Annotated in this window: 61 protein-coding genes, 3 pseudogenes and 1 other annotated feature (1 of these 65 only partly in view); of the genes and pseudogenes, 20 read left to right on the top strand and 44 right to left on the bottom strand. The window is 33.8% G+C overall.

Translation table 11 applies throughout. The annotated features are described in order from the left end of the window. The 6 genes and pseudogenes from F5ESL0225_RS00855 to ulaG all read right to left on the bottom strand — a co-directional run. Positions 1-107, bottom strand: a pseudogene (locus F5ESL0225_RS00855) (xylulose 5-phosphate 3-epimerase); its annotated part reaches 196 nt to the left of the window's first position; the annotation flags it as partial. Between the two features lie 87 nt (positions 108-194). Further along, on the bottom strand, positions 195-833 hold the full coding sequence (locus tag F5ESL0225_RS00850) for a 3-dehydro-L-gulonate-6-phosphate decarboxylase (protein WP_090093891.1): 639 nt from the start codon (positions 831-833) through the stop codon (positions 195-197). 9 nt (positions 834-842) lie between these two features. Next, positions 843-1,148 carry a PTS sugar transporter subunit IIB gene (locus F5ESL0225_RS00845; RefSeq protein ID WP_090093892.1) on the bottom strand — a complete coding sequence of 102 codons (306 nt, stop codon included), beginning with the start codon at positions 1,146-1,148 and terminating at the stop codon, positions 843-845. 15 nt (positions 1,149-1,163) lie between these two features. Continuing rightward, positions 1,164-2,654, bottom strand: a complete 1,491-nt coding sequence (locus F5ESL0225_RS00840) for a PTS ascorbate transporter subunit IIC (RefSeq protein WP_122021226.1) — start codon at positions 2,652-2,654, stop codon at positions 1,164-1,166. Between the two features lie 2 nt (positions 2,655-2,656). Continuing rightward, positions 2,657-3,133, bottom strand: a complete 477-nt coding sequence (locus F5ESL0225_RS00835) for a PTS sugar transporter subunit IIA (RefSeq protein ID WP_122021225.1) — start codon at positions 3,131-3,133, stop codon at positions 2,657-2,659. Positions 3,134-3,157: 24 nt separating this feature from the next. Further along, a complete protein-coding gene (gene ulaG, locus F5ESL0225_RS00830) occupies positions 3,158-4,231 on the bottom strand; it encodes an L-ascorbate 6-phosphate lactonase (protein WP_118895739.1) in 1,074 nt (357 codons plus the stop codon). Positions 4,232-4,427: 196 nt separating this feature from the next. On the opposite strand from ulaG, the gene F5ESL0225_RS00825 reads away from it, so the two are divergent. Beyond that, positions 4,428-5,189, top strand: a complete 762-nt coding sequence (locus tag F5ESL0225_RS00825) for a DeoR/GlpR family DNA-binding transcription regulator (RefSeq protein WP_122021223.1) — start codon at positions 4,428-4,430, stop codon at positions 5,187-5,189. Positions 5,190-5,253: 64 nt separating this feature from the next. On the opposite strand, the gene F5ESL0225_RS00820 is transcribed toward F5ESL0225_RS00825, so the two are convergent. Next, on the bottom strand, positions 5,254-5,598 hold the full coding sequence (locus tag F5ESL0225_RS00820; protein WP_122021222.1) for a hypothetical protein: 345 nt from the start codon (positions 5,596-5,598) through the stop codon (positions 5,254-5,256). Between the two features lie 422 nt (positions 5,599-6,020). Between F5ESL0225_RS00820 and F5ESL0225_RS00815 the strand changes: the two are divergent. The 5 genes and pseudogenes from F5ESL0225_RS00815 to F5ESL0225_RS00795 all read left to right on the top strand — a co-directional run bounded on the left by F5ESL0225_RS00815 (position 6,021) and on the right by F5ESL0225_RS00795 (position 9,453). Further along, positions 6,021-6,597 (top strand): annotated as a pseudogene (locus F5ESL0225_RS00815) (hypothetical protein). 33 nt (positions 6,598-6,630) lie between these two features. After that, complete coding sequence (locus F5ESL0225_RS00810; RefSeq protein ID WP_122047676.1) at positions 6,631-7,257, top strand: hypothetical protein; 627 nt, start codon at positions 6,631-6,633, stop codon at positions 7,255-7,257. Positions 7,258-7,390: 133 nt separating this feature from the next. Next, complete coding sequence (locus tag F5ESL0225_RS00805) at positions 7,391-8,356, top strand: SLAP domain-containing protein (protein ID WP_122047675.1); 966 nt, start codon at positions 7,391-7,393, stop codon at positions 8,354-8,356. 254 nt (positions 8,357-8,610) lie between these two features. Next, entirely contained in the window at positions 8,611-8,997 is a 387-nt protein-coding gene (locus tag F5ESL0225_RS00800) for a hypothetical protein (RefSeq protein WP_122047674.1), read from the top strand. Between the two features lie 210 nt (positions 8,998-9,207). Further along, positions 9,208-9,453 carry a hypothetical protein gene (locus tag F5ESL0225_RS00795; protein WP_122047673.1) on the top strand — a complete coding sequence of 82 codons (246 nt, stop codon included), beginning with the start codon at positions 9,208-9,210 and terminating at the stop codon, positions 9,451-9,453. Between the two features lie 218 nt (positions 9,454-9,671). On the opposite strand, the gene F5ESL0225_RS00790 is transcribed toward F5ESL0225_RS00795, so the two are convergent. The 11 genes and pseudogenes from F5ESL0225_RS00790 to helD all read right to left on the bottom strand — a co-directional run bounded on the left by F5ESL0225_RS00790 (position 9,672) and on the right by helD (position 19,029). Then, positions 9,672-10,439, bottom strand: a complete 768-nt coding sequence (locus tag F5ESL0225_RS00790; RefSeq protein WP_122047672.1) for a ChbG/HpnK family deacetylase — start codon at positions 10,437-10,439, stop codon at positions 9,672-9,674. Between the two features lie 11 nt (positions 10,440-10,450). Beyond that, entirely contained in the window at positions 10,451-11,863 is a 1,413-nt protein-coding gene (locus tag F5ESL0225_RS00785; RefSeq protein ID WP_122047671.1) for a PTS transporter subunit EIIC, read from the bottom strand. A 3-nt stretch (positions 11,864-11,866) separates the two neighbouring features. Beyond that, positions 11,867-12,262, bottom strand: coding sequence for a PRD domain-containing protein (locus F5ESL0225_RS00780; RefSeq protein ID WP_122047678.1), 396 nt, complete (start codon positions 12,260-12,262; stop codon positions 11,867-11,869). 45 nt (positions 12,263-12,307) lie between these two features. Further along, positions 12,308-12,433 (bottom strand): annotated as a pseudogene (locus F5ESL0225_RS08535) (PRD domain-containing protein); the annotation flags it as partial. Between the two features lie 32 nt (positions 12,434-12,465). Beyond that, on the bottom strand, positions 12,466-12,720 hold the full coding sequence (locus F5ESL0225_RS00775) for a CAT RNA binding domain-containing protein (protein WP_122047670.1): 255 nt from the start codon (positions 12,718-12,720) through the stop codon (positions 12,466-12,468). A 9-nt stretch (positions 12,721-12,729) separates the two neighbouring features. Beyond that, positions 12,730-13,236 carry a PTS glucose transporter subunit IIA gene (locus tag F5ESL0225_RS00770; RefSeq protein ID WP_158592372.1) on the bottom strand — a complete coding sequence of 169 codons (507 nt, stop codon included), beginning with the start codon at positions 13,234-13,236 and terminating at the stop codon, positions 12,730-12,732. A 183-nt stretch (positions 13,237-13,419) separates the two neighbouring features. Continuing rightward, positions 13,420-13,992 carry an elongation factor P gene (efp, locus tag F5ESL0225_RS00765; RefSeq protein WP_122024369.1) on the bottom strand — a complete coding sequence of 191 codons (573 nt, stop codon included), beginning with the start codon at positions 13,990-13,992 and terminating at the stop codon, positions 13,420-13,422. Positions 13,993-14,197: 205 nt separating this feature from the next. Next, a complete protein-coding gene (locus tag F5ESL0225_RS00760) occupies positions 14,198-15,184 on the bottom strand; it encodes an ornithine cyclodeaminase family protein (protein WP_122047668.1) in 987 nt (328 codons plus the stop codon). A gap of 31 nt (positions 15,185-15,215) precedes the next feature. Continuing rightward, positions 15,216-16,130 (bottom strand): type I pantothenate kinase, encoded by a 915-nt coding sequence (gene coaA, locus F5ESL0225_RS00755; RefSeq protein WP_122047667.1) that lies wholly within the window; start codon positions 16,128-16,130, stop codon positions 15,216-15,218. A gap of 148 nt (positions 16,131-16,278) precedes the next feature. After that, a complete protein-coding gene (locus F5ESL0225_RS00750) occupies positions 16,279-16,728 on the bottom strand; it encodes a GNAT family N-acetyltransferase (RefSeq protein WP_122021197.1) in 450 nt (149 codons plus the stop codon). A gap of 9 nt (positions 16,729-16,737) precedes the next feature. Further along, positions 16,738-19,029, bottom strand: coding sequence for an RNA polymerase recycling motor HelD (gene helD, locus F5ESL0225_RS00745; protein ID WP_122047666.1), 2,292 nt, complete (start codon positions 19,027-19,029; stop codon positions 16,738-16,740). Positions 19,030-19,206: 177 nt separating this feature from the next. Between helD and F5ESL0225_RS00740 the strand changes: the two genes are divergently transcribed. Further along, positions 19,207-19,839, top strand: a complete 633-nt coding sequence (locus F5ESL0225_RS00740; RefSeq protein WP_122024365.1) for a matrixin family metalloprotease — start codon at positions 19,207-19,209, stop codon at positions 19,837-19,839. Between the two features lie 22 nt (positions 19,840-19,861). Further along, positions 19,862-20,506 (top strand): histidine phosphatase family protein, encoded by a 645-nt coding sequence (locus tag F5ESL0225_RS00735; protein WP_122021194.1) that lies wholly within the window; start codon positions 19,862-19,864, stop codon positions 20,504-20,506. Positions 20,507-20,564: 58 nt separating this feature from the next. Here the strand turns inward: F5ESL0225_RS00735 and F5ESL0225_RS00730 are convergent, their stop codons facing one another. The 9 genes from F5ESL0225_RS00730 to F5ESL0225_RS00690 all read right to left on the bottom strand — a co-directional run bounded on the left by F5ESL0225_RS00730 (position 20,565) and on the right by F5ESL0225_RS00690 (position 29,679). After that, a complete protein-coding gene (locus F5ESL0225_RS00730) occupies positions 20,565-21,275 on the bottom strand; it encodes an ABC transporter ATP-binding protein (RefSeq protein WP_122047665.1) in 711 nt (236 codons plus the stop codon). Continuing rightward, positions 21,276-22,058 (bottom strand): ABC transporter ATP-binding protein, encoded by a 783-nt coding sequence (locus tag F5ESL0225_RS00725; RefSeq protein WP_122024363.1) that lies wholly within the window; start codon positions 22,056-22,058, stop codon positions 21,276-21,278. 3 nt (positions 22,059-22,061) lie between these two features. Beyond that, entirely contained in the window at positions 22,062-23,015 is a 954-nt protein-coding gene (locus tag F5ESL0225_RS00720; RefSeq protein ID WP_122021191.1) for a branched-chain amino acid ABC transporter permease, read from the bottom strand. Positions 23,016-23,023: 8 nt separating this feature from the next. Then, on the bottom strand, positions 23,024-23,902 hold the full coding sequence (locus F5ESL0225_RS00715; RefSeq protein ID WP_122047664.1) for a branched-chain amino acid ABC transporter permease: 879 nt from the start codon (positions 23,900-23,902) through the stop codon (positions 23,024-23,026). 30 nt (positions 23,903-23,932) lie between these two features. Further along, positions 23,933-25,120: an ABC transporter substrate-binding protein gene (locus tag F5ESL0225_RS00710; RefSeq protein WP_122021189.1), complete on the bottom strand. Its 1,188-nt coding sequence runs from the start codon at positions 25,118-25,120 to the stop codon at positions 23,933-23,935. A 380-nt stretch (positions 25,121-25,500) separates the two neighbouring features. Further along, complete coding sequence (locus tag F5ESL0225_RS00705; RefSeq protein WP_122047663.1) at positions 25,501-27,306, bottom strand: FtsX-like permease family protein; 1,806 nt, start codon at positions 27,304-27,306, stop codon at positions 25,501-25,503. Continuing rightward, the gene (locus F5ESL0225_RS00700; RefSeq protein WP_122047662.1) at positions 27,303-28,055 is read right to left on the bottom strand and encodes an ABC transporter ATP-binding protein; all 753 of its coding nucleotides are present in this window, start codon (positions 28,053-28,055) and stop codon (positions 27,303-27,305) included. The genes F5ESL0225_RS00705 and F5ESL0225_RS00700 overlap by 4 nt, the downstream gene beginning before the upstream one ends. 122 nt (positions 28,056-28,177) lie before the next feature. Then, positions 28,178-28,792: an ECF transporter S component gene (locus F5ESL0225_RS00695; RefSeq protein WP_122047661.1), complete on the bottom strand. Its 615-nt coding sequence runs from the start codon at positions 28,790-28,792 to the stop codon at positions 28,178-28,180. A gap of 95 nt (positions 28,793-28,887) precedes the next feature. Further along, on the bottom strand, positions 28,888-29,679 hold the full coding sequence (locus tag F5ESL0225_RS00690; protein WP_122021185.1) for a DUF4931 domain-containing protein: 792 nt from the start codon (positions 29,677-29,679) through the stop codon (positions 28,888-28,890). A 93-nt stretch (positions 29,680-29,772) separates the two neighbouring features. Here F5ESL0225_RS00690 and F5ESL0225_RS00685 point away from each other — a divergent pair, with 93 nt between their 5' ends. Continuing rightward, entirely contained in the window at positions 29,773-30,984 is a 1,212-nt protein-coding gene (locus F5ESL0225_RS00685; protein WP_122024356.1) for a L,D-transpeptidase family protein, read from the top strand. Positions 30,985-31,043: 59 nt separating this feature from the next. Here F5ESL0225_RS00685 and F5ESL0225_RS00680 read toward each other — a convergent pair whose 3' ends face one another. Continuing rightward, on the bottom strand, positions 31,044-33,575 hold the full coding sequence (locus F5ESL0225_RS00680; protein ID WP_122047660.1) for a M1 family metallopeptidase: 2,532 nt from the start codon (positions 33,573-33,575) through the stop codon (positions 31,044-31,046). Between the two features lie 191 nt (positions 33,576-33,766). Here F5ESL0225_RS00680 and F5ESL0225_RS00675 point away from each other — a divergent pair, with 191 nt between their 5' ends. After that, complete coding sequence (locus F5ESL0225_RS00675; protein ID WP_122021232.1) at positions 33,767-34,102, top strand: aggregation promoting factor surface protein; 336 nt, start codon at positions 33,767-33,769, stop codon at positions 34,100-34,102. Positions 34,103-34,230: 128 nt separating this feature from the next. Here the strand turns inward: F5ESL0225_RS00675 and F5ESL0225_RS00670 are convergent, their stop codons facing one another. From F5ESL0225_RS00670 to F5ESL0225_RS00615, 12 genes are all read right to left on the bottom strand, one after another. Next, entirely contained in the window at positions 34,231-34,494 is a 264-nt protein-coding gene (locus F5ESL0225_RS00670; RefSeq protein WP_122021182.1) for a hypothetical protein, read from the bottom strand. 103 nt (positions 34,495-34,597) lie between these two features. Next, positions 34,598-35,422: an alpha/beta hydrolase gene (locus F5ESL0225_RS00665; RefSeq protein ID WP_122021181.1), complete on the bottom strand. Its 825-nt coding sequence runs from the start codon at positions 35,420-35,422 to the stop codon at positions 34,598-34,600. Next, positions 35,409-36,179 (bottom strand): YibE/F family protein, encoded by a 771-nt coding sequence (locus F5ESL0225_RS00660; protein ID WP_122021180.1) that lies wholly within the window; start codon positions 36,177-36,179, stop codon positions 35,409-35,411. The genes F5ESL0225_RS00665 and F5ESL0225_RS00660 overlap by 14 nt, the downstream gene beginning before the upstream one ends. After that, positions 36,179-37,300 carry a YibE/F family protein gene (locus F5ESL0225_RS00655; protein WP_370448603.1) on the bottom strand — a complete coding sequence of 374 codons (1,122 nt, stop codon included), beginning with the start codon at positions 37,298-37,300 and terminating at the stop codon, positions 36,179-36,181. Before F5ESL0225_RS00655 ends, F5ESL0225_RS00660 begins: the two co-directional genes overlap by 1 nt. Before the next feature lie 56 nt (positions 37,301-37,356). Next, complete coding sequence (locus F5ESL0225_RS00650; protein WP_122047659.1) at positions 37,357-38,085, bottom strand: transcriptional regulator; 729 nt, start codon at positions 38,083-38,085, stop codon at positions 37,357-37,359. A 29-nt stretch (positions 38,086-38,114) separates the two neighbouring features. After that, on the bottom strand, positions 38,115-39,200 hold the full coding sequence (locus F5ESL0225_RS00645) for a D-alanine--D-alanine ligase family protein (protein ID WP_122047658.1): 1,086 nt from the start codon (positions 39,198-39,200) through the stop codon (positions 38,115-38,117). A 342-nt stretch (positions 39,201-39,542) separates the two neighbouring features. Further along, on the bottom strand, positions 39,543-40,025 hold the full coding sequence (locus F5ESL0225_RS00640) for a nucleoside 2-deoxyribosyltransferase (RefSeq protein ID WP_122021177.1): 483 nt from the start codon (positions 40,023-40,025) through the stop codon (positions 39,543-39,545). Between the two features lie 62 nt (positions 40,026-40,087). Beyond that, on the bottom strand, positions 40,088-40,918 hold the full coding sequence (locus F5ESL0225_RS00635; RefSeq protein WP_122024351.1) for a hypothetical protein: 831 nt from the start codon (positions 40,916-40,918) through the stop codon (positions 40,088-40,090). 11 nt (positions 40,919-40,929) lie between these two features. After that, positions 40,930-41,616: a TetR/AcrR family transcriptional regulator gene (locus tag F5ESL0225_RS00630; RefSeq protein WP_122024350.1), complete on the bottom strand. Its 687-nt coding sequence runs from the start codon at positions 41,614-41,616 to the stop codon at positions 40,930-40,932. Positions 41,617-41,746: 130 nt separating this feature from the next. Next, entirely contained in the window at positions 41,747-42,727 is a 981-nt protein-coding gene (locus F5ESL0225_RS00625) for a ribose-phosphate pyrophosphokinase (RefSeq protein WP_122021174.1), read from the bottom strand. A gap of 121 nt (positions 42,728-42,848) precedes the next feature. Beyond that, on the bottom strand, positions 42,849-43,514 hold the full coding sequence (locus F5ESL0225_RS00620) for an alpha/beta fold hydrolase (protein WP_122021173.1): 666 nt from the start codon (positions 43,512-43,514) through the stop codon (positions 42,849-42,851). After that, positions 43,511-44,356, bottom strand: a complete 846-nt coding sequence (locus F5ESL0225_RS00615) for a glycosyltransferase family A protein (RefSeq protein WP_122021172.1) — start codon at positions 44,354-44,356, stop codon at positions 43,511-43,513. Before F5ESL0225_RS00615 ends, F5ESL0225_RS00620 begins: the two co-directional genes overlap by 4 nt. A 209-nt stretch (positions 44,357-44,565) precedes the next feature. Here F5ESL0225_RS00615 and F5ESL0225_RS00610 point away from each other — a divergent pair, with 209 nt between their 5' ends. Further along, positions 44,566-45,468, top strand: coding sequence for a DUF1002 domain-containing protein (locus F5ESL0225_RS00610; RefSeq protein WP_369931533.1), 903 nt, complete (start codon positions 44,566-44,568; stop codon positions 45,466-45,468). Here F5ESL0225_RS00610 and F5ESL0225_RS00605 read toward each other — a convergent pair whose 3' ends face one another. Beyond that, a complete protein-coding gene (locus tag F5ESL0225_RS00605) occupies positions 45,469-46,233 on the bottom strand; it encodes a ribonuclease H family protein (RefSeq protein WP_122021170.1) in 765 nt (254 codons plus the stop codon). A 71-nt stretch (positions 46,234-46,304) separates the two neighbouring features. Here F5ESL0225_RS00605 and F5ESL0225_RS00600 point away from each other — a divergent pair, with 71 nt between their 5' ends. Together F5ESL0225_RS00600 and cls are read left to right on the top strand one after the other, a co-directional pair. Then, positions 46,305-47,237, top strand: a complete 933-nt coding sequence (locus tag F5ESL0225_RS00600; protein ID WP_122021169.1) for an alpha/beta hydrolase — start codon at positions 46,305-46,307, stop codon at positions 47,235-47,237. A 23-nt stretch (positions 47,238-47,260) separates the two neighbouring features. Then, positions 47,261-48,718 carry a cardiolipin synthase gene (gene cls, locus F5ESL0225_RS00595; RefSeq protein ID WP_122021168.1) on the top strand — a complete coding sequence of 486 codons (1,458 nt, stop codon included), beginning with the start codon at positions 47,261-47,263 and terminating at the stop codon, positions 48,716-48,718. A gap of 32 nt (positions 48,719-48,750) precedes the next feature. Here cls and F5ESL0225_RS00590 read toward each other — a convergent pair whose 3' ends face one another. Further along, complete coding sequence (locus F5ESL0225_RS00590; RefSeq protein WP_090093957.1) at positions 48,751-49,227, bottom strand: hypothetical protein; 477 nt, start codon at positions 49,225-49,227, stop codon at positions 48,751-48,753. Positions 49,228-49,355: 128 nt separating this feature from the next. After that, positions 49,356-49,594 (top strand) — a binding site (T-box leader). Positions 49,595-49,651: 57 nt separating this feature from the next. Between F5ESL0225_RS00590 and asnA the strand changes: the two genes are divergently transcribed. The 6 genes from asnA (at position 49,652) to F5ESL0225_RS00560 (ending at position 55,894) form a co-directional block, all read left to right on the top strand. Next, positions 49,652-50,665 (top strand): aspartate--ammonia ligase, encoded by a 1,014-nt coding sequence (gene asnA / locus F5ESL0225_RS00585; RefSeq protein WP_122047657.1) that lies wholly within the window; start codon positions 49,652-49,654, stop codon positions 50,663-50,665. A 114-nt stretch (positions 50,666-50,779) separates the two neighbouring features. Continuing rightward, on the top strand, positions 50,780-51,484 hold the full coding sequence (locus F5ESL0225_RS00580; protein ID WP_122047656.1) for an NAD-dependent protein deacylase: 705 nt from the start codon (positions 50,780-50,782) through the stop codon (positions 51,482-51,484). A gap of 124 nt (positions 51,485-51,608) precedes the next feature. After that, on the top strand, positions 51,609-52,373 hold the full coding sequence (locus tag F5ESL0225_RS00575; RefSeq protein WP_122024347.1) for a TerC family protein: 765 nt from the start codon (positions 51,609-51,611) through the stop codon (positions 52,371-52,373). Between the two features lie 133 nt (positions 52,374-52,506). After that, positions 52,507-53,148, top strand: a complete 642-nt coding sequence (locus tag F5ESL0225_RS00570) for a DNA-3-methyladenine glycosylase (RefSeq protein WP_122047655.1) — start codon at positions 52,507-52,509, stop codon at positions 53,146-53,148. 377 nt (positions 53,149-53,525) lie between these two features. Next, positions 53,526-55,145: an ABC transporter substrate-binding protein/permease gene (locus F5ESL0225_RS00565; protein WP_122021164.1), complete on the top strand. Its 1,620-nt coding sequence runs from the start codon at positions 53,526-53,528 to the stop codon at positions 55,143-55,145. Next, a complete protein-coding gene (locus tag F5ESL0225_RS00560) occupies positions 55,145-55,894 on the top strand; it encodes an amino acid ABC transporter ATP-binding protein (protein ID WP_090093966.1) in 750 nt (249 codons plus the stop codon). The genes F5ESL0225_RS00565 and F5ESL0225_RS00560 overlap by 1 nt, the downstream gene beginning before the upstream one ends. Before the next feature lie 105 nt (positions 55,895-55,999). Here the strand turns inward: F5ESL0225_RS00560 and F5ESL0225_RS00555 are convergent, their stop codons facing one another. After that, complete coding sequence (locus F5ESL0225_RS00555) at positions 56,000-56,374, bottom strand: hypothetical protein (protein WP_122047654.1); 375 nt, start codon at positions 56,372-56,374, stop codon at positions 56,000-56,002. A 217-nt stretch (positions 56,375-56,591) separates the two neighbouring features. Between F5ESL0225_RS00555 and F5ESL0225_RS08285 the strand changes: the two genes are divergently transcribed. Further along, positions 56,592-56,792 (top strand): hypothetical protein, encoded by a 201-nt coding sequence (locus F5ESL0225_RS08285; protein ID WP_199688753.1) that lies wholly within the window; start codon positions 56,592-56,594, stop codon positions 56,790-56,792. A gap of 278 nt (positions 56,793-57,070) precedes the next feature. Here the strand turns inward: F5ESL0225_RS08285 and F5ESL0225_RS00545 are convergent, their stop codons facing one another. Further along, a complete protein-coding gene (locus F5ESL0225_RS00545; RefSeq protein ID WP_122024343.1) occupies positions 57,071-57,577 on the bottom strand; it encodes a hypothetical protein in 507 nt (168 codons plus the stop codon). Positions 57,578-57,671 lie beyond the last annotated feature (94 nt).

Raw genomic sequence — 57,671 nt, 5'->3', positions numbered from 1 at the left:
AATTCTAAAAAATTAAAACCTAAGTCATGTGTTAATTCAAACGTTTCCCGCCAGGATAGATTTTGTGGTAAAGCTTTTTCGTAAATTCCGAGTGCATTAGTTGTCATGATGCACATTCAACTCCTTTTTTAACTTGCTTAAATTAAAAAGGGTGTTAACGAATATCGCCGTTAACACCCTCCTTTTTTACTAAATTAACCCCAAATTTTATTAATTTCATCCTTAAATTTTTTGGCTTGTTCATGTGGATCGGCAGCTTCTCTAATATCACGTCCAGCAATAAATGTATAAACTGGTACTCCTGCAAATAGCTGTAGTACTTCTGGATGAACACCACCAGTAACTGAAACTTTAAAGCCCAGCTTGATTAAATTTTTAACATTAGCAACATCTTTTTCAGACCACTTTTGTCCTGCAAATTTAGCATCACGACTTTGGTGGTAGACAACTTGATGAATGCCATGATCAAGCCATTCTTGCATTCTATTTTCGTCTTCCCAACCTTCATATAACTCCACTTGGACTTCAATTTCTTTTTGTGCATTGCTCATAGTTGGTACTGTGGCCGCATTAATGCACGTCATCCAATCTGCACCAGCTTGCTTGCATGACTGACCACACTTAGTCCCAGCGTCAGCACACTTAACATCAGCTAATACAATTTTTTCAGGAGCCATTGCTCGCAAAGCAGAAACTGCACTTAAACCATCGCGATAAATTAAAATTGTACCAGTTTCAACGACATCAATTTCATCTTTTACTTGGCGTAAAACATTAATTGCTTGAGCAGTATTATCACAATCTAAAGCCACTTGTAATTTTGGTAAATCCATAATTACCTCCTAATTCTTCTTAAACTTAGTAGGAATAGCTGAAGCCTTTATTTTTTCTTCAACCTCAGCAGCAGAAATAACATTCTTGATACCAATTACTTCACCACCACGTTTTTTTACTTCATCAAACATATTAATGAAAGGAACTGAAGTAAATACCACATCATAGTTGCGAGCGATTCCCTTAGCTTCAGAAACAGACGTATGATCAGCCTGTGTAATTTGATACCCCAACTTTTCCAATGTTTTCTTGACAGTTCTCATTAACATCAAACTAGTACCTGAACCGTTGGCACATGCCGTTAAAATTTTCATACTATACCTTTCTTTCTAATCTTTTTTATTTAAATTTTGCCATGCGGAATAATCCTCAGTAATTAAGAAGTACCCTTCTGGATCGGCCCGATATTGCAATTGCGGAATAGCCAACAACAACAAAATAATCACAACTACACCTATCAAACCTAGATATTTCATAATAACTGTAAAGAATGGCCAAACCGTTGCCCAATCAAACATTCCAAGATAACCACCATATTTGGCCATACCAATCCAAGTTGCTATCAGTGCCGACCCAGCCACTTGAATCAAACCAGAAATAAAGGGCATAATCATGGCACACTTATAGCCCCCTCGATTATTTGAATATAAGCCAATTACAGCGTTATCAAAGAATAAAGGAATAAATCCTGCAATAACTAAGGTTGGCGAGTGGAACAACAATAATAAAATAATCATAGTAAATTGACCTAAAGCACCGAACATAAAGCCAATTGTTTGCGCATTCTGTGAACCAAAGCCCAAGGTTGCAGCCACATCAATTCCTGGAACTGCACCTGGCAACCAACGATCAGAAATTCCTGTAAAGGATTCCGTTAATTCATTAACAAAAGTCCTAACTCCCAACTGTAAAATTGCTAAGTAAACAGAAAATTGCAGGGCGGTCTGTAAAGTATAAAAAAGAAAACTTTGCCCTTTTTGCATAAAATGCGCCTTAATTAGATAATCAGGTCCTAAAACAACTAAAATTGCACCAATGAAGATTAACATTAAGATTGAAGTGGAAACCATATTATCGTTAAAAATAGACATAAAGCTCGGCAATTTGATATCTTCTAAGCGCTTACTTTTATTTTTATTAGTTTTGATTGAGTGTTTTTCAATTATTTCTGAAATTTTTGCAAAGAAATAAATACCAAACATTTGCTGATGCGCAACAGCAAATCCAGCACCTTCCGTCAACTCTTGCGTAATGCCAACAGTCAAATTAGAACCAACGGCCCAATATAAACCTAAAATCAGACTCATAATAGCTAAAATAGATAATCGATTTAAACTTGGAAAACAAAATAGAATTAACCAAAAAGCAGTTGCTGCTTGCTGGACTTGGACATTACCCGTGGTAAAGACCGCCCGTAATTTTGTATATTTTGAAAATTTAACCAACAAAATATTAATTACATATGCAAATAATAGCAATAACATAGTATCAGCAAACGAGCGCCCAAAGCGTTGCATAATTCCTGCATTAACCGCATTTTGTCCAAAATATGGATCAATTATCATCGCATTTAAATGAAAGCGTGCCTTTAAGCCAACTAGAATTGGCCTAAAAGTATTAACTAGTCCACCTGAACCAGCTACCAAAATAAAGTAACCGACAGTTGCTTTCAAAAAGCCTGACAAAACGTCATACCATTTTTTATGTTCTAAAATATAACCAATTAGAACAATAAAACCTATCATAAAGGCTGGCTGATTTAAAATATTAGTAGCAAAATAGCTCCAAACAGCCAATAAAGCATTCAAAATATTCTGCATTTTTATTTGCTCTTTTCTTTACTTGAATCATGTTTTTGAATAACTTTGCGATAATCTGCTAAATTTTTTACCTGACACAAATCTTCAATCATTCCTTCTTCCATTAGCAGATTAGATAGATTAGCAATATTTTTCATATGTGTTGCATTATCTTTTGCTGCTAACATAAAAAATAATTGTGCATCTTTTTCAGAATCATTATGATCGAAGGAAACTTTTTCGGGGAATATTGTTAACCCAATTCCGGTTCCTAGAACATCCAAACTGTCTGCTTGTGAATGTGGCATAGCAACTCCAGGTACGATAACAATATATGGACCATATTGTTTGATATCAGCAATTACCTGGTCAATATATTTATCGGTTACCAGATTATTCTTTTTCATTATTTCCCCGGAAATTCGAATCGCTTCTTGCCAGTCTTTAGGATGCTGTGAACTAATATTGATTAGATTATTTTCTAAAAAATAAGGTAGCATGATTTTCTCCTACCATTAATACAATTATAATAATTCAGGGAATGGCAAGTCAGGATCATTTTTGAATGCATCATGAAAGCCGCGATCATACATATATTCATATTTATCTTTATCTTGTGGGAAATTAAATTCACCGCCTACTTGCCAAATATAAGGTTTAAATCCGTATTGCAAACGATATCGCTTTCTCTCCCATAAAGCTAAAATATCTTTAGGATCACTATAAAAATTAGACCAAATATCATAGTGCATTGGAATAATAACTTGGGTATTCAACGCTTCAGCCATCCGTAAAACTTGTGAATCATCTAACTTATCTGTGATACCACGCGGATTTTCGCCATAAGCACATAAGGCAACATCAATTTTATTTTCATTACCATGTTTAACAAAAGTGTTAGAATAATGGGAGTCACCAGAATGGTATAAATTTCCACCTGATGTTTTAACTAAATAGTTAACCGCTACCTTATCCATTTCAATCGGCATGGTGCCCGCTAATTTTACATTAGGGTCATCCTCAGTAACTAATTCGGTACGATCAAAAGCTTCCAAAGCTTTTATTGTTGCTGCGCCAACTTTAACTTCATCTCCTGGCTTAACAACAGTAATTTTTTCTTTAGGAATACCCCAGTCAATCCATTCATCTGCTACCCCTTGTGGGCCGATAAATTTTGCATTGGGACAGTATTTATTAACACAAGCAGCAGTATAGATATCTAAATGATCATGGTGGGTATGTGTAACGCAAAGCGCATCTAAATCTTTAATTGCAAATGGGTCAATTACATAAGGTTTATTACGCATATTGGGTTGCATAGTCTCTGCACCAGTCATTCTCATCATTTGATGACCCTGACGCATTTTGCCATCACCATGTGTGTGTTTACCAGTACCATTCCACATGTCAATAGCAACATTGGTACCCTCATGTGTTTTTAGCCATGTTCCCATGCAGCCTAACCACCAAATTGCAAAAGATTTTTCTGGTACCTCTTTATTTGCAATTTGTTCGTTTAAGAAAGTTCCCCATTCAGGAAAATTATTTTCCGCAAATACAGCTGGTGTAACATCATTAATATTTTTAGGTTGAGCCATTTTGTTCCTCCTGTAAGACAATCTTGGTTTGTTTTCACGGTAAATTATATTGTTTATTGGTATCGCTTTCAATCGTATTTTATGATATTTATCTTTTTTTATGATATTTTTTCAAATAAAAGTCGTTAATATTGATATTTTTTCATATTTTATGATAAAAATAGAGCGATAAAAAATTTATTGAGGAAATCTGCTAATGAAAAATTCATATCAAGAAATAAAAAATAGACGAAAACAAATTATTAATTTGCTCAATCATCAAAAGACGCTTTCTCTTAATGCACTTAGCGATAAATTAAATGTTTCAATAATGACCATGCGCAGGGATTGTAGTTATCTTGCTAATCAAGGTAAAGTTATACAAGACAAAGGACTGATAACTTTAGTTAAGCCAGAAGAAATACCATTAACAGATTCAGTCAGTTATATCAAACAATGCCTTGGCAAAGAAGCTGCAGCCCATATTGAAAAACATAGTTGGATTTTTATTAATTCAAGCACAACTGCCTTTGAAGCAATTCCTTATTTACTTAAAAAAGATGTTAATATTTTGACTAACAACGGCTATGCTGGAAACTTAGATATTCGAAAAAGTAATAGTAAAATAATCTTAAGCGGTGGTAATATCAGCCGCAAACTGATTATGAGTGGTGAATGGGCCGTGGATGCCTTTTTGAAAATTTATGCGGATTGGGCAATAATTGGTTGTGCTGGAATAAGCTTAACTCGTGGTATTTCTACGCCATTTATGGAAGAAGCAAAGGTCAATAAAGCTATTATTAAGCAAGCTAAAAAGCTGATTGTTGTTGCAGATTATAGTAAATTTAATCAATTTTCTAATTTTACAATTGGACAGATATCAGATATTGATTTATTGATTACCGATACTTTTACACCTAAAAAAACAATAGAAAAATTTATTAAGGCAGGGGTGCAAGTAATTCAAGTTAAACTATAAAAAAACGAGCATAAAAAGTCTTACCTTTTTATGCTCGTTTTTCAATTTGATTATTAAATAGCTATTATTCACTTAAAAACGCTAATATTTCTTGAATAGCATCATTCTTTTGACTTGATGACATTTTATCATCTTTAATAATTTCAATTGCATGCTGAACAACCGAAAGTAATTGCTGATCATTCTCATCATCGCTGGCTAAATAAGCAATTTTAAAATATGATTCTAAACTTTTAGTATTATTATCTCTTAAAGAACCTTCAATTAATTTTTTGAAGATAAGTTTCATATTGCGATTATTTTTTCGCTTTTCACGAACTTTTTCAAAATACGGTAAAAATAACGCAACACAAACTGCAGCAATTTCAGCAATTGCAGTAACCCACTCTGACAGTGGTCCAATTTCCATAATCTCACCTCTATATTTATTATACTAGGAATAATAAAGCTGGTAAATTTTTTATTTTAGGTATTAGCTAAAATTTAATTGGAGGTCTTTCGTCCCAAGATTAGCAGAGTTCAGTAAAAAAAGGAAAGACTGAACTGACCATCTTTTCTTTTACTATACGGGGTAAAATTCACAAGCTATTTTAACGAACGTTTTTCAGCCTTATGCAGCCGTCATTTGGAGCTACTTCAGAATTATACACATTATATTAAGTTGGCAGTGGTATATTTTAAAATTTATAATACAATATTTTTAAAATATGTTATAATACTTTAAGAAAGATTACATAATTTTCAGAAAATGAGGAATATACATAAAATTTTAAAAATTTTTATGCGTAGGTTCTTCTGCAATTATGTTTAGCAACAGTGCTAGCATTCATGATGCTGACCACTAGTACTGCGTCAGCAGAGTCGACAGCATTGTCTTCGATTTCTAAGAATGATATAGCTCCGGTTGCTAATCAAGATAATCAATCATTAAGACAAATTGCTAAAAATAATAATCTTGAGTTATCAGTAGTTGAGCAACTTAATAATAATCTCGATCCTGATACACCAATCCCTAGTGGGACACCAATTTACTTACCACAAAATGTTGAAAATGCTGCTGATTATAGTGAAGGTACAGTTAACGACAATACCATTTTAGATTTTGGCAATGATCTTTTACGATCTTATGGTCGTAATCCTGTTGGTAACCCGTATGCTAATGTTCCAGCAAGTATAAAAAGTAAGTATTATGATAATTTAAGTAGTGCAAATAGATCGGCAAAAGTATGGATTGCTTATAATGAATCAACCTATAGTTATACAGCAGTCAATGGTCAGTACTATGGGCGTTTTCAATTAACTAAGTCTTACCTTAATGGAGATTATAGTAAAGTAAATCAAGAAAAAAATTGCAGATAGATATGTCAAAAATCGGTATGGTTCATGGAAAAAAGCCAAACAATTTTGACAAGCACATCAATGGTATTAGTGAGAAAAGCATATGAAAAAAATAGTTAAAGTCTTGGTTGTTTTAACGATAGTATCGATGGGACAACTGTTGGCTACCACAAGTAATACTACAGTCCAAGCTGCGCAAATAGAAAAACCTAAGCGTGTAACTAATAAAGCTTGGACTAAGAGGTTAGCTAAAGCAGGGTATGTTTTTGTATTACCTCATGCTGGTAAAGGTGCATTATATAAGAATACAACAGCCAAGGGTGGTAAATCATACAGCCGAAAGGTATTAAAGAAGCTTGTTAAGAATCATACACTATTTAAGGTCAGAAAGCTGACAATCATTAAAAACAGCATTTCCGTTGATTTAATTTCTAAGGATGGAAAATATAAAGGTTATACCAATTATGTGGATGGTATTTATAACAAAAACCTATTTAATACGGACTTACAACCACTAATTAATGCTGAACTAAGAGTAATGGTTGCTAAAGATAATAGTAAACCTACTTCAGCTTTATTAGAGCAAGCGCAAACATTAGCTAGCGAGTTAACTGGTAAGAATAAGCAAATAGCTGATACTTCAATTAAACAATTAAAACGTTATTTAAAGCATAGAGACATATCAGAAACACCGGTACTTCTAATTGGTAAGTATCCGGGGGCTTATTAGCGAATTACAAGAAGAGTGAGTAGATATTTTTACTCACTTTTTTGTTTGGTCGCATAGTAGAAACTTATTACTTTGAAGTATAAACTATAATTTAGTAAATATATTATTTCTTTTTTATTATGAGGTATAAAAAATGAAAAAAAGCAAAAAATTAATAGCTAGTTTAGCTGCAGTTGCTTTGGCCACCGTTCCAGTAATTACCACTAGTCTTAATCAAGCTCATGCAGCACAAACTACTGACCAAACGCAAAATAAAATTGCAACAGCCAGTACCTTAACATTAAACCACAATACCCGTATTTATAATAAAAAAGGTCAAAAATTGTACTCTTACCAGGGAAGTAATGGCTTACTTAAAAAAGGGGCGACAGTTAAGTATGCCGCTCAGGTCAAAGCAATCGATAATCCGGATATTAAACGGTACTCATTCCCTGACAATGAGTGGAACTGGTACTATCTACCATATAAGACAATTAGAGGGCAGGAATATTACAGCATTAGTCATGGTGGTTATGTGAAAGCAATAAATGTTGATAAGATTAATGGTAACGAACTTTATACCAATGAAGCGACAACTACTGCAACGCAATTGATTGGAAAAAGTGTAGTTCTTTATGATAGCCAAGGAAACAAAACTTCAAAACAATTAAACTTAGGACAGAAGGTTACCTTAGATAAACAAGCAAATATTTTTGATCTTACTGAAAAAGGTGACGGATACAATGGAGGCACTAATCTTTATCGGATAAAGGGGACTAATGATTTTATTAATAAATATAGTGTTAAAAAAATTAGACAGCCTTTACCTAGGTATACTAACTATACTGATGTATTGTTTGTTAATGATGGATATTTATATAACGCAAAGGGCGAAAAAGTAATAGAGAAAGATAATAGGCCAAACTATCATAAAGGAGGTAGTATTACAGTAACTTCTATGATTGATATTACTGATGAAACTACAGGTAAAGCTGTGCCATTTTATCGGGTGGCCGATCAATATTTAGATATTGGTCAAAAGAGGAGTAATGAATGCTACATAAAAATTTCTGATACAAAGATCATATTGGGCGGTAATAATTTAAAAGTAAATAACTAATTTAATCTAAGTTAAATAAAAAGCAGTTAAGAGTTATTCTTAACTGCTTTTTTTACTTGCTATTTTAATTACGATACCAGCAACTTTTTTGCCAATTATGATAATGCCTTTTCAAGTTCAAGTATCAACTTGTCCTTAATGCTTAAAGTAGTTTTTATTTTATTCACTAAATGTATAAACTAATTTTTATTGTATAATATTTGTATAGGTTAACTTTTTTATAAAAATAGTGTTTACTAACTGGCGGTATTCTAATGAATAATAATCATAAACTAACTTACATTGTGCTTGTATTAATTATATTACTAGGAAGTTATATCATATTACTAGGAAGTTATATCCCTTACCTTTTTTATTCAGGATCTTATATTCCTTATGAATTAGATTATCAAATTAATACAATGATTAAAAATCATGATACCAAACAAATGAGAGCGGTATCAAGTGATAAAAGAATCTATTCTTTTTTAGTTCACCTTAACAAGAAAGATTCTTGCAAAAACACTTCCGATTACCAAGGTGGAAGTAAAAATATTTATTGGTATGGTACAGAAATTAAAGGTAAAGCAATCGGGGTTGATATGAAAAAAGAAAATAGCATCTATTGGAAAGTAGATAAACTTTATTTTACAAAAAAGTAAATCATGTAAACATATGCTACATGCCAAAAACATAATTAAAACAATGCTTTTAGCTTATTTTATTTAGGATTGCTTTTAAATACTGCTTGGGTAAATACCGACAGTAGTAAAGAAATTTAGCTAAAATTCAGTAATATAGGTTAAGCAATTAACTAAAATTAGCAATAAAGACAATTTTAATATTATGTAAAGAGATTCGGAGTATACCCAATGAAAGATAAAAATAAATCTAAAAAAATTAAATACTTTATATTTATACATATTATTTGTACTATATTAATTGTTGCATTGCTAAATAAATTTGATGCTAAAATATTGATGTTAATTCATAGTATAAATATCTTTAGTGGGTTTTCAAATAGTATAATAAGTTTTACGTATTTTTTTGTAATTATTTTTATTTTTGAAATGGTTTATCAAAAGATTATTAAATATTTTTTTAGAGAATATAAATAAGTAACGTAAGTATCATTTTTAAAAAAATTTTGACCACCAAGATTTTTGGTGGTTTTTTCGTTTTTAAATTAAAAGTAACGAAAATTTTTTTAAGTTCATCAGCTACAATTGCTGTGCTTAATCCAATAGTTTTTAATCAAGTGTAATTCTTAGTCGAATAATTTCTTGATCTCTACTAAAGATCTACTCATGACATATTTATGCTATTTTTATGTTTTCTAACTTAATTCTGAGTAACGAACTAAATGGATATCTTTTTGGTATATTTGATTACGGACTTGTGCATCGCACAAAAAATCTACTTCTTGAGTACGTGGCAAGGTCAAACTAGATTGTTGCAGAATACTTTGATCCAAAAAGCCAGGATGACACACCATCATTGGCACATAATTCGGTGACGAATTGAAAGCAAATTTTACTGTGTTGTTAAATGTTTTATATGGATCATAGTTAGGTTTCATACTGTCCATATAGCTAATGATAGTTGTTTCTTTTTTAAATTTAACCGGATTCAAGTTTAAATCAAATGGTAATAACGGTAGATCATATTTATTGGCAACAATTTCTAATCCTTTTAGCAAATTTTCACTATATACTGCATGAGCTTCAAAGTAATCAGGTTTTTTGCCAACAATTTTTTTAAAAAATTTATATTGTGCTTCAATTTCAATAACGACTTCATCTAGATTAACTAAATCATGCTTAGATTGACGATATACTCTAGAAGGTTTAAAGTATCCATCCTCTGTTACAAGACTGGGAATTAATTTAGGATCAGTAAGTGGCCTACCTGCACAAATTACAGTATGCATCCCAATATCGAAATCAAAATCTTTTAGTAAATCTAAACCATGTAGTGTGTCTTTCATATTAACCATTACACCTACATTATTAATTACGCCATTCTTAATACTTTCATAGATACCATAGTTAACACCTTTAGAATAGCCAAGATCATCGGCTCTAATTATCAGATTATGCATCATTCTTTCTCCTTTTATTTTTTCTTTGGTTCAACACCAATAGCATAGGTTACAATTGCCGCAACTAACAATGCAATTACACCACTAATCACACCATTAATAAAATTAGTAGCAGAGCCACCAACATAACATGTTAGCGCCATAAAGTTAGCTACAGGAACAACTACATACCCTGACACGTGCATAATTGCTGCATAAATACCACCTGCAAAATCACCAATCATCATGCCAATAAACGGTCTGCGATATTTAATTCCTAAACCATATAACCCGGGCTCTGTAACTCCACCAATGATATTTGCAATAAAATAACTGAATGCCTGAGACTTTTCTTTCTTATCTTTTAAGCGTAAAGTAGCTCCTAAACTCATACCAGCAACTGCAAAACTTGTAGCAAGTGAACCTAAGATAATAAAGTTATCGTGTCCAGTTTGGGCAATAATTGTAATCATTGCACTGATCATTACTAAGTGCATCCCCGTCATTACTAATACTTCCCAAAACGCGCCAATTAATCCAACCCCCATAATAGCAGCTAATCCACCAAGCTGACCAAATGAGATTATTCCTTTAGAAACATATTCACCTAAGAATCCACCTAAAGGTCCCAATATACATAAAGAAAGTGGCAACATAATCGCTATCGTCAAAGTAGGTGCAAAAATTGTCCGTAGAGAAGCAGTTATATGCCTATTAAAAAAGCGTTCAATATATGACATAATCCAAACTGATAGCAAAATTGGCACAACTGTACTACCATAATCAGTTAAATGCATAGGTAAGCCGTAAACAGTAAATGGTTTACCTGCAGCAACTATTTTTACCAATCCCGGATCAAGCATGATTGCACCTAGAAAAATTCCCAAAATTGGTGAAGTATTAAATTGCTTTGCCGCTGTATAACCAATAGCTACAGGAAAGAAATAAAAACCTGCGTCACCAACAAAAGTAAATAGTTGATACAAGTCGCTGTGCACCGAAATCACATTTAGCATTGTGGGGCCTAAGACAGCTACAAGCATTTTAAACATTGATGCTGCAATCAACATTGGAATTAGCGGCGTTAAACTACCTGAAATCTTATTTAGAACAGTATTACCAACAGATTTCAAAGTCATCTTTTCATGCATTTTATTTGTTTGCTCAACGTTTTCGTTAATAGGTGCTGCTTCAGTCAAATTGCCAGTAGCTACAACTGCATCATAAACTTCATTAACTGTCTGACCTACAATAATCTGATACTGCCCACCTGAACGTGCTACACCAAGTACACCAACAATGTTTTTAATTTCAGTATCTTTGGGAATACTCATATCTTTTAGGTTAAAGCGTAATCTAGTCATACAATGAGTTACACTGACTACATTAGTTTTTCCTCCAACTTTTTGCACAATTTGTTGCGCCATATCTTGGTAATTTTTACTCATTTTTTACTCATTTTTTTCTCCTTCATTCTGACTTGTCTGTGAAATCATTCTCTGAACATAAATCATTAAATAAAAGACCTCATCATCGGTACTAACTGTATTTAATTGCTTATCAATTTGATTAACAATATCTATCGTACATTGGCAAACTTTGGGATAATTTTGCTTAAAACTAGTTCTAATTAGTTTGCTTGATCCATCATTAATTTGTTCATTGCTTTCAAGCCGCTTCAAATAATATCTTAAATGTGTCACAAACCTGTTATAAATAAAGTCATTGCAATCAATTTTTAAATCAAATTGTTTTTCAACTTCTTTAATTGCTAATTCAGCAATGGAGTTGAAGCTTGATTCGCTTAACTGTAATGTAGTCACTACTTGTGAATTAATAAAGTGCATAGCAATTGCAATTTTTTCTTCTAGCGGTAACTGAATATCTAACTTGTTTTTGATTAACTTTAAAGCTAGTTCCCCTATTTGATATTCCTTAGGGTAAAATGAACGAATGTCGTAAGAAAAAGGGTAGTTAACTTTAATATTATTTTTTGAACGCTTAATAGCAAAATTGATATGATCAGCTAAACTAAAAAGAATATTTTGATTCAGATCATGTTTAAGTACAGCTTGAGCTTTTTAATAATTTCCGCACTTACATCTAAAATATTTTCAGGAATTTCTTTCATCAACTTGAAATTGTATGTATCAATACGATAAAAAGTCATTCTTATTTTGCTCAGGTCGGTTAATTCATATGGAATTTTTGGAAAACCTATTCCTCTACCAAATGCTACCAATTCATCATGATTTTGATCTAAGCAAATTGCCACGTTATTATTAATTTTTTTAATAACTTGCATTAGCGTCCCCTAAATTACATAAATGTTATTGCCTAATTCTTCATCTTGTTCAGTTATTTGGTCACCAAATTCTTTAACAAAATCCCAATTTTGATGATTAGAATCTAGCTTAGTTAAAATAACCATCGTTGTTAAATCTGCTTTTTCTTTAGCTAAAATATCACGATCTAACCTAATAAGTGCTTGCCCCTGCTTAACTTTGTCACCTTGTCTAACCTTAGCCGTAAACCCTTGCCCTTTTAAATTGACCGTATCAATTCCAATATGAAGCAATATTTCATCACCATCAGCAGTAACTAATCCAACTGCATGCTTACTTTCAGGTAAGGAGACAACTTTTGCCTCTATCGGAGCATGAATAATTTCCTCATCTTTATTCAATTTAACTGCGAAACCATCACCCATTAGTTTTTGTGAAAAAACAGGATCAGGCACATCGCAAAGGTTGATTAAGGTCCCCGAAGCCGGTGCTGTTATTTTAAATTCTCGCTTTTTTTTCTTTAAAAATTTAAACAAAATTTTCCTCCAAAACAAAAAACTCTTTAAAACACTACTAATTAGGAAGCACACGAAGTACTTCATCTAATGGTAATGCCTCAAAGAGTAATAATCCATTTTTAATATTTTATATATATAATTATACCCAAAATATTATTTTATGCAAGCGCTATTATTAAAATAACCAATCTATATCAAAGATTATTTTCCAACTTCAGCTCTTGACTTATATACACCTTCAGCCGTATTAATTACCAATTCTTCTCCATCTTTAATAAAATCAGGAACTTGCACAACTAGACCAGTTTCCATAGTTGCTGGTTTACCTGTACCAGTGACTGTGGCACCCTTAATTCCAGGTTCTGTATGCACTACTTTCATTACTACTGTTGCTGGAAGTTCGACCCCTAGAAGGTTACTATCGTTAGCAAATTCAAGTTGCACTTGAATATTAGGAATTAAGTAAAGCTTGTCGTCACCCAATTTTTCACTAGTAACTTCATACTGTTCGTAAGTTTCTGAATCCATAAAGGTATAAGTATCCCCTTCATTATACAAAAACTGGGCATTTTTTTTAGTAATATCAATTAGTTCAACCTTTTCCGTCGGTCGCATTGTTTTATGAACTACTGCTCCACTTTCAATATTACGCAAATCCATTTGCATAACGGTATTTCCTTTACCTGGTTTGTGATGGTTAGCTTTTAAGACCCGTATCAACTTACCATCCTGATTAAAAACCATACCCTTTTTCAAATTAATTGCCTGTACCAATTTTTTACTCCTTAAATGCTTAATTAGAAATGACTAAAAATAACTAAGTCCTCGCTGGAGGCAATATAAGTTTTTTAATCAATCATAAATAAATCTTATTCATCTAATTAATTATAGCAAACTTGTCCTTCTCGCTACAAAAATAGTTAAATTATGGCAGACATTAACTACTTTACTTTTTACTATTTTTACTTCTTTAATATAATCAATTTTGCTTACTACCAATTTTTTGCTCAACAGCTTTTTGATAAATTGTTTTAGCCGTCATTAAATCTTGCGCAGCTATTCCTACTGTTTCAAAGAAAATTACTTCTTGATCATTTTCACGTCCTACAAGTTCGCCACTAATTACACGACCGATTTCGCCAGTAAGCTTGGCTTGCGAAATTAACCCCTTATTTAAAGGAATAATCAAGTCACCAGATTCAGCTAAAACTGCCGCTTGCGAATCAAAATAAATTTTATCAGCCCTAGTTACTAACTCCGCTGGAGTTTCCTCCATCTGTGGCTGATAAGAACCTACACCGCAAATAGTTGTGCCTGCTTTAATATAGCTAGCATCATAAACCGGTGTAGTTGAAGGCGTCACTGAAATAATAACATCAGCATCTTTAATTGCAGTATTAGCTGATTCAACCGCCATAATTTTAGTCTGATATTTAGCAAATTTTTGCTGCATTTCTTGTGCAAATCTTGTTGCTCTTGCAAAATCTAAATCACTAACTTGAACTAACGCTGGCTTGCAAATAAGCAACATTGCTTCTAACTGCGTAGCAGCTTGACCACCCGTCCCAATTAAGGCTCCCTTATGGCAATCTTTTTTAGCAAGGTATTTTAGAGCCACACCAGATGCAGCGCCCGTTCGTAATTGTGTCACATAATTACCATCCAAAATTGCATTAATTTCACCAGTTTGAGTATCAATATTTAATACTTGGGCATTTATCGATGATCTACCCTTATTAATATTTTCGGGAAACATGTTCAGAACTTTTACACAAGCAGCATTATATGCTTCACAAAAAGCTGGCATACATAAAAAACTATCTTTACCGTTGCTTTTAACAATTTGGGTTCTTAGGGGAACATCAACCTTGCCTGCAGAAAAATATTCAAAGGCATCCTGTACTGCACTGATACAATCTTTTATTGAATAACACATTTCAATATCATTTTTTGTCAAAATTAACATTATATTCTCCTTGATAATTAAACTTTATAAGCTAGATTTGTTTAAGATAAATTTGATCAATAATGTGACCAGCAGTTTTATGTAAAATCAAGCCTGCACGCTGTTTAGTCGGAGCTATATATTCGCGCAAATTAACCAAATTGACCATCTGCCATGTATCTTGTGCCAGTTGCAAAGCATCTTGCCGTGGACCGTTGGCCATTTTGTAATAAAAATTATCTGGATTATTTTTATTGAGTTCTAACACCCGAATAAACCTCTGCATAAACCATTTTTCAATTAATTCTTCTTGTGCATCAACATAAATCGAAAAGTCGAAAAAATCACTGGTTACAATTTGACCATTAGTTGGTAATTGCAAAGTATTAATACCTTCAATAATCAGAATATTAGGTCGTTTTACATGACCATACTTACCTGGAACAATATCACTTAACTCTTGCGAATACAATGGGTAAGCTATTTCCTTTTTTCCACCTAATACATCTTGCAGAAAATCACTAAGTAGGTTCATATCATAGCTTTCGGGAAAACCCTTGCGTTCAAACAAATTACGTCTTTTTAATTCGCGATTAGAGTAAATAAAGCCATCTGTCGTCATTAAGTGCACCTTTAAACTAGGATACGTTCGGCTTAAGAGTATCTGTAAAAGGCGAGCTATAGTGGATTTACCAACCGCAACTGATCCAGAAATACCAATAATAAACGGTGCAGCATCCACCTTTTGCAATAAAAATTCCCGTTGCTTTTGCTGTAAGGAACATTTTTCTTGATACATTAAATAAAGATATGAAACCAATGTACTATAAATTTCTTGAACATCAGTTAAATTGATAACGTCACCTAAAGATTTGATTTTTGTAAGTTCTTCCGGTGTGACTTGGACTTTGCTTTCAGGGGATAATGCCGCCCATTCGTCCCGCTTAAAACGTAAATAATTTTTCATTAATATGCTTCCCTAAATTTATTTTATTCTATTATAAAACAAAAACAGTACCCCATTCTAAAAGGCTAAAACATTAACTAAAACTGAATAGTCTTATAGAATAGTTTCTTTCCAAAATAAAAACTCGTATCGATATACGAGTTTTTATTTATAAATTGTAATACATCATAATATGTTTTACACCAGCTTCATCAAATACATCACCTTGTGCCTGATAGCCCAAAGAATCATAAAAAGGCTTAGCCTGCAGCTGGGCATGACAATATAATTGGCTTATCCCCTTTTGTCTTAAGTATTTATGTACTTGCGCCATCATTTCTGCACCAAGATGTTGCCCACGTAAATTACTATCAACAGCAACTCGACCTAGCATCCACTTATTATTTTCTACAAAAATACGACAAACCGCTAATGCCCTAGTTTGTTTTTGATTCAAAAGAAAAACATGAATTGCCTCTAGGTCCTGATCGTCAAGCTCGGGATCAATAATTTTTTGTTCACAAACAAATGTATCTGCGCGTAAGCGTTCAATACAGAACATTTCACGTCCAGACATATCAGCAATTTTTTTAAATGAAAAATCTTTCCTATCTATCATTTATGCTACCTACTTTTCAATATAAGTATGTTGATCAACATCGAGCAAGGGACTTTTTTCACCCGTATAAATAATATCAAGCTTATACATTGCCCGTGACGTTATTGTATAAACTAGTTGTGTTTCATCAAGCTTATGATAATTATCCTTTGAAGCATCCCACATAATTACGGCATCAAATTCTAAGCCTTTGGCCAGATAGGATGGAACGACTAACGTACCATCAACTAACCGCTGATTGGCTGTAGCAATCAAAACTGCTTTAGTTCCATTGGCTTTTAATTTTTGAGCAACAACTTGCGCACTAGCTAAATCTTTCGTAATAATTGCCGTAGTCAGTTTATCTATGTTATTTTGCTTAAGAATTTCGGTTAAGACATGGATAGCTTCACTATCTGACCTTTGCCACAGAGTAGGTTTTGGTCCTTGTCGATTAAACGATTCAATTTTCTCACCTTGACGCAAAACTTGCTTAGTAAAGTCCGTTAATTGTTTGGTTGATCGATATGACTTAGTCAACTGCACCACAGTGGTTTTTTTAGGATCAAATAAATTACTAATTTGTTTCAGCAAAGTGCTACTCTCATCTTTAGTAAAAATAGCCTGATTCAGATCACCCAACATGGTAAATTTGGCCCGTGGGAAGTTATATTTCAAATAACATAATTGGAAGGGAGTATAGTCTTGAATCTCATCAATAAAAGCATAGCGCATTTCATAGTCAACATGTCGTCCCGTTAACAAATCATATAAGTAAAGATATGCTGAAACATCATTCATATGGATATAATGCTTAGTAAAACTTTCTTTTACACTTATAATATGCTTAGACCAATCGGCTAAACTAATTCCCCACTTGGATAAATCAGTCATTTTAGGGACCGCCCGTAAGAAATTGAGATATTGTAAACGCATGTTAATAAAATTATTGCGCTTAATCTGCTGAAACACCTTATTTAAGGACTTAATTACAATTTTTCGGCTTAAGAATTTTTCTTCTTTTTCTTCTGATTCAAATTCTTGATCTGGATGATCGTATAATTGCATTAATTGTTCACGACTTAAATTTTGAATTTCTTCGGCCACCCAATTTTTCTTAGCTTCAGTATTAATCTTTCGATTAAGAAGCTTAATTAATTCTTCACGTGTTGCGTCAATTCGATTACTTAAATTATAATTTTCGTTGAATGAATAATAAATTTCGCCGATTTTTTCTTTATCAAAAAAAGGACGCTTTTGATTACGAAAATAGATATTTTTAAAAACGACCCCATGTTGATTAAGATATTTAGCATAATGAGTCATCAGCTTAAAAAAGTGCGCCGAATCTTTCAAACGACTAATTGCCGAATCAGCAACCTGATCTTCAAACTGGTCAAATAAATTCTCTACCTCCATGCCTGGTAAGCGTCTAGCCACAAATTGCCAATAGGTCATTTGAACCATATTTTGTTCACCCATTTCGGGTAATACATTTTTAATATAGTCATTGAACAACTGATTAGGGCTAAACATAATGACATCGCTACTTTTCAAATTACCACGATAACGATATAGCAAATAGGCAATTCTTTGTAAAATAGCTGATGTTTTACCTGAACCAGCTGCTCCTTGAACAAAAAGTAAATCCGCGCTAGTATTTCTGATAATTTTGTTTTGTTCGCGCTGAATTGTTGTAACAATTGATTTCATTTGCGTACTAGATTTTTCCCCTAGTACCTCTAAAAGCATCTGATCACCAATTGATTCATCGGTATCAAACATGTTGATAATCTTACCGTCTTCAATCATAAACTGGCGTTTTTTACTCATTTCAACTGTAATTTCACCTTCAGGTGACATGTAAGAAACCTGCCCCAACTTACCATCATAATAAATTGAAGAAATTGGTGCACGCCAGTCATAAATCAAAAAATGGTTGTCCTTATCTGCAAATGAACTCAACCCAATATAAATAGTCTCTAATTGTTGACCATTTTCTTTAAAATCTACGCGCGCAAAATAAGGTCGCTTCTCTAGCTTTTGCACAATTCCCAACTGTTTAGCCGCATGTTGCCAAGCATTTTCACGTTCATCAAGCAATTGCTGCTGCTGATGAATAGACAAGGCTGTTTCCATTGACGTAGAATAACCATCATAATCTAATTTTACATCATCATAAAAGTGAGAATTAAGTTCCTTAGCTTCTCCCGCAGCAGATTTTATTGATGAAGACAATTCAGACTTTTTGGCTCTAATCATTTTTAAAATTTGTTTGAGATGATTTTGTTCAAACTCTTTATCATCCATCGCATTTGTCATAAGGTCACCTATTTTCTCAAAACTTGCATATTATTTTAACATGAAATCGGATTAATATATAATTCTTTAGTTTATTTGTAAAAAATATGAAAAATCATGAAAGTTAATCTAATTATGTTTATAATTTGATTAATAGCATTGGCATTTTTTATTTAAAGTAAATTGGAGTTGAGTAATATGAAAAGTTTTAACTATTTTCTAGTCAAATTAACTTGTGCGCTCATGACTGTGATAATTTTGAGCAATTTTATTTTTGATGAAAGTTTATCAATTATTAAATGCAATAGCCAGGTTGTTTATGCGCGAAAGTCAAAGCAGACTAGTAAAAATAGTAAAACTAAAGCCGTTACCGGCAATCACTGGCGTTGGCAAAAGCCTAGAGCCAAAGTTTACATCGATTTAAATGATAATCCAGACATGATTTCTGCCACTAATGATGCAATTAGTGCATGGAATAGAACTAGAGTCTTTACATTCAGTAAAACTAAAAATAAGAAAAAGGCCGACATTACAATTAGTCAGGTATATCATCCCTACACTAACTATGCCGGTTTTACCACCTTTCAATATTATCTTAAAACTGGCTTTCTATATGAAGCAGCTGTTAACTTAAATATCTATTATTTACAAAACTTTTCTAATTACTATTATAATTATGATCGGATTGTCAATACAGTTGAGCACGAATTAGGTCATGCAATTGGTCTTAAACATAACAATATAAAAAAATCAGTGATGTATCCTACCCAGTCACTTTATCCCATCGAGCCAATTGATATTGCCAATGCCAAAAAACTCTATCATAAATAATTAAAAGTGCAAGGAAAGAATCATGAAAAGAATCTACATTATACGCCACGGTCAAACTTATATAAATCGTTATAATAAAATGCAAGGATGGTGTGATACACCGCTAACCAAAACAGGTGTTGCGACAGCCGAACATGCAGGTGAAATACTTAAAAATATCCCCTTTGATATTGCCTTATCTAGTGATTTAAAACGAGCTAATGATACCTGCGATTTTATTATTAAGCACAACATTAATCACGACGAAATTCAACATCTAGCAACACCCTTATTTCGTGAACAATTTTATGGCTATTTCGAAGGCATGGATACAGATATGGCTTGGCAAATGATTGGTGGACCACATGGCTATCAGAACCATTATGACATTTTTAAAAACGAATCGATTGACACCATCAAGGATTGGATTAAAGAAGCTGATCCCTTTCACGAAGCAGAAAATGCTAAAGAATATTGGTCAAGACTTGATCAGGGCCTTAAACTAATCCATCAACTTGATGGTGCAGAAAATATTTTGCTGGTTACCCATGGTTTTACAATTCGCAGTATTGCCGCACGCTTTGGGGATTATGATATTAGTGTCGGACCACGCAACGCATCAATCACCATCATGCATATGACTGATTCAAGTCAAAAAGTTATTTCATATAATAAAATGAAAATCTAAAAAGCCAGGGACATAATTGCCCTGGTTTTTTAGATTATTTGGCTATTTGCAAAAATAACTAGCCGCCAAAGTAAACTTTTTGTACTTCAGGATTAGTAAGTAGTTCCTGCCCCGTTCCAGACAACTGAATCGTGCCCGTAGCCAAAACATACCCGCGATCAGCAATCGCTAAAGCTTGCTTAGCATTTTGCTCGATCAATAAAATTGTCGTTCCTTTTTCATTTAATTCCTTAATAATTGCAAAAATTTTTTGAATAAACAAAGGGGATAACCCCATTGAAGGTTCATCTAGTAAGAGTAGCTTAGGCTTAACCATTAACGCGCGCCCAATTGCTAACATCTGCTGCTCGCCACCAGATAATGTTGCTGCATCTTGATTACGTCTTTTTTTCAAAATAGGAAACTTTTCAAAAATTTCAGCATAACTATGTTCAATTTCGGCGCGATTTTTTTGTAAGAAAGCACCTAGCTGTAAATTTTCCATTACGGTCAGGCCAGCAAAAATATGACGACCTTCCGCAACTTGTGAAATACCGGCTTGGACAATTTGGGGGGCTTTATTACGGTGAATTTCATTTCCTTGATAAATAATTTCCCCACTTTTGGGCTTTAACAAACCAGAAATAGTCTTAACTATTGTCGTTTTTCCTGCACCATTTGCCCCAATCAGGGTCACAATTTCACCTTGATTAATATTAAAGCTAACTCCTTTAACAGCTTGAATGACACCATAGTTTACAGATAAGTTTTGAACTTCTAACATTGCCATCTAATCAGCACCTTCTCCCAAATATGCCTTGATCACTTGAGGATTTGCTTTAATTTGCGCCGGCTCTCCAGATGCTAAAACTTTCCCTTGATCAAGCACATAAATTCTTTGCGCTAAATTCATTACCAATGACATATCATGTTCAATTAACAATACAGTAATTTTGAACTGCTCTTGGATATATTTAATCAAATCGGTTAAATCTGCTGTTTCTTCTGGATTCATTCCAGCTGCTGGCTCATCTAAAAAGAGAATTTGGGGATGTGTTGCTAGAGCGCGAACTATTTCTAGACGCCGTTGTATCCCATAAGGTAAATTTTTAGCTAACGTTTGTTCCTCAGCGGATAAGTCAAAAATTTTCAATAATTGATGCGCTTCACTTTTCATTTCTTGTTCGGTTCTGTAAAAACTAGGCAAGCGTAAAACAGCTGTCATGAACCCTTCTTTATACTTACTAGTCATCGCTGTTAAAACATTTTCCATTACTGATAAATTTTTAAATAGTCTAATATTTTGAAAAGTACGCGACAAGCCTAAATCAGCAATTTGCGTTGCATTTTTATGAGTCAAATCATATTTTTGCTTATTAGTTTGTAAATCTATAACGCCACTAGTTGCTGGAACCATGCCCGTCAATAAATTAAATAAGGTGGTCTTACCGGCACCATTAGGTCCAATTAGAGCAACCAATTCATGTTCATTCAGATAAAGCGATACATCATCAACAGCTGTTAATCCGCCAAATTTACGAACCACATGCTCAACTTGCAATAAGTGTTCCATGCCCTAGTCCCTCTCTTTCTTATTAGTCGGTATAATTTTTTTAAAAGAAAATTCCCAGTTACCTAAAAGTCCAGATGGCTTAAAGAGCATAATTAAAATAAGGGCAATAGCATAAATAACCATCCGAAGTGCACCAAAATTTTGTAAGACTGTATCCAAAATTCCTAAAACAATCGCGGCTAAAAATGTTCCCGTCATACTGCCTACACCACCTAGAACAACGATTACTAGAATTGAAATAGATTCCATAATACCAAAATTAGAAGGAGAAATTGTTTGAACGTATGCAGCTTGCATACTGCCAGCAATCGCTGCTGTAGCTCCACCTAGAATAAAGGCTTCCACTTTCCACTTTGTTGTATTAATTCCCATTGCTTCGGCAGCAAGTTCATCTTCACGTACCGCTTTAATTGCTCGACCATTTCGCGAACGAATAAAGTTTAATAAAACAATTGTTGTTAAACAAACCATGATATAAACGGTTGGCCATGAACTTAGTGGGGGAATATTGAACATCCCAGCTGAGCCACCGGTAATTTTTAAATTATTAATTATATTACGAATAATTTCCGCCACACCTAAAGTAGCGATTGCTAAATAATCACCTTTGAGTCGAATAAAAGTTGCTGTACCTACAATTAGGGCAATGATACTTGCTAGTACTATTCCCACGATAAGCGAGATAATAAAACCCAATTCACTGTCAAAATGTTGCGTAATAATTGCAGTAGTATAAGCACCAATTGCCATAAAGCCGGCGTGCCCCAGTGAAAATTGCCCACTAAAACCAATAATTAAGTTAAGTCCAGTCGCTAAGATAATATTAATACCAATCATTACCAGCATATTCTCAATAAAACTATCAATCACGCCAACCATAATTAAGATATTAATTAAGTAAAAACCGGCAATCATCATTATTAGCCATGACAATATATATTTCCAATTTGCTCTCATCTTGCCACCTAGACCTTTTCTTTAATATTTTTGCCAAAAATACCCGCTGGTAAAAAGAGCAAAATTACAATCAATACTAGGTACACAACTGCATCCTTATACGCAGACAGTCCAACTGATTGGAAAAGTGTTTCTAAAATTCCGATTAAAAAGCCACCGAAAGCTGCCCCTGGAACTGAACCTATCCCACCTAAAACAGCAGCTACAAAGGCTTTAATGCCCGGTGTCATTCCCATAAGCGGGTCAATTGAATTATAGTACATTCCAATTAAAATTCCGGCTGCGCCTGCTAATGCTGATCCTAATGCAAAAGTAAACGAAATTGTCTGGTTAACATTGATACCAACTAGTTCAGCTGCATCTGGATCAACCGAAACAGCCCGCATTGCGCGACCCATTTTAGTTTTTTTAATAATTAGTTGCAATAAAACCATTAAAATTAAAGCAATCCCTAAAATTAAAATCTGAATATTAGAGATTAAAATACCCCCAATACTGTAGTTAACCTGGGCAATTACTTGTGGAAAACTACGTGCGTTTGAACCCACCAAATATGACATTCCGTTTTCAAGTAAAAAGGAAACTCCAATAGCTGTAATCAAAACTGCTATACGCGGTGATTTACGTAATGGTCGATAAGCAAAATACTCAATCAATACCCCTGAAAGTGCACTAATTGCCATTGCTGCAAAAAGAGCAGTCATAAAATTGAAGTGCCAGATATTAATTACAAAATAGGCTGTAAATGCGCCAAGCATATAAATATCACCGTGAGCAAAATTAATTAATTTAATAATCCCGTAGACCATACTGTACCCTAAGGCCAACAAGGCATAGATTGATCCTAGTGATAGTGCATTGATAATTTGTTGAAGAAAAGTTTGCAAACTAATCACTCCTTTAACTTTGCTTTAATCTTACTTAACACTAAATGAATTACTTACTTTTCCATTAGTCATCTCTTCAATTGCAATTGGCATTTCTGGATCGTGTGTCTTATTAATTGTAATCTTGCCTGTAACGCCATTGAAATCTTTTATATTAGCTAATCCTTTAGTCAACTTAGTCGAATCATCAGCTTTTTGCTCTTCAATAGCCGTCTTAATCATATAAACCGCATCATAGGCTAAAGCTGAAAAAGCTGAAGTCCCCACCTTGTAACGCTGCTTAAAGGCAATCATAAATTTCACTGCGACTGGATTTTTTGCTGCTAAGCGGGTTGAAAACGGTGTAGTGTAATAGATATTAGTTGCATTTTGCGCACCAGCAATTTGCGCAAGCTTAGGGTCGACCATTCCATCTCCCCCAATAATTGGTACCTTAATCCCCATTTGCCGGGCTTGTTTAATGATTAAACCAACTTCAGTATAGTAGCCTGGCACATAAATAGCATCGATGCCTTTAGCCTTAAAAGAAGTTAACACTGCATTAAAGTCTTTATCGCCCGCTGAATAAGTTTGACTATCAACTATTTTCCCTTTATATGTTTCTTTAAAAGCTTTGGCTAAGCCAGTACCATAATCACTTGAATTATCTGCATAGATTGCTACTTTCTTCGCTTTTAATTTATTTGTCACAAACTTGGCAGCATTTTCACCTTGGATATTATTTTGAAAACAAGTCCGAAACACATAAGGCTGGACTTTACCATTTTTTTGTAGGGTAAAACTTGGATCAGTTGCAGATGGACTAATAAAAGGAACTGCCGCCTTAGTAATATTAGGAATTTGTGCTGTACCAGCATTAGTGGTTGCTGGGCCAACAATTGCTGCTACCTTATCTTTAGTAGCCAATTGAGTCCCTACAGAAGCAGACGTAGCAATTGAAGATTTATTATCGTGAATAATTAGCTTAATTTTTTTCTTATGCCCATTAACATTAATTCCGCCAGCTTTATTTATCTCAGAAGCAGCCAATTGAATACCCTGCTTTTCTGCAGTTCCATAACCAGCAGTTGCGCCGGACAGTTCCATATTGACACCAATTTTAATTGTCTCCTTGTCTTGGTGAGTTCCACTACTGTTATTGTTTTTGGCAATACTACAACCCGTTAGCATCATGGCTGCTAGCGTTATCAAACCCAGTATTCTTTTAATTTTTTTCATTTTTTCTCCTTTTTATTGACTGTTAGCCATCAAAAAACCTCATTCATTGAACTGAATGAGGCTTAATTAATTTGTTAGTTAAGCCCCATTCATAAAATGCAAACAAGGACTTAACAAACTTAAACTACACTAGTAATTTCTTTTGAATTAAGTCCTACAGCAAATAATCAACACGGCTACTAAGTTTATGATGGCAATTACTCCAATGTTTGGTTGAATATTAAAACATTTAGTTTTCATTAAAGTAACCTCCAATAATTTTAATTTAATATTTAGAATTATAAGTAATAATTATTATATTGTCAAGTTATTTTTAAATATTAAATTATTTTTTGCTATCTAAAAAAGGTAACATGATATGTTACCTTTTTAGATACGCTTTATTTATAATCCAATACCACTTTTTTATATAACTTGACGGTCAAAAGATAATATAACAAGTATAAAATGCCAAAAATTATAAATGGTAGCCAGATATTATGATACGGATCTGGTAATAAACTGCGGAAAAGTTGTAAACCAAACAAAACGTCGATTATTCCCAAACTAGCTGGCAATAAAAATAAAGTCCCAATTTCATAGTTAATTGACTGTTTAAGTATTTGCTTTCTAATTCCAATTTTATTTAACATTTGATAACGGGCCTTATCCCTACTAGCTTCATTCAAAACCTTAAACATTAAAGTCGAAGCAAGCATAGTTAAAAAAGCAATCCCTAAGAAAAAGCCCATAAATTCAAACCCACTAGCTAAATTAATTAGTAGCTGATAATTATTTGGCTTACTTCTATCATAAATCGCGGAATACTTTGGGTTTTCATGTAACTGCAATTTTTGAATTCGCAATAATATTGGATAATCATAATCAAAATCTTTAACATTCAGTAAAGTTATAAATCTACGCTTACCTTGTAGCCTTTGCCATTTAGTTTGTGAAACCAAGCGAATTTTTTTCTCGCTGCCATTAATTAACATATCTTTCAGATTATTATTAGCAGCAGTACCCGAATGCGCTAATTCATGTGTCGGTAATTTTTGTACTTTATATAACGGCTGCTCATTTTTTAGATAAAATTTGAGCTCTTTAAGCGGATTATCTTTAAACTGAGTTTGCTTAAAATAAAGATATCGCTTTGTTTCCTTATAATTATAAGTTTGTTTTGCCTGAATATTTAGTTTAGCGACTTCTTTTTTAACTTCTGGCTTACCGCTGACTACAACTGAATCATAATAGGTACTTTGCTTAGCGACTTCTTTTACTGTATCAAAATTTAAACCCACAGTAATTGCACCAAGGGCTAACGCAAAAAGCAGCGAAATTAAAGTTAAAATTCGCGTATACTCATACAAACGAAATTTCAATTGCCCCAAAGTAAAAATACGCAAACCATGATAAGCAAAATTTTTCTTCCTACTCAAAAAAGTTATAATTAGATTGAAAAAGCCAGCAAAAATAAAATATGAACCTGAAACTATCGTAACGAATCCCGTAGAAATAATGATATGAACTTGTCTAGAAGGCAAAGACATAACATGGTAGCCTACAGCTAATAAAATAATACCTAAAATTGTTTCAATTAGGCGAATTAGTGGTTGCCTTTTTAATTTAACTGGCTGCTGATTCTCAGTTAATAATCTAATAAGCGGCGTACGAATTAATTTATGAACATTCCTTATAGAACAAAAAAGGAAAACAGCGATAAAGAAGCCTATTGTTCCTAAAATAGCACTTGGTAATATTACCTGAAAATGAAGAATTGCCAGTTTAAGCTTACTAATTAATAAGTTGCTAATAACTGATGTTAACCCAAAGCTAAGAAGGATTCCAATTCCCGTAGCCAAGATGCCCGTAAAAAATGTTTCCAAAAAAACAATTAAGCCGACACGCTTACCTTTTGCACCTAACATCATAAACATACCATAATCATGTTCACGCATACTCAGCAAAAATGAATTAGCATAAATTAAATATAAAAGTGTAACAAGTACTAAAAGAATGATTCCAAAAGCAAAGATAAATTTTACAATACTCGTTTCTACTTTCACATCATGTGCAAGAAAAGCTGGATTAGTGGCAATAGATAAGAACATATAAAAAATCATGCTGGAAACAATTAAACCAGAAAACAGTACTAAGTAATCTTTAAAACGTTTCTTAATTCCTGTTAAAGATAATTTCCAAATCATAATTCACCTGTTTCCAATTGATCAATTAATAAATGATAAAACTGCTTTCGAGATTGATCAGCCTTAACTAATTGATTACCAATTTTTCCATCCTTAATAAATAAAATACGACTAGCAAAACTAGCAGCAAATGGGTCATGCGTAACCATTAAAGTGGTTACTTGATCATTTTGGTTTAAGTCTGCCATTGTCTCAAGTAATTCTCTGGCACTTTTTGAATCTAGTGCACCCGTTGGTTCATCAGCTAACAAAATCGCCGGATTATGTACTAAAGCCCGAGCTGCTGCTACTCGCTGTTTTTGACCACCAGATATTTCTGCTGGATATTTAGCCAAAATTGGATTGATCTTCAATCTGGTAGCAATTCGTTCAACCAAAAGATTAATCTGCTTAACTGTCACCCCCTGCAGAGATAGTGGTAAGGCAATATTTTCTTCATTGGTCAAATTTTCTAATAAATTAAAATCTTGAAAAATAAAACCTATCTTCTGGCTACGAAAGTTGGCTAATTTATCGCCCTTAAGTTCACTATTATCTTGACCGTCAATAAAAACATGACCAGAAGTAGGCTGATCTAGCGTTGACAGCATATTAAGTAAAGTGGTTTTCCCTGACCCAGAAGCCCCCATAATTGCTACAAATTCACCAGCATCAACTGTAAAATCAATTTGTCTTAATGCTCGATATTGTTTTTCACCCGATTGTCCATAGACCTTGGTCACATGATCCACTTGTAGAATCATTGTCATTATTTCCACCTCATTATTGTATTATTTATCTAATACAATAAGATAACTGGTAAAATTTGTCAATAAATTAAAAAAAAGCCTTTCTTTTGTGAAAGACCCTTTGAAAAAATATTTTTAAAGCACTAACTAAGCCGATGTAAAACTTTTAATAGCGGTGAAACAACTATTGGCGTTACAATGGCCGTAAAAATCATTTCAACTAACCCATTCAGACCTAATGCAAGAAACAGCACCTCAATTAATGGTATATTACGGCCGAAATTCCCCAGATAACCAATGAGTTGGGTAGAATTGGGTATGAAAATAATACTAGTCAATAAAATAACCATAATTGTATTAGTTAAAGAAGCTATCGCACCGGCACCTATATAACTTAATTCTTTAATTCTGCTAGATTTTTGTGCAAATGCCTGCCCAATCATACCCGAAAACAATCCAGCCAATACACTAGGAAGCACTGCAATAATAGGATTACGAAATAGCATCAAACTGACCATATCCCCTGGTTGAGTAATAGCTAACCAAAGCCGAAGTCCGCCCCAAAATAAGCCAAAGATGGCACCAGCTCTGGGGCCCATTAATAAAGAATAAATAGCAACTGTTAAAGGGGCAGTAGTTATTGCCGGCAAGGCTGGTAATATCCTAATATAACCAATATTGGGCACAAAAGTTTGAAGCAAAAAAATTGCTACAAATAAAGCAGTAATTGCTAAATTTCTGGTTTGTTTTCTCTGCATTTTTTCTCCTCAAAATAATCACATCATTCATAATTCACTTAATTTACCAACAATAATCTCATATTTTATTATATTTAGTAAAAACTACGCTTTATCTAATGTGACCGATTCCTAATAAAAAATTTTTTTAATTTTGCTGCTTCTTCGGTCAGCTTTTCATTATCATCTACTTGGGATAATTTGTATCCAACAAAATAAGGCGATGTGACAAAGCGTGGAATTAATTTAGCACATATACCATTATCATTTCGGGGATAAAAAAACAAATTATAAGATTTACACCGTCCATTTGATAATTCAGTTAAGAGATATTTTGCTGCTATTTGAATCCAATCAGCCCATAAATCAATTGTTGCTAAACTAAGTAAATTTATATTTATTTCAATATATCCTTGAACTGGCTGCGTGGCAATATTTACTTCTACATGACTACTAGCAAATAATGAGATGCCACTAAAATTACTTGCTGAAATATATTTATAACCATTTTTATGCTTTAGTCCCACAATTTGCATGTGGGGATGAACCAATGAACCACCAGCAGCAGGGCCAAAATTTTTATACCATAAAACTGAGTTAAACTGTTGTTTATTCATATCGCGAAAACATTCTAAAGCAAAATTCAGCAATTCTCGGTTATACTTACACGAATAAGTTGTAATATCACCGCAATGATCACCAGATTCAATGATAATTGTCTGCGTTGTATCTTGGAGAGTGGGAAATTTATTGTGCAGCCAAATCATTTCACCTTTTTGAACATAGATATCTTTTAAATTATCTACTTTGCAAAATGGACAACTATCATTAATTACCGTTGTTTGGTAAGAATTAGGTTTCCCTTGAGCAAGTTTGAAATCAAAGACTAAGGGCTCAGTATCTTTCATTATTCCCTCCTAATGTTTTACTACTACTACAATAGATGATAAAATGTATTTGCGACTACTTTTGAAAATTATGTTTACAGAGTGAGTGAATTTATGCAATCAAGAAAAAAACTAAAAAAACACAATAATCGCAATAATATTTACTTAGTCATGGCAGGATTTATATTAATCTTTGCCGTTATTTTTGGAGTTATTTCATATAACAACCATATTGCCGCACAAGAGCAAGCTAAAAAGTTTGCTACGACTCATTTTAATCCAAATGTAAATATCTATGGCGTAAAAGTTGGTAAGTTAACCATTAACAAAGCTACTAAAAAAATAAATAAACAAGCAAACAATGTCATTGTATTGGAAAAAGGCAAGGTTTCCACTGAACGAGACCCAAATATTGATACAATTAACAAACAACAAGTAACAAATTTTTTTAAAAAGCAACACACTACTATGCCGAGTAAACAGAACTACATATTTGCCAATAATGAGTTAGATACTGCTAACAAAAAAATGCAAACGGTAAGTGACGCTATTGTCAATTATAAAGTTGCCAATAAAACATATAAATTAGAAGCCAAAAAACTAATTAATCAGGCCGTCTTTAAGCAGGGGAAGTATACTTTTACTAATTCCGAAAACTTAGTAGCTGAACTAAATAAAATTGACCGCGCTGTTTCAACAATCCACCAAAACTATACCTTCGCTGTCCCAACTAGGAATCAAGTATCTGGTAAAAAAATTACAGTGAAAAATCAAAGTTATGGTTGGGGAATCTATGTAAAGAAGGCCCAGTCCGCTGTTGAGCAGGCATTTTTAAACGGGACAAAAACTTTAGATGGAAAAGATTATATTTATGGCTTAGGATACAGCACGTATGGTTTAGGATACGGTAAAACTAATCATGGCATTGGTAATAACTATATTGTAGTTTCCTTAAAAAAACAAGAACTATGGGTTGTAAAAAATGGTAAACTTGCCGTTCATTTAAACGACATTGTTACTGGAACTAAAGTTGGCAACAAATCAAATGTAACACCTGAAGGGGTCTGGTACATTCATTATAAGCAATCTCCTGCAACTTTACGTGGCCGTAACAACGATGGCTCTAAATATGCTTCTCCAGTTAAGTATTGGATGCCATTCACCTTAAGTGGTTGTGGCTTTCATGATGCCAGTTGGCGTAGCGATTGGAGTAAGAGAGCATACTTACGTGGTGGATCACATGGTTGTGTTAATATTAAACCTAGTGAAGTCAAACACGTATGGAGCAATATAAGCAAACATGAACCAGTTATCATTTACAATTAAATTTAATAATAAAAAGCACTATCAAATTGATAGTGCTTTTTTATTATCCAGCTAATTATTTAGGATAGTACCGTTTTAATTACCTTATTCACAGCATCTTGTTGCTGTTCTACTAAATTAACCCTAGTAGCAATTACCTTAGTATCCATTTGAATCTCACGACCTAAACCTGGTTGATTAATTTTTGGTTCAAAGAATTTAGTAAATTCTTGCAATCTATTTGCGGTATGGAAAACTCTAGCAGTTACCGTAATATAAGTTGTAAATTCCATATCACCACCAACTGTTTTTTCCAACCACGACCATTCTTTACGCAACCAGTCCCAAGCAGCCTGCTGTCCTTTAGCATTAGCTAATATATTAAAGTACCAAGAACGTAAATCTTGTGGTTTAATAACATCCGCATTTTCAAAATCTGCCACTATCTTGTTGATATCTGTTATATCTTGCGAAGCTGTTATAGCGGCTAGTAAATCTGCCTTATAATAAGGATCAACTGCTACTTGATACTCATTAATCAAGTGGTCAACTAAGTCCTGCTTGCGATAATTTTTAACTTCATTAACTAAAACATATGGTCGAATAGACGCTGCAATTTTAACTAAATCATTTTTATTATTAGCAAAAATTTGATGTCCGCCTTCAATAACCTGCGTATTTTCAGCATATAAGCCAGCTGATAGGGCTAAAGGACGAACTAAGGCGTCATCGCCTACATCATTATTTGATTGCCAACCTAAACGAGCAATTTGCTTTTCAGATAAAAGATTATAAAAAGCTTTTAAATTCTGCTCTTCGTCAGAACCCGGATTAGTAAACTTACGTAATTCACGGGCGGTATTAAATAAGGCATTAATAACAATATAAGATTTTGAAGTAGCAAATTTAGGTAGTAATGGCACAATTTCAGCATAAGAAATCTGGCCCCCTTCAGCTAAAAGACCTAAATCTTGCAATAGCTGCAATTGATCTACTGCAGTTAACTGTTCAAGATTGGCCACAATATCGGCCATTAATTTTTCATCGTAATTAACGATAAAGTGAGAACTGTTACCGACATTAAGCCGCAAAGCATGACCAGCTTCTGCACGTAGTTTTTTATACTCACCCAAGTCAAGTTCTGTTTGCGTCATAATTTGTGGCGCTTTGAAATTTGCATTTATTGGAATTGCCCATGTTCGACCAACTTCTTTACCTTCACCGATAAAAAATTGCTTTTGTTGCAAAATTAAATGTCCATTTTCATCAACATGTGCATTGACAACTGGATAGCCAGGCTGATCAAGCCATGTATGCATAATCTTGCCAATATCTAAATCGGTCACCGTTGATAAGGCATTCCATAAGTCATCACCGGTTGCATTACTATATTTATGTTGGTCAAAGTAATACTTAAGTCCCTTGCGTAAAGCATCATCACCTAACAGGGCCCTAACCATTACCAGCATGCGGGATCCCTTAGCATAAACAATGGCTCCATCAAACAATGAATCGATATCAGCGGGATGCTCAACTTGAACATGGACCGATTGGACACCATCAGTTGCATCTCGTTTCAGCGCTGCGGGAACTTCTGAAATTTGATATGCGTTATCCCAGATTTGCCAATCAGGCTCTAAGGCATCTATTGAAACATATTCCATCATGTTTGCAAAACTTTCATTAAGCCACAAATCGTCCCACCATCTCATTGTGACCAAATCGCCAAACCATTGGTGTGCCAACTCATGAGCAATAACCGTTGCCACATAAGACTTCTGCTCAACTGTAGCATTATCTGGATCAAGTAAAACAGCTGCTTCTCGATAAGTAATTAGGCCCCAATTTTCCATTGCACCAGCTGAAAAGTCTGGCAAAGCTAATTGCCATGAATGGGGTAGTGGGTATTTAGTCTGGTAAAAATCTTCATAAAATTCAATTGCACGTTTAGCAATATCCACAGCAAAATCCAGTTCTTTAGCCTGGTGTGCCTTGGTAGCAAAGACACCAACTTCAACACCATCTTTGGTCTTCGTCAATTTAGATTGTAATTCACCAAAGGCAAAAGCAACTAAATAGCTGGACATTTTGACAGATTTTTCAAAGTAATGCACACCATTTTCGACTTTTATTTCTGGCATGTTAGCTAGTGTGGTCTCACCTTCGTGTTCATCATACTTAAGTGCTAAAGAAAAAGTTGCTTTAGCTTCTGGTTCATCCACACAGGGAAATGCTTGACGCGCAGCTGTGGTTTCGAATTGGGTACCTATAATTTGTTTCTTTACACCATCAATCATGTAGTAGGACGGATAAATTCCCATCATTGTATCTGTTAGCGGTGCAGTATAAACAATTTCAATCTTGACGCTACCTTTTTTACCTAAGTCAATCTTTATTGCTTCGTCTTTATCACTTACTGTAAATGGAACTTCAGCACCATCACACTTAACTGAAGAAACCTCCATATACTTTTGGTTGATTAAAACAGTATCTTCGATTACTTCACCGGTTATTGTTGACGTACCAGCGATTGTTTTCTTTTCTCGATTAACATCAATGAATAAATCGTAATGATCAGGATGAAAAGTTTCATAAAAATGTTTCGTTGCCATAATTTACCTCCTAGAAAAAAGCTTATTACTAAATTTTACCAAAATCACATCTAAATATCATTAAAACTGGATTGTAAGGCAGGCGTGTTCTTTCTGTAACAGCAATGAAATATTAATTAGGTATAGTATCTGTAGTATTAAATAGACTACTTAGTGAGGTATAAGACAAATTGATTAAAGGTAAAAAATTTATGCTTAAACTAATTACAGCCTTAGCCTTAGCGGTTAACTGCACTGCAATTATTGAATTAGCTCATAAGGACACTGCTATACAAACTGTAGCAGCCGCACAAAAATTATCTAAAAAAGAAAAGGCAGCTAAAAACTGGATTGCCCGCCACGAATCAGGTGGTAATTACAATGCACGTAATGGCGTTTGTTACGGTAAATACCAGCTTAATTTAGCATATTTAGGCGGTAACTATTCCCCTAAAAATCAAGAACGTATTGCCGATAATTATGTATATAATCGTTATGGGTCATGGGTTAATGCGAAAAGATTTTGGCTTATCCATCATTGGTATTAAAAAATTTTTCATATTAATTTGTCCTAAGTAAAAAAAGCAGGTTAGTTAGTTACTAACCTGCTTTTTAATTTTACTTTTTCAAACTAAAAGTTGCACTATACTAATTTAAATACAACTTCCTAATATACTTAAGTTCTATCATATAATAAACGAGTCTTGCACGAACTCTTAAGCCAGCCCGCAAAAAAAGCAAAACCAAAAATCACTAATGCTATAACCGCAGTAAAAATAATTATATTATCACTATTTGTCAGTGCAATTAACTGGTCAGTTTGAACCAATTGATTTGACTCATTAACTTGATCACATAATCCAAAGAACAACATGAATAAACTGGTCAAAGTTAGTAAGCCATTAATTGCGGTTAATTTTTTTATTTTTATTAGCTTCAAAAAATCATGTCCTTTCTTTCGATTCAAGTATATAATTATATGCTTTTATGAATTAAATTCAAGACATTATGAAAAAAAATTAATATTTTTAATACTTTCTGAATTATTTATTTAACCACTCACTATTTAACCATTCTTGTGCCAAATTAAACCAATGAGCTGCATGCGGATTATCTTGCCATTCGCGACCCTTTGTCACCATATCTGTCCGGGCTAAAGAAAAACCATGACCACCTTTATTAAAAAGGTGAACTTCACATGGTACTTTTTCCTTTTGTAGTGCCATTGCATATTCTAAAGTGTTAGTCACTAAAACGATTGGATCATCCCAAGCATGAAAAATGAAAGTAGCTGGTGTCCTAGAGGTCACCCCTATAGCGCTATTTAGCACAAATTGATCTGATGGTACTTTATTGGTTGCACTTTTTGGGATAGCAAAGCCGATCTTATGTAGATTAATCAACGGATAACCTAAAATAGTTTTATTGGGTAACACAATTTTGGCAGTAAAATTAAAGCGATCTTGGTATTCCAGCGAATTAGCCATACTGTTAGCAAAACTTGCCACATGACCACCAGCAGAAAAGCCAATTGTTACAATTTTGTCGGCATCAATTTGATATTCTGCTGCGTGATCACGAAAATATTTTACTGTGGTTAAAACATCCAAGCCAGCATCTGGATAAATATCACCTTCATCTTGAATCAGGTTATAATCCATCACAACACTGTTAAACCCGCAATTATTAAAAGCTAAGGCAATTGGCTCACCTTCACGCTTTGATAGGTGATCAAAACTCCCACCTGGAATCACAATTGCCAATGGATGCCGCGGCTTGATTAAATCACCAATTGAATCCAAAATATATGGATGAATTTTAAATTTGCGTCCATTAAAATTTGTTAAAATTATTTCATTTGTTTTCATTTTTTGCCTCACGTTTTACCATACTTTTTGCTAAAAAATTTGTTGTTAATGGTACCGTTAATATTACACCAATTAAGGAATACACAATAATCAGGGCTTCATTAACTAGCATTTTCTCATTAAAAATTTCACCTAGAGTATAATTTAACCGAATATACCATAAAAATAAAGAAAGGCAGCTACCAAACATGCCAAACAAAATGGTATTTATTGCTGTTCCTAAAACATCATTACCGATTTTTGTCCCACTTGACCTTAATTCATCATATGCAATCTTGGGATTATGCTTTTTAATTTCCAATAATCCAGAACTAATTGCGACAGCTGCTTCTGCTACTGCACCTAAAGTTGAAAAAATAGCGACGGCAACAGCAATGAGTGGATAACTTAAACCCGGCATCTGTGATAAACCTACTAAAATTTCTCCAGCTTCAGGACCAAGTCCAGCTGCCTGTGCAATATATTCAAAACCTAAAATTATTACACTGACTAATAAGCAAACAACCATTGACGAGTAAAATGAATTTTTAGCAACTTGATAATCATGCGTGCCTAAAAAAATGATAGTCACTAATTTGAGTGGAATAAAAATCAAAATAAGTAATGGAATATTGATACCCCAGGAAATAAAAACTGCTAATAAAATTAATAATAACGTATTAATTAATACACTAAAGAAGCTCCTGATTCCTGTCTCGCCACCGATAATCGTCATCAAAATCGCCAAAACTATTACCAAAGCAGTTAATGTACTCATTACTTATGCCACACTTCCCACTTGTTTTTATCTAAAAATAACAAACTACAGCCTGTTGCAAAAACAACCGTTAACACGATACCAATGGCTGAAATCACACTTTGAGTAACACCTAAAGATAAAGTAAAACCAAAAGTTGAGCCAAAACTATTGTTATCACGTAAATAGATAATTGTTAAAGGTAGGGCTTCTGACATAAAAATTAAAACTAAAACATTGATTAGCGGTCCCATAATTTCCTGACCCATGGTCCGTCCACTCCTAATTAACTGTTTAGTCGTAATGTCCTTTTTTGTTTGAATCAGCTCATATAAACTAGAAACAATGTCAGTGGCCTCGTCCATTACTGCTCCCAAAATGCCTAATAAAGTCTGGGCCAAAAAAATGCCGCGAGGATCTTGCGTAGCATAGTCACCAGTCTCATATTTGATTTCTGACTCTCCTGTTAAACGCATGATGATATAACATAGTGCAAAAGAAATAAAAACGCCTAATAAAGTAGCTAACCAGGTCACTAACATTTTGCGATTATATCCTTGCACAATTAATAAACTGAAAAAGGAAAACACAATATCTGCTACAGCAAATAGCAAGACGATATACGCACCATTTAATTTAATATTCAGCATAATAACAAAATAGAAAAGTAGCCAACTCAAGAGCATTGACAAAATTAGTCCCAGTGCCTTTTTACCAGAAACTGCTACAAGTAAGGTAGTCATCACTGTCATAGCCAAGACAAGTACCCAGTCTCGCTTAGGATTTTGAATTGCTGGATCATTCTTTTTAATATTGACAAAAACTCGCTGTTTTGGACGATACTTTTGGGTTACAAGCTGTGATGGATAATAAAAGTTAGTTGTTGTATACATTTGATTTTGATGTTTACCGGATAGAATTTTCAAATGCAAGACTTGCTTTCTAGTTTCATCTTTATTATCGTATACGTCTTTATTTTTTTCGACTAAAGTATCCGTGATTTTTTCATCGGTAATTATTGCAACGTCATTTTTAGTATAAATATTAGTGGCAAAATAAATACTAGCCGTCAATATCAGACCAATAAGCATCACTATTACCGCTACCAAGTAGCGTTGCTTAATTTTTTTCAAAATCAACATCCTAACCTACATAATTCACTATAATTTCTTATGATCAATATTATCTAATCTTTATTTTATAGATTAAGAAATCTTTGCCACCAATGTCTAGTTTCTGTCTCAGGTTGCATATCAATTAGCGTTCGGTGCTCATTAACACTAGCTGTTTTTTGAGAATTTTCTTGAGCTTTAGCTAAAATTTCATCATGAAGCTGCTCAGACGATTTCTTTTCATCATGAACAATTTGTTGGCGCTTTTGCTCAGCTGTAAATAACTGTGCTTTGGGTTGGCTTTCTTCAGCGGTTACTATCCCAGAAATATCTGCCAGATCCTCGAACTTTTCAGTTTGACTATTTTGTTTTTGTAATAATTCTTGGTTTTGAGCTTCAATCCGGTTGAGCTGCTCTTGTAAATTTTCCAGTGCCGTATTCTGTTGGCTAATAGTTTGCTGAAAGGCATCAATTAATTTCATCACTTGTGCAGATGTCATTACCTCTTGCTTGCTTTTTTTAGTCTGGCCCGTCTTTTTGACTTCTTTTGAACTAACTGCAAAAACTTGCTGCGCTGCTTCGTATAAAGTTAAACCATTTTTTTGAGCTAATCGATGAAAATCTTGTAAATCTTGAACATCTTGCTTACTATATAGCCGCGCATTCTGCTTAGTTCTAGCATAATAATTTGCTTGGCCAGTAACCTTTTCAACAATTAAAGAATACTTTCTTAAAGTTGCTACACTAACTTGTAATTCCTTAGCAGTTGCTGCCGGTGCGGTTAATTCTTCAAAATCATGCTTATTACCACTCATAAAGTATTACTCCCTCTAGCACAATCAAATTAATCTATTTTATGTAGCAAGCTTTTTTTATGCTCATATCTTTTTTGGGCTTCGGTAATCAATTTCGTAATTAATTCAGTATAAGGAATACCTGCAACTTCAAATAATTTAGGATACATACTAATATTAGTAAAACCAGGTAAAGAATTAACCTCTGTCAAAATAACTTTTTGATCACTCTTGCGCAATGTTGAATCGATTCTTGCCATACCACTACATTCCGTTACTTGATAGACTTTTAAAGCATTGGCTCTAATCTCAGCTATAGTTTCTTCAGGCAAGTCAGCTGGAATTTGTAAACTAGTTGTTGAATTAACATCATACTTATTTTCATAACTATAAAAAGTCCCCTCGGCATTAATAATTTGACCAACCCCTGAAACTATTGGATGATCATTTCCAAGCACAGCAGTTTCAACTTCTGTACCATGAATAGTTTCTTCTATTAAAACTTTATCATCATAGCGAAAGGCATCAGCTAGAGCAGCATCAAATTCTTGCTTATTAGTTACATGGTGTACACCAACAGATGAACCTTGGTTAGCTGGCTTAACAAATAAATCGTGTCCTAATTTTGCACTAACTTGATCATAATCACGTTTAGCATTTTGCTCATCTTCATATTCAAAACGTTTAATTGAAATCCATTCAGCCACAGAAACGCCTACACGTTGCGCTAAAATTTTGGTAAATTCTTTATCCATAGTTACCGCTGCAGCTAAAACATCATCCCCGACAAATGGTTTATCAATAATCCTAAATAAACCTTGTAAACTACCATCTTCACCTAAATTACCATGTACAATGGAAAAAAATACATCTAATTCTGGAAAATTAGCTAGTTCACTTAAGTTAGAAATATTCGCTACTTGATGCGGATTTTTAATCTTATATTCTGCATTTGCTAAAACTTTTAATGATTCTTGCTCACTTGCAATATAGCCATCATTAGTTATCCATATAGGATGAACATCAAATTTACTTTTATCAATTGCCTTATAAATGTTATGCCCCGACATAATTGAAACTTCATACTCAGAAGAATTACCACCAAAAATAAGACCAACTTGTGTTTTCCTAGTCATTGCTTCTACCTCTTATCATTTTTTCTAACTTTTTTATTATACGGCAATAACTAGCTGAATAATGGTAATTTAGTTAATTTTTATAAATGTTTTTGCCTCATCGCAAAATTACCATCATAACTTAAAATTAATTATTTTCGTCTTAGTTACTTAATAAATTCGTCCTAGCTTATAAAACTAAAAGTATACTTTACGAATTAACCTTAATATCAACTAGTTATTTTTTAAATCTTAATTATTAAGAGTAGCTTATATCTTTTTAGGCCGCAATAAAAATCCTATCTTCATTGAAACATAAAATTCACTTATTATGTTTATCGCCAAAGATAGGATTATTTAATATTAAAACTTATTCAAAACGGCTACAATTTCTGCTAGTAAGGCAGCTTCATTAGTAACAATAGTACCATTTAATTTAATTAAACCAGTAGTATATAAGTTAACATAATGAAATTGATTTTCTGCCACTTGCTTTAACGCCGCTAACTTTTGCTTATTTTCGCTTCCCTGTTGCCGTGTATCAGTATATAGACCAATAATCGGGATTTTTTTAGCATAGGCAACACCTATTTCACTTGCCACACCATTATCAATGCTATTACCATCAAGAATTGCTACTAGTAAATCACTCTTAACCAATCTTTCTGTATCTGCTTGAGCAATCATCTTTGAATCAGCATAGGCTTGTTTATTATTTATTGCATTATTTTCTTGTGGTAAATATAAATCAATTGCAGTATCTAATTGCCGAATTTTTTCTGCCAAGTAAGCATTGTAATTAATTTCTGCTTGTGAAAACAGTGCGTTAGCCAAATAAACTTTCATCATCAACTCCTATAATACAAAGAACACCTAAATATTTTTGTAAGATAGTTTAAACATTATTTTTAATTATTAGGTGAACTAATTTCCCACGGTATAGCACTTAAAATATACAAGACCACACCAGCAATCACATAATCTAAAAATATGCTACTTCCAATTTCTAATACACATCCCAAGACTGCTATCTCATCAACATTAACAATAATTGGAATCATAGCTAATATACCAGATATTAAAATTAACCAAAACCCCGCCCACATTCCAGCAGCTGTAACAGTATGGACTAAGGTCTTAGAATTCATCACCATTAACATATCATTAATTAGTGAACGTAAACTGATAATTATCATTATAAACAGTATAATGTTTACAATCAATAGCACAAAAGCAATGTTTCCGCCCAAAGTAACTAAATCTAAATTAAAAGCATCTATTACATCATATGGAGCATTCTTCCCTTGTCTTTTGAGTCTCTTTTGTACTAATTGGGCATCGCTAGATGCCTCTTGATCTATATTTAATTCAATATCATGCAAAATTTGTTGTGCCAACTTGATATTATTAAACTTAAACCATGGAACACCTATGGCATAATCAATAATATGATCGGCAATGGGCTGCGTTTGCTTAGTAGTCAATAAATTAGAATTTACATCTTTATTAGCACCAATCACTTTAGCTAGCTCGTCAAAATGATTGTTAACGTGTCGAACAATAACTGCTTCATTATTATTAGTTCTCAGCTGTCCTTTCATAAAAAAAGGATTGAGAAAAGTTACTGTAGTCATAACCAATGTCACAATTAATAAAATACAAAAGGATAAGACCCTTTTGTACTGAAGATTTTGTTCTGGATTTACTCTACGCAAACTATTTCGTGCGCCATTTGCCATGCTATTCCTTTCTAACAAACAATATCTTTATCATCATCAAACATAGTATCAATTGCATGATGAATTTCTTTGATGTCAGTTGAAGCAATAATCTCATGTCCTTTTTTTAATGCCTGATTAATTTCATCCGGTGTACAGTGTAGAAAACTATACATCAATGAACTAGTGGCATAATCTGCTAATTGCTCAGCAGAAAGATTAAACTGTGTATTATTATTATAGTAAAGTCGGCCAATCCCAGTTATAACAAAGGCGATGCCATACTCAACTTCATGTGGGTTGAAATAGTCTTCATCAAAAATTTGGTTTTTTCTGACCCATTCTTCAACCATACTGCTCCAATTATCAAGCGTGTCATTACTGCTAAATACTTCATTAATAATACGCTTTAAGCCTTCATCATAAATGCCTAGCATTGCAATTGTATACAAAAATGCTTTAGTACGTGCACCAACAGTACCGTCACTTGTATGATTAAATTTATTAACTTGTTTATCTAAAGTGTTTAATATATTACGGACCACATCATCGGTCAACTTAACTTTATGGGGGTAATATGATTGCAAAAGTGATTTAGAAATTCCAGATTTCTCTGCAATCATTTGAAAAGAAACATTTTCCATCCCATTCTTTCTTATTAAATGGAATGTATTTTTTAAGATAATTCGTCTTCTTTTATAATTTTTCCGTCGTGCCATCATAGTTTCTCCGTTTTCTATACATTATATTCTTATTATATCAATGATATAAAATAAATAAACAAAAAGAAAACAAAAACCTCTGACTAGTACTAATACTTTGTTACCACATTCCTCCCAGAATATTAAATTACTTCAGTTCGCTTTCGCTTAATAAGTGCATTGAACGATCATTGTAGACATAATTAATTCCACGCGCTAATAATAAATCAACCGATATTCTAATCATACGATCTGGATAATGTTGATGCTTAATAGTATCCGTAACTACAATTTGCTCAATAGGTAACCCATTTAAAATTTCAGTTGCATTTTGTGAAAGTAAGGCATGTGTTGAAGCAACATATACTTTCTTAGCGCCTGCAGCCATAACTGATTTAGTTGACGATGAAATTCTTGAACCTGTATCAATTAAATCGTCAACAATAATACACTTTTTATTTTTAACATCACCAATTATATCGTGAACATCTGCATCATAACGGGCGCGTCTTTGGTCAACAATAGCAATCGGAGCATCAAACATTTGACCAAAATTTCGGGCCAGCTTAGCCCCAGAATGATCTGGAGAAACTACAACTATATCATCATCTTCCTTAGTTGCAATGCCATTATCAATGAAATATTGTGCTAATAATGGAATCGCATGCAAATGATCAACGGGCACATTATAAAAGCCTTGTATTTGAGAAGCATGTAAATCTAATGCAATCAAATGATCTAATCCTGTAATTTGTAGCAGATTGGCAATCAATTTTGCTGTAATTGGTTCACGTGACCGCGTCTTTGTATCAGAACGTGAATATGCTAAATATGGAACAACTACATTTATTCTATGAGCTGATGCCCGGTGAAGTGCATCCAAAACAATTTCTAATTCCATAAAGTTTTCATTTACTGGATCTTGAATTGATTGAATAACAAAAACGTCACATCCTCTAACACTTTCACCAATATTAACTTGAATTTCACCATCACTAAAATGCTGCACCGCTGTTTCAATCAACGGTTTTTTCAAAATTGTAGCAATTTTTTCATTTAAAGCTGGATTTCCACTTAAACCGATTAATTTCATTGGATGCATTAATTGAAGAATTTCTTCTTTATTCATAACTACCTCTTTATCAAAAATACCATCTTTTCAGTCTATTATAACTAAAAAAGTTCCTAGTGCCTAGAAATTGACGGAAATTAAAAAAGCTGGAGATATCCTTCCAGCAAATTGTATAATCTTAATTTTCGTCTCTAAAAAAATTTTTCATTAAATCAAGTAGTTTAAAGCTCTTAACAGCATAACTATTATGCTTTTGTCTTGGCATTATCAATAATTGCCCTTGAGGGATAAGCTGACTATACCAACGAACATGATCAACTTTAACCCAGTCCTTCTCACCAACAACACAATAGGTTGGAATAGTGATTGCTTTTAAAGCATCAACTGAAAGGTAACTTTCGGTTAATTCAACTCGACTATCCCGATTTAATTGCAAGAAGCGCAGGCAGCCTTCGGTTAAATAATGATACGGTCGAATGCCATTACCATTGACAAACACTCCGGCAACCATTAATTTCTTAAAGGCGCTTGAATCTTGACTAGCAAGCATCATCGCCACCAATCCCCCCGCATCAAAGCCAAAACAATAACAGCCTTTAATTCCCATCTTTTCAATGAAAGTAGCAATATCTGCAACTTCTGTTTGATAGTGCTGCGCTATTTCTCCCTCGCTCAATCCATGTCCCCGCATATCAAGCACATACACTGTGTAATATAGGGCAAGCGGAGCAATAATTTGTGCAAACATTCCACCATCAAAATGGTGACCATGTAGTAATAATAACGGTTCACCCTGACCTAGTTTATTGTAGTATAAATTATTGCCATTAACTTCTGCTATCATTGACGATTCCTTTCACTAGCTTCAACTAGTTTTTGCTTAGAATTATCTTCTTTTTTATGTTCCTGCCATAAGCTACGAATAATAATTTTGGCAATAATATAATTTGCTTTAAAATTATCAGGAATCATCTTTAAATTAAAATTGTGTACCATACTATCCTTGCGTTGCCAATAATGATATAGTGGCCGACTAGTGCAATAAAAGCCATCTGTCAAAGCTAGATATTCCACATTAAAAATTTGGTCTTCCATGAATGCTAAATTCTCCATAAAGCATAAATGATTTTGCCGTACAACAGAAATTTTATATCCTTTATTCCAAGTATAACCCTTAACTGGTGTACCCAAAATATGATTATCAAACAACGATCCTAACGGATTATTAATCAGTTGATAGCTTTTTAATTTTGTTTTTATACCGTTTATAACTTTTTTGGTAACTGGCGTAGAACCTAGCTTATTTTCGTAATCTAGCCAAAATCCACATGAGACCATAGCTACTTCTGGATGTTCATGAAACGCTTGTATAAAAAAGTTGGTATAACCAGCATCAACCCAATCGTCACCATCATGAAAAGTAAAATATGGTGTATCAACATGAGCAAGACCAACATTGCGCGCATCAGATAAGCCACCATTTGGTTTATTAATAATTTGGATATAACGAAACTTCGTTTGATAGCTCTCTACTATCTTTTTTGTATTGTCCGTTGAGCCATCATTAACAATTAACAACTTAAAGTTCATATTATCTTGTTTAGCCAGGTGATCTAGTGCCCGACTAATATATTTTTCAACGTTGTAAATTGGCATAATGACTGTTAACTCAGGTTGCTGAATCATAGCACCCCTCCCTCATAAATTATTATACCATCTTAATATTTTTAAAATTTTAAAAATACTATAAACTAAACGTTAAAAAAGTAATAACGTTATTTATTATCTTAAATGATTTAGTATAATATGTGCAGCAAAAGGAGTTAATGAATCTTATGAAAAAAGTAAAATCAATTCTAATAATTACTGTCCTCTTATTTGGAGGGCTATTGGGAATGAATCTGCCTAAACAAATTGTTCAAGCAGACGACTCCCCCGTTATTTGTCTAGGAACTTCTCTTACCGATAACCAACGCCAAGGTACAATAAAGACTTTGAGTAATCCTTTAAGTGACAACAGCTATCACACCATAACTATTACTGGTCAAGATTTAGTTCAATACCTTAATCCTTCCGGTGCAAATTTCACTAACACTTCAGGTGTTTGGTCAAGTGCAATGATTCAAAAAACTGCTCAAGGTAGCGGCATTAATGTCCATATTCTTGACTATCAAGGTCATAATAATATTACAACGATTACAGCTAATCAATATAAAAATGCTGCTCTAACTGCTGGAATTGCAGATGCCAATATTTATGTTACTAGTGCTATTCCAATTGATGGTTCTGGAGCTTTAGCTGGCGTTTACTCCGCTTATAGTAAAAATGGGGAAAATTTAAATCAAAGCCAAGTTAATGCTGCACAAGATGAGATGGGAACATTAAGTAAAATAACCAAGGAAAATCAAAATAAAAAAGGCTATAGTGATGCCCAACTAAATAATGCAGTTGCTGGCGCCAAACAAGAAATGGGGAAAATTGGCAACAATGTTTCTGATAGTCAAATTCATGACATTGTTAACAATCAAATTAATATTAATCACCTAGGTGATGTTATTAACAATAACCAAAAAGAGCAAATTATCAATATTTTAATTAAAATCCGTGACTCTGGTGCTTTAAAAGATCATCATTTTAAAGATCAAGCTGATGCTCTTTCCAAAAATATTGAAAAAAATGCTAAAGGTATCTTTGATAAAATCAATACTACCGAAAATCGAAACTTATTTGAACAAATCTGGGATGCGATTACTAGCTTCTTTAGTGGACTTGTAGCAGGTTTCTCTAATTCTAAGTAATTACATTTGATCCATAAACTTGTTTAAAGTATGATCAACAAATTCATTACCGCGATTTTTAGCATGACCTTTGGTCCACTTAAATTCGGCTTGAGTGAACTCACTAAGTAGTTGATCTAATTTTTGCCATTCTTCGACATTAGCAATTTTTCCTTTACTACTCTTGTGCCAGCCCCGTTTTTTCCAATTTTGGAGCCAGCCTTGTGTAATCGGATTTAAAACATATTGTGAATCAAGTATAAATAATAGAGGTTGTTGGTTAAATTTTAATTCCAACAACTTTTTTAGTGCCTCAATTAAGGCTGTTAATTCCATTTTATTATTGGTTGCACCTAATTCACCATTGCTATCATAAAATGATTGCTTTTTACCTGCTTGCTGCCATTCAATTAAATATGCCCAAGCCGCCTTATCAGTTACGTGTACATGGCCACCTTTATAAGTTCCAGTATTGCGCGTACCACCATCGGTATAGATTTTGGCAAAATATTTTTTATTTGTTTTTGAGGCCCCTCTTTCTTTATTTAAGGGCTTTATCTTACTTGCCTTTTGAATTTTAGCAATTGCTTGTCTTAATGAGTCTTCATCTTTTTGCAGTAGCTTCTTAGCTGTTGCTTGATTAAAGCCCAAATAATTGGTCGCATCAGTAATTTGTTCAAACGACTTATATTCGGCATTAGAATAACCATTAACTTGTTTTTCTGCTTCTTTCCAAGTGCGATAAACCCCTGGTTGACGACCTTTTTTTACAGCATAAAATTTCATATGTTCCTCACTCACTAAAAATTGTTGTCAATGTTAAAATATCAGTAGCACTAATTTTAAGGTGGTAATTTATGTTCTTTAATACCAAAAAATATACTGAAATTGCTGAAAAAAACCGTAAACGTAATCTGTCTAAAGACCCTAGTATGTTTAATATGGTTTCGTTAGCAATTCTAGCTACCATTGGTCCTACTCGCTTTTTTTTGCGCCTACATAAAAGAAAAATTGAAGATAAGTCAAAAATTGAAAGCAAAAAAGGAGAATTCATCCAAGAACCTGTAATTTACTTTCATGGCTTTCGCGGTGGGGACTACACCACCAATGTTATGATTAAGCAAGCACTAAAAGAGAAGAAAACTTCTAACTACCTAAAGGTTACTGCTGATTTATGGGGAAATTTCAAACTAGAGGGGACATGGACAGGTGATCAAAAGCCAATCGTTCAAGTGGTTTTTCGTCAACGAATTGTTGGTGTCTATGCTATTGACTACTATTTACGTCTTATTCTACCTTTTTTAGCTAAGCGATACCACTTTACCCATTATTCGGCAGTCGCTCACTCATTGGCCTGTCCTTGTATAATACGCACAGAGATGCGTAAGGCCCATAAAACCAATTTCCCGCACTTAAACAAATGTGCCTTAATCGCTGGCCCCTTTGACGGTGTGACCTATATGGGAGATATTCCAAACGTCAACGGTTTTAATAAAAAAGGTAGACCTACAATGATGAATTTACACTATTGCTATTTTTTATTTAGACGAAAACGATTTAATCCGAATATTTCCGTCTTGAACATTTACGGAAATGTTTTAGATAATACCAATAGCGATAAATTTATTTCTGTTACTTCTGCAAAAAGTATTCGCTATGTTTTAGCACCATTGGTCAAATCCTACCATGAAGTAGAAATTCGCGGCGAAAAATATGCCGAACATAGTTGGATGCATGATAATCCGTTTGTCATTGACATTGTCAATAAATTTATCAACTTCAAAATATAAAATTTAATTTTCGGAGGATTTACGTGATTGTAATACAAGATATACTACGAATCATTATCACTACTAATATTATCTTAGCCTTTTATATTGTATTTCACCGCCGGCGGTCGGTTTCAACTACGTGGGCTTGGCTAATTATTTTATTAGTTTTTCCAGTGATTGGTCTCATTCTCTATGGCTTCTTTGGTCGCGGCATTTCGCAAGAGAACATTTTTGCCATTAACAAGCAACACCATATTGGGTTACGCAATGTTCAAAAATCAATTACTAAAGCACCTAAAAAAACCAGTCCTGCTGATACCTCTTACAAAGCCAGAATGGTTATTCACTTTTTTGATCATAACGGTGAATCACCTCTTAGTAAAAATAACCATGTCAAACTCTACACAGATGGCCAAGCGCTGTTTGATGACATGATGCACGACATTCAAGATGCACAACAATCCGTTAACGTTGAATTTTATACCTTTTATAATGATCAAATTGGTAACGAAATTCTTAACTTGCTAATCAAAAAAGCAAAAGAAGGTATTGCTGTACGCGTCCTTTATGATGCCTGGGGATCTTTAGGTGCTAGTAAAACTTGGTTTGATCAACTCCGCCAAGCAGGCGGTGAAGTCTTACCTTTCATCACTTCACGTAATATGATTACGCGTTCTCGCATCAATTATCATTTACACCGTAAGATTGTAGTAGTTGATGGCAAAACATCTTGGACGGGTGGTTTTAATATTGGCGACCAGTATTTAAGCCGTAACAAAAAGTTTGGTTACTGGCGCGATAGTCATGTAAGAATTGTTGGTTCAGCCTCGCTACTTTTACAAGAGCGTTTTGTCATGGATTGGAATGCCTCAATTCAAAAAGAAAGTCAATTAATTACTTTTAATACCATGCTTTTTCCTAACTTAGATGAGAATGAAATCCATCCTGGTGATGTACCAATGCAAATCGTCGCAGATGGGCCTGACCGAGATATCGCTAATATGCGTAATGGCATAATGCGCTTAATGTCGCTAGCTAAGAAAAGAGTTTGGCTACAAACACCTTATTTAATTCCTGATGATGCCATGATGGCTACTTTGCAAACCATTGCTATGTCAGGCGTTGATTTACGAATTATGATTCCCTGCAAACCAGACCACCCTTTTATTTATCGCGCTACACAATGGTACGCTAACGAACTAACTCGTTTCGGTATTAAAGTATATATCTACAATAAAGGCTTTATCCACGCTAAAACGATTGTAGTCGACGATGACTTTGCTACTGTTGGTTCAATGAACCAAGATTATCGCTCTTATGACCTCAACTTTGAAGACGTTGCTGTTTTTTATGACAAAAATTTTGCCCATGAAATAGCTCAATCATTTATAGCGGACATGGAACATTCTACCCTACTTACGCCACAAATAATTGCTAAGCAGGGGCGCTTACTGCGAACATTGCAGTATTTTTCACGAATGCTTTCACCAATTTTATAGATACCCTGAAATATTAATCACATTAAATGTTCTTAAATTATATCTTGTATTTCAATTCTAATATCATGGTTGACATGACTCTTAATCGTACCCACTATTTTCGCTATGCTCTGGGCAAAACGTAAATAATATTGACGATTTTGATTTGTAGTAAGAATACAAATCACTTGTTTTTTCTTGGGATTAGGTACCCTGATTAGGGTAATCAAATCAATATCAGCATATGAAATTGTTCGTTTAAAATAACCCGCTACTACAACTTTCTTTGCGCCAAAGCCAGTAAAACCATCAATGATACCTATCAAGATAAAACTGGCCAAAAAAACAGTCAGACCCTGATCATTTTTTTCAATTAATTGCCAAGAAAAGCCAAGCCAAATAAAAATTAGTGACCAGATAATTGAAGAGAATCGATATTGTCCCTTTAAATCAATATTTGCTTGCCAATACCAGCTATAACAAGCATAGCCCAGCATAATCGCTTCTAAAATTAAGTAAAAACCAGCCATAAAAACTCTCCTCAAAATATTTACTCTTAGTCTATTATAACAGACTACGATTTTTTAGTAGTTTTAGCAGACAATTTTGAACTATTGGCTTGCATTTTATTTAAAAATATTATTAAATAGGCATTAAATTAAATGCGATGAAAAAGACGAGTAAATAATTTATTTCTCACAGTGAGTTGGTATTAGTGCAAAGCCAGCAGACCCTGAATTATTGAAAAACCCTTTTAGCAGCACACTGAACAACTCAAGTAGGTGGTGCCGTCTCCAGTACGTTATCAAGCTGGTGAAGCATGATTGTGCTTCATGAGTGGTTCGCAAATAGCGGACAATTTAGGTGGTACCGCGGAAAAAGCCTTTCGTCCTTGTTTTTATTAGCTGAGGCAGAGGGCTTTTTCTTTGACCTCAAATCAGGAGGTTAGCAATTATGACTTTAATTATGCCCCAAAATTATCAGCCTACTTTAACAATTCGTGATACTGAGGCGGCAATTGTTTTTATCCGTGAACGTTTTCAAGTTTTACTAGGGCAAAAACTTAATTTACAGAGAATGTCGGCACCTTTGTTTGTTGAAAAAAATACCGGACTCAATGATAACTTAAATGGAATCGAACGTCCGGTTAATTTTGACGTAAAAGCTTTTCCTAAAGACGATACCATTGAAATCGTCCATTCTTTAGCTAAATGGAAACGACTGGCCCTTAAAAAATATCATTTTGGTATGCATGAAGGCCTCTATACAAACATGAACGCCATTCGGCGCGATGAAGACCTTGATAACTTTCATTCGATCTATGTTGATCAATGGGATTGGGAAAAAATCATTGCCGAAGATGAACGAACAATTACAACTTTAACTGAAACAGTTGCGCAAATTTTTAGTGCAATTAAGCAAGTTGAAACTGAATGTGCTGCACGCTATCCTGCTTCAACTTATCATTTGCCAGATGATGTATTTTTTATTACTACTCAAGAACTAGAGGATAGATGGCCAGACTTGAGTCCAGAAGAACGAGAGAATAAGATTGCTGAGCAAAAGAAGGCCGTCTTTCTTATGAAAATTGGTGACAATCTGGCTCGTAGTGGTAAGCCTCATGATGGTCGCGCCCCTGATTATGACGACTGGCAATTAAATGGTGACTTGATTTTTTGGTATGAACCCCTCAAGCAAAAACTAGAAATTTCTTCAATGGGAATTAGGGTTAGCCCGCAAAGCTTACACAAACAGCTCATCCAAGCTCATTGCCTTGCACGTGAACAATTGAACTTTCATCAAATGTTGCTCAACGGCGAGCTACCATTTACCATTGGTGGCGGAATTGGCCAATCACGCCTTTGTATGCTTTTATTGGGTAAAGCTCACATTGGCGAAGTACAAGCCAGTATTTGGCCAAAGGAAATGTTGAAAATGTGTCAAGCCCATAACATTCAAATTCTTTAACTACCAACCGACCTCCAACTTAGCTAATGCTACAGGAGGTCTATTTTAGTAACACGATAATTAAGCTATTAGCATAAATTATCTACTGCATAAATATTGCCCAAGGGAAAAATTATGATCGTAACTAAGCAAATAAAAACTTTAAAAACCGAAATTGAACAAGCAAATTATGTTACCTTTTTGACTGGTGCTGGCGTATCCACACCATCTGGCATTCCAGATTATCGCTCTAAAAATGGTATTTATAATGATTGCATTGAAAAGCCAGAAACCATTTTAAGTGCTGAAACACTGTATCACCGCCCAGAATTGTTCTATCATTTTGTCTTAAATAACATGTATTTTCCCGACGCTAAACCAAATATTATTCATCAAAAAATTGCCGAAATTTGTAATAATAAAGGTCATTTAATTACCCAAAATGTCGATAGTCTAGATTTAAAAGCTGGCAATCAACAGGTCACCCAGTTTCATGGTAATCTCTATCAGTTATATTGCACAAAATGCCAACAAACTGTTAAGTATTCTACCTATGCTCAATCATATCTGCACCATAACTGTGGTGGTATTATTCGTCCCCAAATTGTGTTATATGGTGAAAATATCAATTCTCAAAACTTAACTACTTCTATTCAAGCTATCCAAAAGGCTGATCTAGTAATTATTTGCGGTACTAGCTTTGTGGTCTATCCTTTCGCTCAATTATTAGCTTACTGTCAAACCAATGCTAAAATATGGGCAATTAATAAAACAGCAATTCCGTTAGCCGGGATTGCGGCTATTACTGGCGATGCACTAGATGTTTTCCAACAAATTTAAACAGACATATTTCTTATGGTAAAATATTAGGCAATAGCTTGATTAATGGATTATTATAAGTTATTGCTTAACTCAATTTATTGTTCAAAAGCTGCTAGTACTTTCAGAAAAGAGATTTTTACAAATGTCAATTATTAAAATGTATGCGCCATTCTTTGATGCCAATAACTGGCTTCACGTTTTAACTAATGTCAATGACTGGCTAATCATCCTTACCCTAATTTTGATGGAATGTTTACTATCAGTTGATAATGCTGTTGTACTTGCAGCCCAAACCAAATCTTTACCAGACAAAAAGCAACAAGAAAAGTCTTTATTTTATGGTATGTGGGGCGCTTATATTTTTCGCTTTATTGTCATTGGAATTGGCACGTACCTAATTAATTTTTGGGAAATTAAATTAGCTGGTAGTATTTATCTTTTTTACCTTTGCTTCAAGTTCTTCTATGATCGACGCCACCATTCAGCAGATAAAGAAGGCGGTCAAGTGCCAAAAACTACCCAGCATCATCAAAGTAATAAGCGTTTCCTGTCACCTTTTTGGCGAGCAGTTATATCAATCGAAGCAATGGATATCGTCTTTTCAATAGATTCAGTTCTAGCTGCCCTTGCTGTTTCAAGTAATCCTGTAGTTGTTTTAATTGGTGGGATGATTGGTATTTTATGTATGCGAGGTGTAGCTGAAGTTATTATTAAGTTAATGGATATAATTCCTGAGTTGCAACCAATGGCATATATTTTAATTGGCATTATTGCTTTAAAATTACTTGTCTCACTTCCACCACTTCATTATGAGTTACCAAATTCTATTTTCGCCGCTTTAGTCTTTGGCATTTTGTTAATTACCATTGCTTTTCATTTTTTGCACTCCAATAACCATTCTCATTAAGCATAATTTATAAGTTACCATTCTTTTTTAGGCACAATTCAATAATTGTGTCTTTTATCTTCTATACAACAAGTAAGCTTTATAATTACTTACATAAATTATAATTTTACTTAATAACTATTTGCGAGTAATCATGGACTATTCAACTTATTTTACTAAATCAACAACTGAAAAAATAAGTATCGATTTGCTTGGTCGACCCTTAATCTTTGATAATGGGCAACAAATTTTAGGTGGTTATATTGTGGAAACTGAAGCTTATTTAGGAAAAAGAGATCGTGCTGCTCATTCATACCAAGGTCGCAGAACTGCTGCTAATGAAGGATTATATCGCAGAGGAGGCACAATTTATATCTATGCCCAACGCCAATATTTCTTCTTCGACATTGCTACCCAAAAAGCTGGTGAACCTCAAGGCATCTTAATTAGAGCTATCGAACCTGCTTGGGGTATCAAGCAAATGATAACTAATCGCTCAGGTAAAAGCGGCCCCTTATTAACTAATGGGCCGGCTAAAATGATGCAAGCCTTCGGCATTCATAATAAAGACTGGAACTTACATTTTCTAAGCAAGTCTCCTTTTACTATTGATTTAAATGACAACCACAAAAATTACGCCCGTAAGATTATTGCCAGTCCGCGCATTGGTATTAACCAATCAAGCCCTACTTGGGCCAGCAAACCTTTGAGATACTACGTTAGCGGTAATCCTTATGTTTCTAGAATGAAAATAAAAGATTATCAGCCAAACAATGGCTGGGAATTATTATCTTAATATAAAAAAATTGTTATAGACATTTTAAACACAACTATTGACAAAGTCCTATTTTTAGCCTATTATCGCATATAAAGTTAAATAATTTCCAATGCAATAGAGGTTGCGATAATTACAAACTTAGCTAGAGTGAACGAACACTAAGAAAGCTATCGTAAGAATTATCGCCGAAACAAAAATTTTGTTCGTTTCAATTTTTTTGTTGGGCTGCAAGATAATATCTTGCAGACTGTCCTAGTTAATTACTAGGGAGCGCTATATGATTTGTCTAAATAAAATTAGATTAGACCTCGTTGTTTTTGAATTACAACGAGGTTTTTAATTACGCTTTTTATTGTATTGGCTTTATTTGAGAAAAGTTTTCGGAGGTTTTCAAAATGAAGTCAAGATATAAATGGATTACTGCTGTTATGATAGCAATAATCAGCATGACCTTTGGTTTGAATTGTAATTCAAATAGCGTCAGTGCTAAAAAAGATAGTAATGTACTTAAAGTAGCAATGGAAGCTAACTATCAACCTTATAATTGGACCCAAACTAATGCTGCAAATGGTGCTGTCCCAATTGATGGATCGCAACATACTTTTGCTAATGGTTATGACGTTAAAATTGCCAAAATCATTGGTAAAAAAATGCATCGAAAAGTGGTTGTGCTTAAAACTGAATGGGATGGACTACTACCAGCTTTAACCAGTGGTAAGGCTGATTTAATCATTGCTGGCATGAGTCCAACTGCTGAAAGGGCTAAAGCCATTAACTTTTCTCAACCATATCGCCGCGGAACATTTGTTGTTATTACCAAACCAAATAGTAAGTTTGCTCACGCTAAAAAGCTAACTGATTTTAAAGGCGCAAAGTTAACTGCTCAACAAGGAACATCCCATTACGGGTTAATTAAAGAATTACCTGGTGCCAAAAGACAAACTGCAATGCGCGACTTTGCCGCAATGCGCCAAAGCCTAATTTCAGGAACAATTGATGGGTACTTAGCAGAAGATACTGAAGCAATTTCTTTTAAATTAGTTGATCCAGATGTCACTGCTGTTGCAATTAGTAAGATGGCTGGTTTCCATGTCTCAAAAGAAGAGTCAGAAACAGCCATTGGTATTGCGAAACCTAACAAGTCTTTGCTTAAGCAAGTCAATCAAATATTAGCTACCATTCCAACCGCTACAAGAAACAAAATGATGACCGCTGCCATTAAAGAACAGCCTAAGGCTGGTGACAACAAAAAAGGTCAATCAGAAAACTGGTTTATTTCCATGTGGAAACAATATGGTAGTATGCTAGTAAGTGGTATTGGCATGACCTTGCTTCTTGCATCTGTTGGTACAATTGCAGGTTTCTTTATTGGTCTAGCTGTTGGTATTATTAGAACTATTCCTACCCCAACTACAACTGGAAAAAAATTATTACTTAAAGTTAGCAACTGGCTATTATCAGTTTATATTGAAGTGTTCCGCGGGACACCAATGATGGTGCAAGCTGCGGTAATCTACTACGGTATTGCTCAATTTTGGCATCTTAATATCAATCGGACCATTGCGGCTTTAATTATTGTTTCAATTAATACTGGCGCCTATTTAGCAGAAATTATTCGCGGAGGGATTATTTCCACACCAGCTGGACAGTTTGAAGCTGCCAGTGCTTTGGGCATGACTCATAACCAACGAATGTGGCATATTATTTTACCGCAAGCAATTAAAAATTGTTTACCATCAATTACTAATGAATTTATCGTCAACATTAAAGACACTTCAGTTTTGAGTATCATTTCGGTCTCAGAATTGTTCTTTGTGGGAACAACTGTTGCTAGCCAGACTTTCAAGTTTTTCCCAACTTATCTCACAATTTCTGCTATTTACCTAATTTTGACTTTCACTATTACCAGAATCTTCAATTTAATTGAGAAACATTTACAAGGTAATAAAAATTACAATTTAATGGCCAATCAAGTACAAGTTGGTACAACCAATGACATGGAGGTTAAAAAATAATGACCGCAACAAGTGAAACAATTTTGAGTCTAAGACATTTGCAAAAATCTTTTGGTGAACACCAAGTTTTACGTGACATTTCTCTTGATATAAAAAAAGGTGAAATTGCTACTATCATTGGCCCTTCTGGCGGTGGTAAATCAACTACTTTACGTTGTATTAACCTCTTAGAAGAACCAACGTCTGGTGAAATTACTTTTCACGGTGAAAATGTTCTTGCTTCTTCTTATAACCGCAACATCTATCGTGCTAAGGTAGGGATGGTATTTCAACAATTTGACTTATTTGAAAATAAAAATGTCCTTGCTAACTGCATGGTTGGTCAAGAATTAGTTCTTAAACGCGCTAAAGAAGAAGCACGTCAAATTGCCCTGCAGAACTTGGAAAAAGTTGGTATGGCGCAATATATTAATGCTCGCCCGAGTCAACTTTCAGGGGGACAACAACAACGTGTAGCTATTGCCCGGGCAATATCGATGGATCCAGAAATCTTGTTATTTGATGAACCGACTAGTGCACTTGACCCAGAAATGGTCGGTGAAGTTCTAAGTGTAATGCAAAATTTAGCCAATACGGGATTAACAATGATTATTGTAACCCATGAGATGGCATTCGCGCGGGACATATCTGATCAGATTTTCTTTATTAGTGACGGTATTATTGCCGAGCAAGGCAAGCCAGATCAATTATTTAATCATCCACAAAATGAAAAAACCACGAAGTTTTTAAGTAACTTCCAGAATAATTAAATCAGTGACCAAAAAATCATGTTTTAGCAAAAAAACATGATTTTTTTATTCAGTTTACAACCTTGGGCCTTTGAATTCGACAACTAAATTTTCCTCTAAAATTAATTATTTTCTTTTACTTTTTAATAACTCTAAAACAATTATTATTACTTGTTGAATAAGCCAAAGTAATAACGAATAAATAGATATAACACCCAGTAAAATATTTTTCCCATCTAAGTAATATAAAACTATAAAGACGAAGAACATCGTTAAATAAATACGTTCCGAATAAATTACAACTTTGTGATCAACTAAGTAATCTGTTGCAAAAGAAGTTGATTTTTGGTTTTTACTTGTGGAACATAATGCTACTACTAATGTTAATAGTCCTATTATTATTTCCCTTGGACTGCGCCAAGGAGAAAAATCTTTTATCGCAATTATTAATAATATAATGCCTATTAAAAAAGGAAAAATTTTACTAAGTTTTATCTTCATAATCTACACCTATAGAATTAACGATAAGAATTGGTAATCGACCCAATATGTCTGCTATTTTTATTTGCATTTAATAAAACAATCATAGCATAAAGCGCTTTTAATGTTGAGAACACCATTATAGCGTTTTTAAATTTACAGCAGTCAATTAGTTTATCAACTTCTGGTAATCTATACCTAAATGATTGCCAGTGATTACAAAGATGAGGAATGTATAGTGGCGAAAACAATCAAGCAATTAGCAGATGAATTAGGTGTCTCTAAACAAACTAGCCATTATCAGATAAAGTCTTTACCAGTAAACAAAAAAGAGCAAGAAATAGTGTGCCTGCACGATACCCTTGCCCAGACCCAGAAATTGCTTGATCAATCGCAACAATTACAATTAATTGCCGAAAAAAAAGTTGATGAACTTTAAAAAATTTCAGCTCGTCCAGTAAAAAAAGAAAAAGACCACCAAAAATCATGGTGGTCAAAACTATTTAATTCTTTTAGGCCATAAATAAATCAAAATTGAAATTTGGATAACAATGAGTACCAAATTTAACCAAATTGGTAAATGGCGAAAGCAATATTGTTGTATATTGCAATTAATAATGTCGGTTGCAAAAAAGATATATCCTAATAATTCTATTAAAACATAGCCATAAAATAGACTCTTTTTATGTATATTTATCCAATTCAATATTTTTCACCTCAGAAGAAAATGAATACTACTGTTTTAGCAGCCCAATAAGCAACATTTTTATTTACATGAAGATATTTAATTAACCCCTTTTCTATCCCTTCTTGAATGTTACCTTCAAATCCAGTTAAATAGTCCACAAAATCTGCAAGGCTTTTTTCTCCCAATTTAGCTCCTACTAATTTTACGGCATATTTTACAGCCTCTTTGATAACTCCTACTTCCCATCTTAATGAAATTTGATTATCTTGATCGACTTTATCCTGTAAAAATTTATGCTGCTCACTGGATGTATATAAATTTGCTGACACCAATTCTTGAAATTCATATTTCTTTTCTGGTGTTAGATTATCATATAGACTATCATAATTATTATTATTTTTTTGCGTTACTTGATTTTCTGCAATAGTATCGGCATGTACGACTTGAGTTGTTAAAACTCCACTACCTAAGGCTGTTGCTACTGGACTTAATGCTAACGTGGTTAATCCTGCAATTACTGTCTTATTTAATTTCATGATTATTACTCTTTTTAAAATTTAATTTTTTTGCCTAAATTTTATAAGCAATCCATCTAAATAGCTTACATACTTATTAGTATCATTAATTCGC

Origin of the sequence: Lactobacillus sp. ESL0225, assembly GCF_003692905.1 — a bacterium.
In the GTDB taxonomy this organism is placed as follows: Bacteria; Bacillota; Bacilli; order Lactobacillales; family Lactobacillaceae; genus Lactobacillus; species Lactobacillus bombicola.
The sequence above is the reverse complement of the archived record's forward strand: the minus strand, read 5'-3'. Positions and strand labels throughout refer to the sequence as shown.

Bases quoted from the DNA above. Each gene is read 5' to 3' on its own strand.
- F5ESL0225_RS00850 (WP_090093891.1), bottom strand. From the start codon at position 833: ATGGATTTACCAAAATTACAAGTGGCTTTAGATTGTGATAATACTGCT.
- F5ESL0225_RS00845 (WP_090093892.1), bottom strand. From the start codon at position 1,148: ATGAAAATTTTAACGGCATGTGCCAACGGTTCAGGTACTAGTTTGATG.
- F5ESL0225_RS00840 (WP_122021226.1), bottom strand. From the start codon at position 2,654: ATGCAGAATATTTTGAATGCTTTATTGGCTGTTTGGAGCTATTTTGCT.
- F5ESL0225_RS00835 (WP_122021225.1), bottom strand. From the start codon at position 3,133: ATGCTACCTTATTTTTTAGAAAATAATCTAATCAATATTAGTTCACAG.
- ulaG (WP_118895739.1), bottom strand. From the start codon at position 4,231: ATGGCTCAACCTAAAAATATTAATGATGTTACACCAGCTGTATTTGCG.
- F5ESL0225_RS00825 (WP_122021223.1), top strand. From the start codon at position 4,428: ATGAAAAATTCATATCAAGAAATAAAAAATAGACGAAAACAAATTATT.
- F5ESL0225_RS00820 (WP_122021222.1), bottom strand. From the start codon at position 5,598: ATGGAAATTGGACCACTGTCAGAGTGGGTTACTGCAATTGCTGAAATT.
- F5ESL0225_RS00810 (WP_122047676.1), top strand. From the start codon at position 6,631: ATGAAAAAAATAGTTAAAGTCTTGGTTGTTTTAACGATAGTATCGATG.
- F5ESL0225_RS00805 (WP_122047675.1), top strand. From the start codon at position 7,391: ATGAAAAAAAGCAAAAAATTAATAGCTAGTTTAGCTGCAGTTGCTTTG.
- F5ESL0225_RS00800 (WP_122047674.1), top strand. From the start codon at position 8,611: ATGAATAATAATCATAAACTAACTTACATTGTGCTTGTATTAATTATA.
- F5ESL0225_RS00795 (WP_122047673.1), top strand. From the start codon at position 9,208: ATGAAAGATAAAAATAAATCTAAAAAAATTAAATACTTTATATTTATA.
- F5ESL0225_RS00790 (WP_122047672.1), bottom strand. From the start codon at position 10,439: ATGATGCATAATCTGATAATTAGAGCCGATGATCTTGGCTATTCTAAA.
- F5ESL0225_RS00785 (WP_122047671.1), bottom strand. From the start codon at position 11,863: ATGAGTAAAAATTACCAAGATATGGCGCAACAAATTGTGCAAAAAGTT.
- F5ESL0225_RS00780 (WP_122047678.1), bottom strand. From the start codon at position 12,262: ATGCACTTTATTAATTCACAAGTAGTGACTACATTACAGTTAAGCGAA.
- F5ESL0225_RS00775 (WP_122047670.1), bottom strand. From the start codon at position 12,720: ATGCAAGTTATTAAAAAAATTAATAATAACGTGGCAATTTGCTTAGAT.
- F5ESL0225_RS00760 (WP_122047668.1), bottom strand. From the start codon at position 15,184: ATGTTAATTTTGACAAAAAATGATATTGAAATGTGTTATTCAATAAAA.
- coaA (WP_122047667.1), bottom strand. From the start codon at position 16,130: ATGAAAAATTATTTACGTTTTAAGCGGGACGAATGGGCGGCATTATCC.
- F5ESL0225_RS00750 (WP_122021197.1), bottom strand. From the start codon at position 16,728: ATGATAGATAGGAAAGATTTTTCATTTAAAAAAATTGCTGATATGTCT.
- helD (WP_122047666.1), bottom strand. From the start codon at position 19,029: ATGACAAATGCGATGGATGATAAAGAGTTTGAACAAAATCATCTCAAA.
- F5ESL0225_RS00740 (WP_122024365.1), top strand. From the start codon at position 19,207: ATGAAAAGTTTTAACTATTTTCTAGTCAAATTAACTTGTGCGCTCATG.
- F5ESL0225_RS00735 (WP_122021194.1), top strand. From the start codon at position 19,862: ATGAAAAGAATCTACATTATACGCCACGGTCAAACTTATATAAATCGT.
- F5ESL0225_RS00730 (WP_122047665.1), bottom strand. From the start codon at position 21,275: ATGGCAATGTTAGAAGTTCAAAACTTATCTGTAAACTATGGTGTCATT.
- F5ESL0225_RS00725 (WP_122024363.1), bottom strand. From the start codon at position 22,058: ATGGAACACTTATTGCAAGTTGAGCATGTGGTTCGTAAATTTGGCGGA.
- F5ESL0225_RS00720 (WP_122021191.1), bottom strand. From the start codon at position 23,015: ATGAGAGCAAATTGGAAATATATATTGTCATGGCTAATAATGATGATT.
- F5ESL0225_RS00710 (WP_122021189.1), bottom strand. From the start codon at position 25,120: ATGAAAAAAATTAAAAGAATACTGGGTTTGATAACGCTAGCAGCCATG.
- F5ESL0225_RS00705 (WP_122047663.1), bottom strand. From the start codon at position 27,306: ATGATTTGGAAATTATCTTTAACAGGAATTAAGAAACGTTTTAAAGAT.
- F5ESL0225_RS00700 (WP_122047662.1), bottom strand. From the start codon at position 28,055: ATGACAATGATTCTACAAGTGGATCATGTGACCAAGGTCTATGGACAA.
- F5ESL0225_RS00695 (WP_122047661.1), bottom strand. From the start codon at position 28,792: ATGCAGAGAAAACAAACCAGAAATTTAGCAATTACTGCTTTATTTGTA.
- F5ESL0225_RS00690 (WP_122021185.1), bottom strand. From the start codon at position 29,679: ATGAAAGATACTGAGCCCTTAGTCTTTGATTTCAAACTTGCTCAAGGG.
- F5ESL0225_RS00685 (WP_122024356.1), top strand. From the start codon at position 29,773: ATGCAATCAAGAAAAAAACTAAAAAAACACAATAATCGCAATAATATT.
- F5ESL0225_RS00680 (WP_122047660.1), bottom strand. From the start codon at position 33,575: ATGGCAACGAAACATTTTTATGAAACTTTTCATCCTGATCATTACGAT.
- F5ESL0225_RS00675 (WP_122021232.1), top strand. From the start codon at position 33,767: ATGCTTAAACTAATTACAGCCTTAGCCTTAGCGGTTAACTGCACTGCA.
- F5ESL0225_RS00665 (WP_122021181.1), bottom strand. From the start codon at position 35,422: ATGAAAACAAATGAAATAATTTTAACAAATTTTAATGGACGCAAATTT.
- F5ESL0225_RS00660 (WP_122021180.1), bottom strand. From the start codon at position 36,179: ATGAGTACATTAACTGCTTTGGTAATAGTTTTGGCGATTTTGATGACG.
- F5ESL0225_RS00655 (WP_370448603.1), bottom strand. From the start codon at position 37,300: ATGTTGATTTTGAAAAAAATTAAGCAACGCTACTTGGTAGCGGTAATA.
- F5ESL0225_RS00650 (WP_122047659.1), bottom strand. From the start codon at position 38,085: ATGAGTGGTAATAAGCATGATTTTGAAGAATTAACCGCACCGGCAGCA.
- F5ESL0225_RS00645 (WP_122047658.1), bottom strand. From the start codon at position 39,200: ATGACTAGGAAAACACAAGTTGGTCTTATTTTTGGTGGTAATTCTTCT.
- F5ESL0225_RS00640 (WP_122021177.1), bottom strand. From the start codon at position 40,025: ATGAAAGTTTATTTGGCTAACGCACTGTTTTCACAAGCAGAAATTAAT.
- F5ESL0225_RS00635 (WP_122024351.1), bottom strand. From the start codon at position 40,918: ATGGCAAATGGCGCACGAAATAGTTTGCGTAGAGTAAATCCAGAACAA.
- F5ESL0225_RS00630 (WP_122024350.1), bottom strand. From the start codon at position 41,616: ATGGCACGACGGAAAAATTATAAAAGAAGACGAATTATCTTAAAAAAT.
- F5ESL0225_RS00625 (WP_122021174.1), bottom strand. From the start codon at position 42,727: ATGAATAAAGAAGAAATTCTTCAATTAATGCATCCAATGAAATTAATC.
- F5ESL0225_RS00620 (WP_122021173.1), bottom strand. From the start codon at position 43,514: ATGATAGCAGAAGTTAATGGCAATAATTTATACTACAATAAACTAGGT.
- F5ESL0225_RS00615 (WP_122021172.1), bottom strand. From the start codon at position 44,356: ATGATTCAGCAACCTGAGTTAACAGTCATTATGCCAATTTACAACGTT.
- F5ESL0225_RS00610 (WP_369931533.1), top strand. From the start codon at position 44,566: ATGAATCTGCCTAAACAAATTGTTCAAGCAGACGACTCCCCCGTTATT.
- F5ESL0225_RS00605 (WP_122021170.1), bottom strand. From the start codon at position 46,233: ATGAAATTTTATGCTGTAAAAAAAGGTCGTCAACCAGGGGTTTATCGC.
- F5ESL0225_RS00600 (WP_122021169.1), top strand. From the start codon at position 46,305: ATGTTCTTTAATACCAAAAAATATACTGAAATTGCTGAAAAAAACCGT.
- F5ESL0225_RS00590 (WP_090093957.1), bottom strand. From the start codon at position 49,227: ATGGCTGGTTTTTACTTAATTTTAGAAGCGATTATGCTGGGCTATGCT.
- asnA (WP_122047657.1), top strand. From the start codon at position 49,652: ATGACTTTAATTATGCCCCAAAATTATCAGCCTACTTTAACAATTCGT.
- F5ESL0225_RS00580 (WP_122047656.1), top strand. From the start codon at position 50,780: ATGATCGTAACTAAGCAAATAAAAACTTTAAAAACCGAAATTGAACAA.
- F5ESL0225_RS00575 (WP_122024347.1), top strand. From the start codon at position 51,609: ATGTCAATTATTAAAATGTATGCGCCATTCTTTGATGCCAATAACTGG.
- F5ESL0225_RS00570 (WP_122047655.1), top strand. From the start codon at position 52,507: ATGGACTATTCAACTTATTTTACTAAATCAACAACTGAAAAAATAAGT.
- F5ESL0225_RS00565 (WP_122021164.1), top strand. From the start codon at position 53,526: ATGAAGTCAAGATATAAATGGATTACTGCTGTTATGATAGCAATAATC.
- F5ESL0225_RS00560 (WP_090093966.1), top strand. From the start codon at position 55,145: ATGACCGCAACAAGTGAAACAATTTTGAGTCTAAGACATTTGCAAAAA.
- F5ESL0225_RS00555 (WP_122047654.1), bottom strand. From the start codon at position 56,374: ATGAAGATAAAACTTAGTAAAATTTTTCCTTTTTTAATAGGCATTATA.
- F5ESL0225_RS00545 (WP_122024343.1), bottom strand. From the start codon at position 57,577: ATGAAATTAAATAAGACAGTAATTGCAGGATTAACCACGTTAGCATTA.